Raw genomic sequence first — 57,372 nt, forward strand, 5'->3', positions numbered from 1 at the left:
CAGCCTTGATTACCGACCTCCCATCACCCGCATCGCCATGAACAACCTGGTGGGTTTACACAGCTAGCCGCCGACTTCCGTCGCGCCGGCGTTTGCCCTACGTCCGCGCGATGCGAACCACCCTTACGCGCCGGCAGGCGAGCAAAGTCCCCCTTGCATGGGGCCTGCGTGTACCGCCCCCAGACAGCGCCGCTCGAACTCGGCAGCGGGCATGGGGCGGGCCAGCAGGTAGCCCTGCACCTGGTCGCAGCCGAGCGCGCGCAATGCCGTGGCCTGCGCCTGGGTCTCGACGCCTTCGGCCACCACTTCCATGCCCAGCGTGTGCGCCAGTTCGATGATCGCGGCGATGATCGCGCGCGGTTCGTGCCCGCCCTGGTCCAGTGCCTGGACGAAGAACTGGTCGATCTTGAGCTGGCGCACCTGGAACTTCTGCAGGTAGGCGAGGCTGGAATAGCCGGTGCCAAAGTCGTCGATCGCGAACTCGAAGCCATGGGCCCGGAAGTCCTGGAGGATCGCGGTCGTGCGCTCGGCGTCACGCATGGCCATGCTTTCGGTCACCTCGAACATGATCTGCGAGGTCTGCAGCCCGGCCGCGCCGACAATGCCCGCGGCGGTCTGCACCAGCCCCGGCTGCTGGATCTGCATGGGCGAGAGATTGATCGCGATGCGCACGGGCGCGAGGCCGCGATCATGCCAGTCGCGCAGTTGGCGGCACGCTTCGCGGATCACCCATTCACCAAGCCGGGCGATCTGACCGCTGCGCTCGGCCACACCGATGAACTCCAGTGGCGAGACCGCGCCCAGCTCGGGATGGCACCAGCGCAGCAGCGCCTCGGCGCCGACCAGCGCGCCGGTGTCGCCGTGGTGCTTGGGCTGGAAGTGCAGCGACAGGCTGCCGTCCTCCAGCGCGGTCTGCAGGCCACGCTGGATCGCCAGCATGCGCATGGCGCGGTCGCGCATCGACGGGTCGTAGCAACGGTAGCCGTTGCGGCCGCCATCCTTGGCCTCGTACATCGCCGCGTCGGCGTGGGCAACCAGCTCCTCCACGCTTTCGCCGTCGAGCGGGTAATAGGCCACGCCGATGCTGGGGGTGACCCTCAGCGCGGTGCCGCGCACGTCGAAACTGTCCTGCATCAGTCCGATCAGTTGTTCGGCGATGCGCAGCGCCGATTCGGGGCTGCGCATGTGTTCGAGCACCGCGACGAATTCGTCCCCGCCCATGCGCGCCAGGCTGTTGATGTGCAGCGCGCCGGCCAGTCGTCCGGCCACGGCGCGAAGCAGGTCGTCGCCGAAGCCGTGGCCGAGCGTGTCGTTGATGGTCTTGAAGCCGTCCAGATCGATGTACAGCACGGCCAGGTGACCATGCCCCGCGCGGGCGTGCGTCAGCGCCCGCTCCATGCGTTCGGCCAGCAAATGGCGGTTGGGCAAACCGGTCAGCGGGTCGTGCGTGGCCAGATGGCGCAAGCGGCTGTTGAGGTGATCGAGCGAACCGGAAAGCCGTTGCGCGCGCACGTACAGCCTTGCCACAAGCTCGGACAGAGCCAGCGCCGATCCCATGGCCAGTACCGCTGCCATGCCCACCACGCTGCCGAGCCATACCGTGCCCGGCGAGGCCTCCAGCGTCGACACGGGCCGGTCGCCGTAGGAGAGCCGGGTGGTGAAGTCCAGCAGCACCACGATCAGTGCGCCCATCAGCGCCGACAGGAACGCGCGTCGGACGTACAGCCCGCGCATCGGCCGCGGACGGAACGCGTGCATCAGGCGCAGACCGGCAGCGACCCCGAACGCGCACAGCAGGACCCAGTAGAACCACACCCGCGGCTGATAAGTGACGCCGCCGGCCACGTGCAGCGCGCCTTCGCTGAACATGTGGATGCAGGCCACGCCCACACCCAGACCCAACGAGCCGCCAAGCCAGCGAAGCCGCCCCATCACCGCGCAATCGGCCACCCACAACAGGCCCAGGCCAACGGCCAGCGCGGCCATGCCGGAGGCCGTGCTCAATACCGGGTCGAACGTGCCTACCGCCTGTGGCAGGCGCGCCAGCATGCCGACGAAATGCACCGACCACAGGCCAAGGCCAACCATCCAGGCGCCCACGCCATACCAAATCACGCGATGGGCGGGCGTACGCGAGGCGGCAATGCGTCGGGTGGCATCGACTGCCTGATACGCGATCAGGCTGCCGATGAGCAGCGAGAGCAGCTCCAGACTGAGGCGATAACTACCGACCATGGCGTCCCCGAAGCCGACAAGCCGGCATTTCTCCGTGCTGTAGCGGCCACTGCGCCTGTTCCTTTAGCCCCGTCCCGACATCGCGGAAGGCCCTGCGCCGTCAGCCCGCGTCCTGGAGCAGCTCCCTGACCCGCGCCACCAGTTGGTCGATCACGAACGGCTTGGTCAGCACCTGCATCCCCGGCTCGAGCTGGCCGCTGCCCATCACGCTGGTTTCGGCGAAGCCGGTGATGAACAACACCCTTTGCCCCGGCAGCAAGGCGCGCGCGGCATCGGCGAGCTGGCGTCCGTTGAGGCCGCCGGGCAGGCCCACGTCGGTGATCAGCAGGTCCGTTCGCAGGCCAGCGCGCAACAGCTCCAGCGCTTCGCCGCCATCGGAGGCCTCCAGTACGGAAAAACCGTGATCGCCCAGCACGTCCACCACCAGCATGCGCACAGTCGGCTCATCGTCGACCACCAGCACCGTCTTGCCCTTCGGCAGATCGGCGACCGCCGCGAGCGTCGTGCGCCTTTCATCGACGGAAAACTCCCCCAGGTGCCGCGGCAAAAGCAGGCTGACGCACGTTCCCTCACCGGGTTGCGAACGGATCTGCACGCGGCCGCCCGACTGCTTGGCAAAACCGTAGATCATCGACAACCCCAGGCCGGTTCCCCGCCCCAGTGGCTTGGTGGTAAAGAACGGTTCGAACGCACGAGCGACCACCTCTTGCGGCATACCGATGCCGGTATCGCTCACGGTCAACTCCAGGTAATCGCCCGGGGCCAGGTCCAGCGCCCGCGCCGACGCCTCGTCGAGTCGTCGATTGGCGGTCCCGATGCGCAGCTCGCCACCCTCCGGCATGGCATCGCGCGCGTTGATGCACAGGTTGAGCAGCGCGTTCTCGAGCTGGTGCGCGTCGACCAGAATGATCCAGGGCGGATCGGCGTGGTCGACGCCCCATGCGACAGCCGGGCCAATCGTGCGCCGGACCAGCTCCTCCATGCCGCCGATCAATCGATGGGTATCGACCGGCCGCGGATCCAGCGTCTGCCGGCGCGAGAATGCCAGCAGTCGATGGGTCAGTGCGGCCGCCCGACGGGCGGCATCACGCGCGCCGTCGAGATAGCGAGGCAGCTGATCGGTACGGCCCTGATCGATGCGTGCCTGCATCATGTCCAGGCTTCCACTGATGCCGGCCAGCAAGTTGTTGAAGTCGTGCGCCAGGCCGCCGGTGAGCTGGCCGACCGCTTCCATCTTCTGCGCCTGCAGCAGCTGCTCCTGCGTCTGGCGCAACGCCTCGGCCTGCTCGCGTTCGGCAGTGACATCACGCCCGTAGGCGTAGACCAGGCCGTCCTCGGCCGACGTGCTCCAGGAGATCCAGCGCAGCGTACCGTCGTGGTGGCGGTAACGATTCTGGAAGCCGGTCAGGCGCTGGCTGGCGGCCACCGCTTCGAGTGTGGATGTCTGGTCCGCGGGCCAGACCCACTGCAGGAAGTGTTGTCCCAGCAGATCATCCGGCGCGTAGCCCAGGATCGCCGTCCACGCCGGGTTGACGCGCAGGAACAGGCCGGACGCGTCGACGACGGCCAGCAGATCGCGCGAGTTCTGCCAGATGCGATCGCGCTCGGCGGTGCGCTCCTCTACCTTGCGCTCGAGCGAAGCGGTGAGCTCGCGGACTTCCTGCTCGGCGCGACGGCGCTCGATGACTGCGCGCGTGCGCTCGCCCACTTCGCGGACGAAAGCCAGTTCCTCATCGGTCCACTCGCGCGCCGTGGCGTGATTGAGGTACAGCAACGCCACGAAACACCCGTCCTCGGTGATCGGCATGTTGACCACCGACTGCGCGCTGATCGCCTTGAGCGCGTCGGCGCGAAAGGCCGTGCGAGGGTCTTTTTCGGCATCGGCGAACACCACTGTTTCGCCGCGGCGCAGGTTCTCGATGTAGCGGCCGTAGTCGCGGAAATGCAGCACGCCGGCGAGACTGCGAATGCCTGGCGCGTTCCAGTCGCGCTCGATGGTGATGGTTTCTTCGGTAAGGTCGATCGTGCCGTAGCCGGCGCGGCTGACGTCCAGCGTGCGCCCGAGGATCTCGCCGGCCGCGAACGAAAGCTCGGCGGGCGATTGCGCGTCGCGCAGCCGGTCGCCCAGCTCGATCAGCAGCGCCTGGCGCCGCGCGTGGGAGTGCAGCGCCTGCTGTGCAAGGTGGGCCTCGGTGACGTCGTGGCCCTCGACGAAGATGCCGGTGATTTCGCCCGTCTCGCCGACCGTCGGCGCATACACGAAATCGAGATAGCGCTCGACCGCCGGCAGGCCCGAAGCAGGCGTCAGGCGGATGGGAACGTGCGAGGCGACGTAGCGTTCGCCGCTGCGGTAGACCTCGTCGAGCAGCTCGTGAAAGCCCTGTCCTTCAATCTCGGGGAAGGCCTCGCGCACGGTGCTGCCGATCAGTTCGCGCCAACCGGTCAACTGGTGATAGGCGTGATTGACGAACTCGAACTCGTGCCGCGGCCCGCGCAGGATCGCGATGAAACCGGGCGCCTGCTCGAACAGCTTGCGCTGCCGTTCGCGTGCGGCCGCCTGCTGGCGCTCCAGCGTCACCTTGCGGGTGGTTTCCATTGCCGAGGCGAGCAACCCGGCGATGTGCCCCTGCTCGTCGCGCAGCGGTGTGAAGGAGAAGCTGAACCAGCGTGGGTCATGGGTGGCGCCACCGGCAAGCGCGAAGGGCATGTCCTCGACCCACTGCGGCTGGCCGGCGAACACCTCGGCCACCATCGGCTCCAGGACGTCCCATATCTCGGCCCACAGCGCCGCCGCCGGTTGGCCAAGGCCCGCGGGATGCTTGGTGCCGAGGATCGGCAGGTACGCATCGTTGTAGATGGTGGTCAGCTGTGGCCCCCACGCCACCAGCATCGGCTGACGCGCCTCCAGCACGATGTCGACGACGGTCTTCAGACTTTGCGGCCAGCTCCGGAATGCACCCAGCGGGGTTTTCGACCAGTCATGGCTCCGGACCTGCATCGGCAACACTCCCCCGCCCGCCAGGCGCGTTTCGTCGGCTTCACTCGGAGACGCTGTCGTCGAATCGCTGTGCATGGGCGCAAGCAGGTCCAAAACACCAGCTTACCGCCTGCACTCCCTCCTGCCTGCACTCCTCAGGCGATCTTTCTGCACGCGATTCCCACCGGCCGGCACGGCATATCGACTACTGCTCGACGCCACCGTCCCGCCGTTCGGGGCACGCGTCGGGAGGGCTGGCGAACATGGGAGGTACGCCGCCGGACATGGCCGACTCCCTCGCCAGGGCGGGCGCGAGACGTTGGATTACGGGGTGGCTGCTGGCGCTGGCGGGCAGCCGGATGGCGGGTTGGGACTCGTCGATAGGCATGGCGGTGGATTCCGCGTTTCAAGTCGGGCGACGATGCACGAACGGCAGTGCAGCGGGCGTGTGTATGGCGAGGTGCCGCGCGGCGGGCCCGGCCCCACTCTTTGACGCCACCAATCCAAACGCGCCGTCGCCGGCTCACCCGTTCAGGCGCGGCCACCGCGCGTCGGAGCGCCCGGCGGCGGATCGAGCCCGCCATCACCCTTGCCGCCAACGCCGTGGCCCTTGGTCGAGCCGACGCCGCTTTCCCGATGCTTGCGCTCTTCGATCTGCTGCTGCAGATCCAGGCCGGTGCCGCCGGTCTGGTAGGTGGGACCGTTTTCGGGCACCGGCAGGATCGCCTCCGGGTCGACTGGCTCGCCCATCGCCTTCTGCCCGTGCGGATCGCCGAAACCATGGTGCGGGCGCATCTGGCCGTTCCCACTTTCCCCGCCGGTGCCGCCGGCCGGCTCGATGGATTCGCGCGTTTCGCCCTCGACCTGGACCTGGTTCTGCTCGGCTCGCTTGGCGATGGCGTCCTGCAGGTTCTCGTTGGTTCGACCGCGCGGGTCGTCGATACTGCCCATGGGCTTCTCCCGTTCCGGTTGCTGGGTTCGATGGTGCCCGAGCGAAGGTCAGCAGCGCGTGCAGCGACAATGGCCGGAGCGTTAGGCGATTCGTGCACATGCGCCACGGCAAGCTCGCGCGACGCCATGTACAGGCCAACGACCATGCAGACCGAAGCCTTCCGGCTCGCGCCCCACGACTGGGTCCCCAATCACCCGCGCCTGCCGGTGCTGCTCTACCACGAGGCGATCGACGACCTCGGAGACGATGCCGCATCGACGTTCGAGACCCGCTTCGACGACAACGGATGGCCACCGCAGTGGCGCGCGGGCATCTACGACTTCCACCACTACCACTCGAGCGCGCATGAAGTGCTTGGCGTGGCCAAGGGCACGGTGCAGCTGGTGCTGGGCGGGCCGGGAGGTCGCGAGGTCAGGGTTGGCGCGGGGGACGTGGTGCTGCTGCCCGCCGGCACCGGACACTGCAGCATCGAGTCGAGCGACGACCTGCTGGTCGTCGGTGCCTATCCGCCCGGGCAGAAGTGGGACGTCTGCCGCGAGGCGCCGACGCAGGAGATGGTCGACCGCATCGCGCAACTGCCCTTCCCCGCGTGCGACCCGGTCAGCGGCGAACACGGCCCGATGCTTGCGTGCTGGAACCTGTCGTCCTCGTGAGCGCGCTCGCGGCGCCTACGAGGATCGGGATCTAAGGTGATCGAGGATGGCCGGCAGCGGCCCGGGAATTTCCCGCGCCAGGAATCCGAGCGATCCGACCGAGGATTCCAGCGCACGCCCCGCCTCGGCATGCACGAACACGCCCCACAGCGCGGCCTGTAGCGGATCGCCACAGCGCGCGGCCAACCCCGCGATCACGCCGGCCAGCACATCGCCCGAGCCGGACGTGCCCAGTCCATGGCAACCGCCGGCGTGGACCCACAGCCGGCCGTCCGGTGCGGCGACGTAGGTGGTGGCGCCCTTGAGCACCAGCACGCTGCGCGTGCGTCGCGCGAAGCTGCGCGCCAGCGTCTGCGGTTCCTGCTGGACCTGCGCTTTCTCCTGCCCGGACAGCTTGGCCATCTCGCCCGCGTGCGGGGTCAGCACCCAGGGCTCGCCGGGGGGCGCACGCAGGTCCGGCGAGAGTGCGCCGGCGTCGATCACCAACGTGCCCGCGGCATGGCGCAGCACCCGCTGCAACAGCGTGGCCGTCGCCCGCGTAGGGCTCATGCCCGAACCCACCAGCGCTGCGTCGCAGCCGTCGAGCGCCTGGTCCAGCGCGGCGTTGCCGCGCACGATTTCGCCCTGGGCATCGACTGGCAGCCCCAGCACCAACGCCTCGGGCATCGCCACCGCGAAAGGCAACGCCACGTCCCCGGCGGTGGCCACTTGCAGCTTGCCGGCACCGGCACGCAAGGCTCCGGTACCGGCGAGCAAGGCCGCGCCGGGCACGCGGCGTGAGCCGCCGATCACCAGCACCCTTCCGCGCTGTTCCTTGCCGCCGTCCGGATCGGGCAACGGCATGCCGCGCAGGAGCCGCGCGGTGAGCCGCTGCGGCTTCACCTCCGTCGGGCTCATCGGGCGCCCTTGGGCCGGTCCGATTCGATCGTCACCGGCGAGCCGGCTTCCACCAGCGGTGCCACGAAATTGGTGCGCTGGAGCAGCAGACCGCAACCGTCCGGCGCCTCCATGTATTCGGTGATGCCGCAGTTGGGCACGTCGCCGTTGCGATCGATCGAGAGGATGGTGCTCTCGTCCATCTGTTCGAGCAGATAGCGGAAACAGTTCACGATGACCTGGTGGGCGACGATCATCACCCGTTCGCCCGCGTGGTTGCGCTGCAGGTCGCCAAGCATGCTGCGCAGGCGCAGGACCACGTCGCACCAGCTCTCTCCGCCGGGCGGGCGGAAGTAGAACTTGCCCACCAGCTGGCGTTGCTCGGCCAGCTCCGGGAACTTGGCGCGGATGCCGGCGCGCGTGTAGCGGTCGAGTACGCCGAACTCCTTCTCGCGCAGGCGCTCGTCGACCACCACGTCCTGGTGCACGCGCCCCAGCGCGGCGGCGACCGCGATGGCGGTCTCTGTCGCGCGCTTGTAGGGCGAGGCCATGAAAGTGGTGGGCCGGTCGCTTTCCGGCAGTGCCCGTACCCAGGCGCCCAAGGCCTGCGATTGCTCCAGCCCCAGCGGCGACAACGGCACGTCGGCATCGCGATGCTTGAGGTCGATCAGCGACGCGCCCGACGCCTCTGCATGATCGCGCGCGACGTTTCCCGCGCTCTCGCCGTGGCGGATGATCCACAGCCGCTGTGGCCAGCCCACGTTGCCCTGTATGACCGCTGCTCCCACGCCGCTCTCCCGTTCTGCAACAGGCCGAGCTTTGGCACGCCGCGCGTGAATGGCCGGTCGACCGGCGGCAGGCCGGCGCCGCCCCTGTGCCGGCCGCCGAGCGCCTGAGCTTTTTCCTAGCGTCCGTTAGACGATGGCCTCACGGTCGTCCGGCCAACATCACCTTACGGGCCGCCACCGCGTTGACGCCCGTCCGCCCACCGCGCCTGACCGTCGAACGAGACCCACGCCATGCGAAATCCCCTGCAACTGCGCTGCAACCAGTTGGAGCGCTCGATGCGCGCCCTGCACGACGAATGCGACCGCCTGATGCGCGAGAACGCCATGCTGCGCGAGCGGATGCAGGGCGCCGGGCAGTCGGTGCAGCGGCTGGATGACGAACTGGCGCGCATCGCCTCCGGTCCGGACGCCGAACGGGATGCTTTCGTGATACGCGCTTCGTCGATGCGGATGTACTAGGAAGTGCCGCCCTGGAGTTCCCCCGACACGCCTGTCAGGGGGAACTGTCGGCTTTTCGTTGGTCTGGCTCACTGCCAAGGCGCTTGGCGGCGTCCCGCATCCCTTTGCTGATGGCCTCGAATACGGCCCGCGGGTAGCCCTCAGGCAGGCGCTCACCCAGATCATCCAGCACAACAGGCGTGCGCTCGACCAGCTCGGCAATCATCGCTGGAACCTCGGGCAGACCCAGGGATGTTCCCATCTCGACCCAGTGCCAGCGGTGAATGCCATAGAGATCATAGTGGCCATGTTTTCCCGATACCGCCATCGCCAGGCTCGCCTCGCGCGGATCCAAGCGATTGACACCGCGGCCCATGATGGGATAAGCGGAAAGGATGTCGTAAAGGGGCGCAAGACGGTAGTTTCCGCCAGGCAGCAGGGCCAGGCTGAAATTTTTTGCATGGCCGTCGGTGGCGCCCATCAGCCAGAACAGCAGTTGGCTTCGAAAAAATGCCGTGCGATCCTTTTCGGCATGCTCGGAACCACGTAAGACATCCATGATTTGCCGGATGCCTGGGCCTCCATCGGCTTCATACTTCTTGCTCGGCATCACGCCCAACGCCTGGCAGAAGTCTTCCTGTGGGTTGCGTATCCACCACGAGTGATCGTCCGAGAGGGCGCGGTCGAAGCGTTCGACGACCAGGGCCTTCTGGTCTTCAAAGCGACCGATCTGTGTGCTGGCCACGGAAAGCCCGAAGGCGCGCGCGATTTCCATCGACAGCCACTCGATTTCGACCGAGTCGCGCATATCCGCCTGCATGTTGCCCACCAGGCCCAGCGGCAACTTGAATATGTGAGTGCTGGGGGTTGACCGCTGGGGGATGCACCACTGTCCCTCATGCCGAAGAAGCGCCGTTTTCTCCTGGGCTCCGGCGATGGACAGGCGGAATGCCTCGCGCTCCCGCCGGCCCAATGGCCGGGCCAGCGTGGTGTCCCGCAAGACTTGCGCTACACCCGCCTCGGTCAGCGGATCGGCATGGATGGCGTGCACGTCGTCCGGCGACTTCCCGGCCGGCATCAATTGCACCGCACCGACACAATCCCGTCCTATGGCCGCGAGCAGATCGAACGCGGAGGTGCTTGCGGCAGCGTATCGATCGCGCAATCGATGAAGAATGCGGTCGTTGTCGGGCAGAAGATTATCGAAGTAGGCAGCGACCGCTGGCGGAGGCAACGTGGCGCCTGCCGCAACGAAAGGCAGTGACAGGGACAACGGCCGGCCTTCGGGTGCCGCCATCCATGCGTCGTCATAGGTCAGTTGGTCGACCCCGCTTCGGGTGCGGGACCAACGGCCGACGTACAAGCCGTTCATCCAGATGTCGATGGCGCGAACGCGGCGAGCCACGGATTACCAGGCCGCTTTGGCCGGAGTCGTGGATTTGACCGTTTTCGGCGTACCCGTCGATTTCTCTTGCAGACCGAGTTCCAGCCCCAGTAGCAGGCAAAGTCGATGGACGCGGTCGAAGGAAGCTTGGCCGGCGTTGTTCTCCAGCTTGGACACAGCCTGCGAGCTTATGCCGAGTTGCCTGGCAACATCCGCCTGAGTCATGCCGCGCTGCATGCGAGCAGCGCGAAGCTTCGGGCCGAGCTGGTTGGGGAGCCGGATGACATCCATGGGACTCAACCTGCAGGTTGAAAGCGTCAAAACCAACTTACAGGTTGATAAGGCCGATATCAACTCCTGGGTTGAGTCACGCTGGCCAGGTCTCAGGCCACAGTTTCCCCCGGAGATACGCCGTTCGGGGGCAGCCATGCCCAGGCAATTTCAGGCCAGCGTACCGTGGCGCGTGAACCAAGCCCCGCAGTGCGGGGCATAAGTGTTTGCCCGGGACGGATGCTTCAGGCGAACGGATCGTCCAGCACGATGGTGTCATCGCGATCGGCGCCGGTGGCCACGATGGCCAGGCGGCAACCGGACAGCTCTTCCACCGCGCGCAGGTAGGCGCGGGCCGCGGCGGGCAGCTTGTTCCAGTCGCGGATGCCGGCGGTGGATTCCTCCCAGCCGGGGAACTCCAGGTAGACCGGCTTGCATTCGGCCCAGCCGTCGGCGTCCAGCGGCGCCAGCTCGCGGCGCTTGCCGCGGTACTCGTAGGCGACGCAGACCTTGATCGACGGCAGGCCGTCGAGCACGTCCAGCTTGGTGATCGCCAGGCCGTTGATGCCGTTGATCTGCACGGCGCGCTTGAGCGCCACAAGGTCGATCCAGCCGCAGCGGCGCGGACGGCCGGTGCTGGCGCCGTACTCATTGCCCTTCTTGCGCAGCAGCTCGCCCATCTCGTCCTCGAGCTCGGTCGGGAACGGGCCGCCGCCCACGCGCGTGGCGTAGGCCTTACAAATGCCCAGCACGTAGTCGATGTCGCCCGCGCCCACGCCGGTACCGGCCAGCGCGCCACCGACGGTGGTGTTGGACGAAGTGACGTACGGGTAGGTGCCGTGGTCGATGTCCAGCAGCGCGCCCTGCGCGCCTTCGTACAGGATGTTGCCGCCCTCGGCGCGCACGTCGTGCAGGATGGTGGCGACGTCGTCGACCATCGGGCGGATGTACTCGCCCCAGGCCAACGCGTCGTCGAGCACCTTCTGGTAGTCGACCGGCTCGGCCTTGAGCCATTGGGTCAGGATGAAGTTGTGGTACTCGACCGCGGCCTTGATCTGCGCCGGAAGCTCGTGCGGGTACATCAGATCCGCCACGCGGATCGAACGACGGGCGACCTTGTCCTCGTAGGCCGGGCCGATGCCGCGGCCGGTGGTGCCGATCGCGCCCTTGCCGGCGGCCGCCTCGCGCGCCTTATCCACGGCGATGTGGTAGGGCATGATCAGTGGCGTCGCCGGGCTGATCTTCACGCGCGAGCGCACGTCCACGCCCTGCCCTTCCAGCTCGGCGATCTCGTTGATCAGCGCCTCGGGCGAGAGCACCACGCCGTTGCCGATCAGGCACAGCGCGTCGTCGCGCAGGATGCCCGAGGGAATCAGGTGCAGCACGGTCTTCTTGCCCTTGATCACCAGCGTGTGGCCGGCATTGTGGCCGCCCTGGAAGCGCGCCACGGCACTGACCCGCTCGGTCAGCAGGTCGACGATCTTGCCCTTGCCTTCGTCGCCCCACTGGGCTCCAAGGATGACGACTGACTTGCCCATGAAAGTTCTCGCTCGTTGGGTGCTCCCGCGGGAGCCGTGAGTGTGGGAAACAGGAAAAGCTTCAGCGCATCAGTTGCAGCACGGCCAGCCCGGCGATCACCGCCACCGCGCCGAACACGCGCAGCGTGCGCGGCGAAAGCGCCAGCGCCTGGCGCACTATCGACTGCCAGTGGCGCGGGGCGGCAAACAGCATCAGGCCTTCGAGCACCAGCACCAGGCACAGTGCCACGGACAGTTCGTGCGGCATCGACCGTCAGCGCTTGGCGCTGTCCTCGAAATAGCGCAGCAGTTGGGAATCGGGCTTGAGAACCAGCGTGCCGTGGCCATCGGCGAAACCGGTCTTGTACGCCGACAGGCTTCGATAGAACGCGAAGAACTCCGGATCCTGGCCATAGGCGCCTGCATAGATCGCGGCCGCCTGGGCGTCGCCCTGGCCACGCACGGCCGCCGCGTCGCGCTCGGCGTCGGCGCGCAGCACCTGACCCTGGCGGTCGGCGTCGGCGCGGATCTTCTCTGCCTGTTCCTGGCCGGTATAGCGCAGCTCGTTGGCCAGCTGCAGGCGCTCGGCGCGCATGCGCTTGTAGACCGATTCGCTGACTTCCTCGGGCAGGTCGATGCGCTTGATGCGAACGTCGACCACGGCAATGCCGAGATTCTTGCGGGCGGCGGTATCGGTCTGCTTGCGCACGCGCTCGGTGATGTCCTTGCGGCCGCCAGCGATCAGGTCCTGCAGGCTGCGCGAGTTGAATTCGAAGCGCAGCGCGTCCTTGACAACCGGACTCAACCGCTGCGCCGCCTGGTTGGCGTCGCCGCTGGTGGCGCGGTAGTAGGCGGCGTTGTCGGCGATGCGCCACTTCACGTAGAAGTCGACGTTGACGCTCTTCTTTTCCGAGGTGAAGTAGCGCTCCGGCGGGGCGTCCAGGCCCTGGATGCGGCTGTCGAAACGCATCACCTGCTGGATCAACGGTGCCTTGAAGTGCAGCCCAGGCGTGTAGTCGGTCTGCACGATGCGACCGAACTGCAGCAGCAACGCGCTCTGCCCCTCGCGCACCACGAAGGCGCTGTTGAGCCCCAGCAGGACCAGCAGCACGATGATCACGGTCCAGACGATCTTCATGGCTGGTTCCCCTTGTCGCTGGCGTCATCGGTGGTGACGGTGGCCGCCGCCGGGCTGGCCGGGGTGGTCGGCGGCAGGTTGATGATGGTTCGACCGTTGGAGCCGTCGATGACCTTGCGATTGCCGGCCATCACCTGCTCCATCGTTTCCAGCCACAGACGCTTGCGGGTGACTTCGGGCGCGGCCTTGTACTGCTTGAGCAGCAGGCTGAAGCGTTCGGCATCGCCCTGCGCCCGGGCGATGCGTTCGGCCTTGTAGCCGGCCGCCTCGGCGGCGATGCGCGAGGCGTCGCCACGCGCTACCGGCACCACCTTGTTGGCGTAGGCCAGCGCGTTGTTCTCGATGCTCTGCTTGTCCTCGCGCGCCTTGTTGACGTCGTCGAAGGCGTCCTTGACCTCGGCCGGCGGCGCGACGTTCTGGAAGCTCACGGCGGTCACCTGCAGGCCGCAGTGGTAGCTGTCCAGGGTCTTCTGCAGCGCCTGGCCGGCCTCGCTGACCAGCGCGGCGCCTTCGCCGGACAGGATCGTGTCCATGTCGTTCCGCCCGATCACCGAGCGCACGGCCGCCTCGGAAGCGGCGGCAATGGTGTTCTCCACATCGTCCACCGCGAACAGATACGCACGCGCATCGTTCACCTGGTACTGCACGGTGAAGTCGATCGTGATGATGTTCTCGTCGCGCGTCAGCATGCGCACGCTGTCCTGCAGCGAACGCACGCGGGTGGTTTCGACCTTGGTGACGGTCTCCACCGGCTGCGGCAGCTTGAAATGGAAACCTGGCGGCAGCGTGCGGCTGTACTGGCCGAAACGCAGCACGACGCCAGCCTGGCGCGCATCGACGATGGTGTAGCTGCTCAGCAGCAGCCAGGCCAGCACCAGCGCCAGCACGATGGTGATGATGCCGCCGGGGCCACCGTGCTTGCCCAGCCGGGCGCGCAGGCGCTGGAAAACATCGTCCAGTCCGTTGCCGTTGTTGCTGGGGCGCTTGCTGTTCCAGGGATCGCGCGGGCCGTTGCCGGGTTCGTTCCAGGCCATCTCAGTCTCCTTGGGACAAGCGGCAGGCCGGCGGGACGGGCCGGTGAATGTGTTGCGGAATCAGGGTCATGGAAACGCGGCGTCGAGGTCGGGGATGGGTGAACCGCGGCGCGCCGCGATCGATCTCGGTGCGGGCGGAGCAAACGCCGCACAAACGCCGGTTAGTCTAGCAGAGGTGAATTGAGGCGTGGCTTCGACGTCGCACCGGTCCACTTTTGCAGGGAGCCCCGGGGCGATGCTTTTGACCGCCCTGCCCCGAAAGCATCAACCAGCCGGCTCCTGCGGGAGGCGGCGCCCGAAGCGCTCAGGGCGCGTCGGGCGACCCGAGCACGCCCCGCAAAAGCGCCGCGTCCTGTGGATGTCCGCCGCCCAGCGGCGCAATCACGCTGCGTGGGGCATCGATCTGCAGGCGCCATCCATGCTCGTCCACCGACTCTTCGGCGATGGCGCCGGCGGCACGCAGACGCGCGTGCAGGCGACCGGCCGACAGCGGCAATTGCAGTTCGGTCTGCACGCGCTCGCCGCCGAGCAATTCGCCCAGCGCCTCACGCAGCAGGTCCAGTCCCTCGCCAGTGTGGGCGGACAGCCAGACCTGGGTAGGCCGCCCGTCGCCATCGCGCACGATCCGCGGCTCGGTGCCCGCGCGCGGTCCGTCTTCACCCTCGCGCAGCACGTCGATCTTGTTCATGACATGCAGCTGGGGCACGTCGCCGGCGCCGATCTCTTCGAGCACGCCGTCGACCACGCGGTGCAGGCGCACGCGCTCCTCGTCGGCCGCATCGCTGACATGCAGCAGCAGGTCGGCGTCGCGCGCTTCGGCCAATGTGGCGCGGAAGGCGGCAACCAGGTCATGCGGCAACTCGCGGATGAAGCCCACGGTGTCGGCGAGCACGGCCGGACCGCAGGAGAGGTCCTCGATCTTGCGTACCGTCGGGTCGAGCGTGGCGAACAGCAGATTCGCGGCGAACACCTCGCCCTCGGTCAGTGCGTTGAAAAGCGTCGACTTGCCGGCGTTGGTGTAGCCGACCAATGCCACTCGCGGCACCGTGTTGCGCAGGCGCGCACGGCGCTGCTGGGTGCGCTGCACCTGCACCTTCTCCAGGCGCCTGGTGAGCATCTTCACGCGCTCGCCGAGCAGGCGGCGGTCGGTTTCCAGCTGCGTTTCGCCGGGACCGCGCAGGCCGATGGCGCCACCGCGCTGGCGCTCCAGGTGGGTCCAGCCGCGCACCAGGCGGGTGGCCAGGTGCTTGAGCTGCGCGAGCTCCACCTCCAGCTTGCCTTCGTGCGAGCGCGCCCGCTGGGCGAAGATGTCCAGGATCAGCCCGGCGCGGTCGACCACGCGCACGGCCAGCAGCTTTTCCAGGTTGCGTTCCTGCACTGGCGTGAGCAGGTGGTCGACCAGCACCACGTCCGCTTCGGTCGCACGTACCGCCTCGGCCACTTCTTCGGCCTTGCCGGTACCGATGTAGTAGCGAGGGTTGGGATCTTCCACGCGCGCGGAAACGCTGGCGAGCACCTCGGCGCCGGCCGAACGCACGAGCTCGGCGAATTCCTCCGCGCGGCGAGCAGCGTCGCCCTCGCCGCGGGCGTGGGGCAGCACCAGTACGGCGCGCTCGCCCTTCTTCTGTCTATCGAACACTGGGTTGGCGTGGCCTGTGGGAACGGGTTCGCGCCATCGACGACAGGACGGCGCGGGGCCGGCATTGTATGCCCATCAGCACGCGGCCGTCGGCAAGGCGCCACGACCGATGGCCGCCGGCGGGCCAGGCAGCCCGCCAGCGGCGCGTGGAACCATCCGTGGGGTCAGTCTTCGCCCTCGGTGGGTGCGTGGTTGTCGACATGGCCTTCGTGGCCATTGCCCATGCGCACGTTGCGGCTGGGCACGACGGTGGAGATGGCGTGCTTGTAGACCATCTGGCTCACCTGGTTGCGCAGCAGCACCACGAACTGGTCGAACGACTCGATCGTGCCCTGCAGCTTGATGCCGTTGACGAGATAGATGGCCACCGGAACGCGCTCACGGCGAAGTGCGTTGAGAAACGGATCTTGCAAAGACTGCCCTTTGGACATGTTGTTGTACCCCCTCGCGAACCTTCGCGGGCCGGAGAAAAGACGCGCGCGTGGCGGCCGGCCCAAGTCGCAGCGATCTTAACCGCTTTTAAATGGCGGGCGGAAGCTCGGGAACCACGACGTGCGTCGCGGCATCGCCTGCTGCTTCGCGGGAACTCGTGAATGGCCCGTGGCGAGCAACAGACTGGGAAGCCCCGACCCAAGCGCGCCTTTCTGAAAAGCGCCGGACGGGCGCTACAGGAAGAGCTCCAGTGCACCACTGGCGCGCTCGAGCAGGCGCGGCCGGTCCGGGTCCAGTGCGCGAGCATCCAGTTCGGCGCGCAGCCAGGTGATCTGCCGCTTGGCCAGCTGACGGGTGGCGAAAATACCCTTGTCACGAAACGTGCCCGCATCGGTGGCGCCATCCAGGTGCTCCCATGCCTGGCGATAGCCGACCGCGCGCAGCGCCGGCAGGTCCGGGGCGAGGTCGCCGCGTGCACGCAAGGCGCGCACCTCGTCCAGAAAGCCGGCCGCCAGCATGGCGTCGAAGCGCTGTGCGATGCGCGCGTGCAACGGGCCGCGGTCGGCGGGCAGCAGCGCCAGTTTGAGCACGCGCCAGGGAAAACGTCCGCCGCTGCCGCCCGTCTGCTGCTCGGAAAGCGGCCGCCCTGTCAGTTCGATCACTTCCAGCGCCCGCTGCAGGCGTTGGGCGTCATTCGGCCCGATGCGCGCGGCCGCCGCGGGGTCGTTGGCCGCCAGTCGCGCGTGCAGCGCGGGCCAGCCGTGTACCGCCGCCTCCGCAGCCAGCCGCGCGCGGATGTCCGGCGCCGCATCCGGTAGCGCCGACAGGCCCCGCTGCAGCGCACGGAAATACAGTCCGGTGCCGCCGACCAGCAGCGGCACCCGCCCCTGCGCGCGAATGCGCTCCATGGCCGCCAGCGCGTCGACGCGGAAATCGGCCGCCGAGTACGGTTCGGAAGGGTCGTTCAAGTCCAGCAGGGCGTGCGGATGCTGGGCCAGCGTGGCGGGATCGGGCTTGGCCGCGCCGATCTCCAGCCCGCGATAGACCAAAGCCGAATCCACGCTCACCAGCTCGAGCGCGAAGCGTTCGCGCAGCGCGCAAGCCAGCGCGGTCTTGCCCGAGGCGGTCGGGCCCATCAGGAAAATGGCGGGTGGTCGGGCGTCGGCAGGCATCGGACCATTGTATCGGCGCCTTCGCATGGCCAAGCGTTTGACCCGGTCAAGGAAGGTCTGCCTGTTCCGTCCTACAACAGGATCACCGGGCCCTCCTGGAGGCACTATGAAGCCCATTCGACATGCTGCTGACACGCCCGTTTCCAGGGTGGCGCGTGGTCCGCAGTCAAAAGAAGGTGAATCCCGTCACGGCATGGGTGATAATTCGACCAAACGCCCGAAGTATGGCTTGCCTGCAACCTGGCACCGGCACACCATCGACGCACGGCACACACATAGAATTCACGCCATGGCGCACCGAATCGACGCGGAACATGATCAGGACGGCGGACCCGGCGCCGTTGTCATGCTGCGGCCGGGAGTCGCCACGTCCGCGCCACGCGTCCGTCCGGCCAGCCAGCCCCTGCCCTCGCGTCCGACGCAGGCAGAGCCGCCCTCGGGCCACAAGCCGATCTGGGACAAGGACAACTTCGGCTTCTGGCTGACCGTCTGCATCGTTATCAGCCTGATCTTCTCGATCGCCTGGCGCGCCCTCGGCTGAGTGCACGGCCCCCCGCGGCAAGGTCCTATAATCGTCCGCTTCCCCGCCCGCTCACGCGGGCCAGACGATGGTGGTCCCATGCCGCAGACGATGAAAGCCCTGGTCAAGCGCAAGCCCGAGCAGGGCATCTGGATGGAAGAGGTGCCGGTACCCCAGATCGGCCCCAACGAGGTGCTGATCAAGGTCGAGAAAACCGCCATCTGCGGCACCGACCTGCATATCTACAAATGGGACGAATGGTCCCAGCGCACGATTCCCCAAGGCCTGACCATCGGTCACGAGTTCGTCGGCCGCATTGCCGAGCTCGGCAGTGCGGTGACCGGGTACAAGGTCGGCGACCGCGTCTCGGCCGAGGGCCACATCGTCTGCGGCCACTGCCGCAACTGCCGCGCCGGCCGCCAGCACCTGTGCCCGAACACCGTCGGTATCGGCGTCAACCGCAACGGCGCTTTCGCCGAGTACGTGGCGATACCGGCCTCCAACCTGTGGCCGATTCCCGACCAGATCCCGAGCGAACTGGCCGCCTTCTTCGACCCCTACGGCAACGCCGCGCACTGCGCGCTCGAGTTCGACCTGATCGGTGAGGACGTGCTGATCACCGGCGCCGGCCCGATCGGCGTGATCGCCGCGGGCATCGCCAAACACGTCGGCGCGCGCAACGTGGTGGTCACCGACGTCAACGACTACCGCCTCAAGCTCGCCGCCGACATGGGCGCCACCCGCGTGGTCAATGTGTCCAACCAGTCGCTCAAGGACGTGGTCAAGGACCTGCACATGGAAGGCTTCGACGTCGGCCTGGAAATGAGCGGCAACCCGCGCGCCTTCAATGACATGCTCGAGGTGATGTACCACGGCGGCAAGGTCGCCATGCTCGGCATCATGCCGCGCGGCGCCGGCATCGACTGGGACAAGGTGATCTTCAAGGGCCTGACCCTGCAGGGCATCTACGGCCGGCGCATGTACGAGACCTGGTACAAGATGACCCAGATGGTGCTTACCGGCTTCCCACTGCAGAAGGTGCTGACCCACCAGATCGCCATCGACGATTTCCAGAAGGGTTTCGATCTGATGGACGCCGGTCAGTGCGGCAAAGTGGTCTGTTCCTGGACCTGACGCCTTCGCACCACCCACCCTGCTCAGCTCGCCCTTGCCGGACGCCATTTCCGCGAACGCGGGGATGACGCCGCGGCGAGATCGCAGCAGCGCCCAGTCGCCGCCCTCAAGTTTGGAGACCACCGTGACCTACACCGCCCGCGACCGCTACGCCGCCGAACTGGACTTGATCCGCGATCAGGGCCTGTTCAAGGGCGAGCGCGTCATCGTCTCGCCGCAGTCCTCGGAGATCACGCTGGCCAACGGCCGCAAGGTGCTGAACTTCTGCGCCAACAACTACCTCGGCCTGGCCGACCACCCCGACGTGATCGCTGCCGCCAAGGAAGCGCTGGACACGCACGGCTTCGGCATGGCTTCGGTGCGCTTCATCTGTGGCACACAGGACCTGCACAAGCAGCTTGAAGCGAAGATCGCCGAGTTCTTCGGCACCGAGGACACCATTCTCTACGCCGCCTGCTTCGACGCCAACGGCGGTCTGTACGAACCGCTGTTGGGCGAGGAGGACGCGATCATCTCCGATGCGCTCAATCACGCCTCGATCATCGACGGCATCCGCCTGTGCAAGGCCAAGCGCTTCCGCTACGCCAACTGCGACATGGCGGACCTCGAAAAGCAGCTGCAGGCCGCCGATGCCGCCGGTGCGCGCACCAAGCTGATCACATCCGACGGTTCGTTCTCGATGGACGGTTTCATCGCGCCGCTGGACCAGATCACCGCGCTGGCGAGGAAGTACAACGCAATGGTGCACATCGACGAATGCCATGCCACCGGCTTCCTCGGCGCCACCGGCCGCGGCTCAGCCGAGGTGCATGGCGTGATGGACCAGATCGACCTCTTCACCGGCACGCTGGGCAAGGCGCTGGGCGGTGCCCTGGGCGGCTTCACCACCGGGCCGAAGGAAGTAATCGAGTTGCTGCGCCAGCGATCGCGCCCGTACCTGTTCTCCAACTCGCTGCCGCCGCACGTGGTCGCCGCCGCGATCAAGGTGTTCAACATGCTGGTGTCCGCCGGCGAGCTGCGCACGCGCGTGCAGGAGAACACCGCCTATTTCCGCAAGGCGATGACCGAGGCCGGCTTTGACATCAAGCCGGGCGTGCACCCGATCGTGCCGGTGATGATCTATGACGCGCCCAAGGCGCAGGCGATGGCGGCGGCGCTGCTGGAAGAAGGCATCTACGTCACTGGCTTCTTCTACCCGGTGGTGCCGCAGGGCCAGGCCCGCATCCGCACGCAGATGAGCGCGGCGCACACGCGCGAGCATCTGGACCGGGCGATCGCCGCGTTCACCAAGATCGGCAAGCAATTGGGCGTGATCTGATCTTCTGCGCCCTCTCCCCTCCAGGGAGAGGGCTGGGATGAGGGGCCGCTCCTGCGACAACGTCACATCCCACAAGCGGCTCGACAAGCGGGGCCTGATTACCTTCCCCGCGAGCACTCATCCCTGACCCAACCCTCGTCCCGAGATCCGGGAGGGCTCAGATCCGGCCGCCGGTGGCGCGGGGGATCACGCGCAGCCCCTCGACCTCTTCCGCGGCCAGATGGCGCCACTGGCCTTTCGGCAGGTCGCCGAGCGCGAGCCCACCGATGGCCACGCGCACCAGCCGCAGCACGCCGATGCCGTGTGCCTCCAGCAGGCGACGGATGTGCCGGTTGCGTCCCTCGTCCAGCACGATGTCCAGCCAGGCGTTCTTCTCGCCGGCGCGCAACAAGCCGACCCGTAGCACGGCCAGCCGCTCGCCGTCGTCGACCACGCCCTCGCCGAGCCGCGCCAGCAACGCCGCATCGGGCACGCAATCGACCTGCACGTGGTAGGTCTTTTCCTGGTGGGTGACCGGGTCGGTGATGCCCGCCGCCCAGGCGGTGTCGTTGCTCAGCAACAGCAGGCCCTCGCTGGCCTTGTCCAGCCGTCCGACCGCGCCCAGCCACGGCAGGCCGGCCTGGGCCAACGCGTCGTAGACCGTGGCGCGGCCTCGCTCGTCCGACGCGCTGACCACCAGGCCGCGCGGTTTGTTGAACATCACGTAGACCGGGGCGGCCTCCCCGATCGGCTGGCCGTCCACAGTAATGCCGCGCTGCTCCGGCGCGGTCGGATGCTCCGGGTCGCGCACCACGCGACCACCCACCGCTACCCGGCCGGCGCGCACCCACTGCTCGGCCTGGCTGCGCGAGCACACGCCTCGCTTGGACAGGACCCGCGCCAATCCGTAACGGGGGCCGGTGGGAGCGGAAGCAGGCGAGGGGCGGCGGGGCGCGGGCATCGGCGAAGCGTATCGACCTGGCCGGAACACCAGCAAGCGGTTTGGTGCATCCGCCCGCGTGGCTGGTGCGTATTCACATGGGCAAGACGCATCGACAGGGCCCCCCATGAACCACACCGCCGAAGCTGCTCCCGGATTCACCCGACGCCTGGCGACCGGCGTGCTGCGCTGGTTCGATACCAGCGCCGTCGAAGCGGCCGACGACGACCGCATCGACTGGGGTCGCGTACTGCCCTTCATCGGGATGCACGTGGCTTGCTTCGGGGTGCTGTGGGTGGGCTTTTCCTGGTTCGCGTTCTGGGTGGCGCTGGCGCTCTACGCCGTCCGCATGTTCGCGGTGACCGCGTTCTATCACCGCTACTTCTCGCACCGTGCCTTCCGTGCCTCCCGTGCCGTACAGTTCGCCTTCGCGGTGATCGGCGCAAGCGCGGTCCAGCGCGGCCCCCTGTGGTGGGCCGCCCACCACCGCAACCATCATCGCCACGCGGATACCCCGGCCGACGTGCATTCGCCGGTCCAGCACGGCTTCTTCCGTAGCCACGTCGGCTGGTTCCTGAGCCGCAACGGCTTCCGCACGGACTGGAAAGTGATCCCGGACCTCGCGCGCTTTCCCGAACTGCGCCTGCTCGACCGCTTCGACCTGCTGGTGCCGGTGGCGCTGGCGGTGGGCCTGTACCTGTCAGGTGCCTGGCTGCACACCGCCCACCCGGCACTGGGGACGGACGGCCCGCAACTGCTGGTGTGGGGCTTCTTCGTCTCGACCATCGTGCTTTTCCACGTCACCGTGACGATCAATTCCCTGGCGCACCGCTTCGGCAGCCGGCGTTTCGTCACGCGCGACAACAGCCGCAACAATTGGCTGCTGGCGCTGCTCACCTTCGGCGAGGGCTGGCACAACAACCACCACTTCTTCCCCGGCTCGGCGCGACAGGGCTTCCGCTGGTGGGAGGTGGACCTGACTTTCTATCTGCTCCGGTTGCTTGCGCTGTTCGGCGTGGTGCGCGAGCTGAAGGCCGTTCCGTCCGGCCTCAAGCGCGGCGGTGGTTGAACGTGCGCATTGCGGTCATCGGATCGGGCATCGCCGGCATGGCCAGTGCGTGGCTGCTTTCGCGCCAGCACGAGGTCACGCTGTACGAATCGAACGCCTACATCGGCGGGCACACCCACACGCACGACGTCACGCTGGACGGACGCAACTACGCGCTCGACACCGGCTTCATCGTTTTCAACCGGACGCATTACCCGCTGCTGAGCCGCCTGTTCGACGAACTGGGCGTCGCCACGCAGCCGACCACGATGAGTTTCGCCGTGCACGACGAGCGCAGCGGGCTCGAGTACGGCGCCGCGTCGCTACGCACCCTGTTCTGCCAGCGACGCAACCTGGTGTCGCCGCGCTTCCACGGCATGGTGCGCGACATCTTCCGCTTCTATCGCGAGGCGCCCGCGCTGCTGGCCCAAGATGGCGAAGGCCCGACGCTGGGCGACTACCTCGACGCCCAGGGCTACGGGGCGATGTTCCGCGACGACCACCTGGTGCCGATGGCCTCGGCGCTGTGGTCCTCGCCCTCGCGGCAGATCCTCGCCTTCCCGGCCAGGTACCTGGTCGCCTTCATGGCCAACCACCAGATGCTGCAGGTGGAAGGCCGGCCGCAGTGGCGTGTGGTCAGCGGCGGCTCGCGCCGCTACGTCGACGCGCTACGTTCGCGCTGGCAGGTCCGCGAGCGCCTGGCCTGCCCCGTACTGGCCGTTCACCGCCCGGCGGTCGGTGGCGTGGAGGTGCAGAGCCTGGCCGGATCCGAGCGCTTCGACCAGGCCGTCCTGGCCTGCCACAGCGACCAGGCCCTTGCCCTGCTGGCCCAGCCAAGCGCCGCCGAAAAAGAGGTGCTCGGTGCGATCACCTACCAGTCCAACGACACGGTACTGCACACCGATACGCGCCTGCTGCCGCGCCGGCGCACCGCGTGGTCGGCCTGGAACGCGCTGGTGCCGCGCGACCGCGACGATGCCTGCACGGTCACCTACTGCATGAACCTGCTGCAGTCGATCCAGGCGCCGGAGACGTTCTGCGTGTCGCTCAATTGCACCGGCCGTATCGACCCGGCGAAAGTCCTGCGCCGATTGAGCTACGCGCACCCGGAGTACACCCACGCCTCAGTCGCGGCGCAGCGGCGCAAGGCGGACATCCAGGGCATCGACCGGGTCTGGTACGCCGGCGCCTACTGGGGTTGGGGTTTCCACGAAGACGGCATGCGCAGCGCCGTCGCCGTGGCCGAAGCGCTGGGGGTGCGCTGGTAATGGCCGCGCCGCTGGCCAGTGCGATCTATGAGGGCTGGGTGCGCCACCGGCGCTACGCACCGCGGCCGCATGCGTTTCGCTATCGCATCGCGCTGCTCTATCTGGACCTCGCCGAGTTGCCCCGGTTGTTCGAGCGCCGCTGGCTGTGGTCCTACGGTCGCGCCAACCTGGCCCAGTTCCGCCGAAGCGATTACCTCGGGCCTGTCGAGCTGCCGCTCGATGAGGCCGTGCGCCGCCGCGTGGCCGAACGCACCGGCCACCGCCCCGAGGGGCCCATCCGCCTGCTCACCCATCTGCGCTATGCCGGCCACTGCTTCAACCCGGTGAGCTTCTACTACTGCTACGGCGCCGACGGCCACTCGCTCGAGGCGATCCTCGCCGAGATCACCAACACGCCCTGGAAGGAGCGCCACGCCTACGTGCTGCCACTCGCCGAGGCCGAGCGGCACGGCCACGTGTGCGCCTGGCGCTTTGCCAAGACCTTCCACGTGTCGCCCTTCATGCCGATGGCGCGCGGCTACGACTGGCGCTTCTCCGAGCCGGCTGAAGCCCTGCGCGTGCACATGAACGTGCTGCGCGACGGCGACCGCGACTTCGACGCCACGCTCGTGCTCCAGCGCCGTCCGCTCGACGGCACGCAGCTGGCACGCGTGCTGTGGCGCTTCCCGCTGATGACCCTGAAGGTCGTCGCCGCCATCCACTGGGAGGCGCTCAGGCTCTGGCTCAAGCGCAACCCGGTTTACGACCATCCACGCCACCACGGGACCTGACATGGATCTGGAACTGAGTTCGTCCGACGAGCGCACCATCGATGGCATCGTCGATGCGCCCCGCTACGCGGACCGCCCCGCCGTCGCGAACCAGACGGAGTCGCCCGCGGCGTACGGCGCATTCGACCGCGCGCTGCGTTCGCGCCTGCTGGGACAGATGGGGCAACTGCGTGGTGCGCGGCTCGTGATCGTCGATGCGCTCGGCCGGCTGGAGCTTGGCCAGCCTGCCGATGGCGAGCCTGTGCTTCGCGTGCAGGTGCATGTCGACGACCCGCGCTTCTATCGCCTGGTCGCCGCCAACGGCAGCGTGGGGGCCGGCGAGGCGTACATGGAGGGCCTGTGGCACTGCGACGATCTGGTCGCGCTGATCCGCATCATGGTGCGCAACCGTGACCTGCTCGACGGCATGGAAACCGGCATGGCGCGACTGGGCGGCTGGGCGCTCAGGGTCTGGCATGCGCTCAACCGCAACACCAGGCAAGGCAGCCGGCGCAACATCGCCGCGCACTACGACCTGGGCAACACGCTGTTCGACCTTTTCCTCTCCGACGACCTGATGTATTCCTCGGCGATCTTCGCGCATGAGGACGAACCGCTCGAGGTCGCCTCTCGTCGAAAGCTTCAACGCATCTGCGAGAAGCTCGCGCTCGGTCCGGATGATCACGTGCTGGAAATCGGCGCCGGCTGGGGCGGCTTCGCGCTGCACGCAGCCACCCATCACGGCTGCCGAGTCACCACCACCACCATTTCGCAGGAGCAATACGAACTGGCCTGCGAGCGCGTCCAGGCCGCCGGCCTGGGCGATCGCGTCACGGTGCTGCTGCAGGACTACCGCGAGCTCACCGGCCGGTACGACAAGCTGGTTTCGATCGAAATGATCGAGGCCATCGGCGCGGCCTACATGCCCACCTACTTCGCCGCCATCTCGCGGCTGCTGAAGGACGACGGGCAGGCGCTGATCCAGGCGATCACGATCGAAGACCATCGCTACGCCAAGGCGCTCAGGTCGGTCGATTACATCAAGCGCTACATCTTCCCTGGCAGTTTCATTCCCGCGGTGAGCGCCATGCTCGATGCCGCACGACAGGCGAGCGACTTGCGCCTGTTCCACCTGGAAGACATCGGGCCAAGCTATGCGCTGACCCTCAGGCACTGGCGCGAGCGCTTCATGGCCAAGCGCGATCACGTACTCGCGGCCGGCTACGACGAGCGCTTCGTGCGCATGTGGGAGTTCTACCTGGCCTACTGCGAGGGCGGATTCCGCGAGCGCTCCATCGGCGACGTGCAGATGCTGCTCACCCGGCCGGGTTGCCGGCGCGAGTCCTACCTGCCGGACCTGGGGCCTCGATGAACGTCTGGCTCAACGCCATCGGCTACCAGTTGGTCTGGCTGGCCGCGGTCTGGGGCGCCTCGCACCAGCGGGCCTGGCTCGGGCCGCTGCTGTTGCTCCCGTTCGCGCTGATCCACCTGCGCGGGCGCGACGGGCGGCTGGATGCGTGGCTGCTGCTCGCCGCGGCGTGTGCGGGCACGGCGCTCGATTCGCTCTATGCCGCCACCGGCACCATTGCCTACGCATCACCCTTTCCCACCGCGCACGTTGCGCCGCCGTGGATCTTCGCCCTCTGGGCGGCCTTCGCGCTGACGCTGCGGCACAGCCTGCGCTTCCTGCAGGGCCGCTGGCTGCTGGCGATGGTGTTCGGTGCCGTCGGCGCGCCGCTGGCCTACGTCGCCGCGGCGCGCGGCTGGCAGGCGGTCAGCTTCCCGCAGGGGCCGGTCGTGGCCGTCGGCGCATTGGCGCTGGGCTGGGCGCTCATGCTGCCGCTGCTCGTGCGCCTGGCCATGCTCATCGAAACGCAGCCACGTCCGCAGGCGAAACATGTCCACGGCTGAACTTCTGCACCAGCCTGGCTGGGTGTGGGCGGCGAGCGCCATCGCGATGGCCCTTGGCTGGCTGGTCCAGCGACGCTCGCGCAACGCGGGCATCGTCGACGCGATCTGGACGGCCGGCATGGGCGGCAGCGCGCTCTATTACGCGGCCATGGGCGAAGGGCTGGCCGACCGCCGCCTGGCCCTGGCGCTTCTCGGCAGCCTGTGGGCGGCACGCCTGGGATTGCACCTGGGCCTGCGCATCCTCGGCGAAGCCGAGGATGGCCGCTACCGCCACCTGCGCCGGCACTGGCATGACGACCAGCGGAAGTTCTTCCTGTTCTTCCAGGCACAGGCGCTGCTCGTGGCCCTGTTCTCGCTGCCGTTCCTGGCGGTGGCCGCCAACCGGGCTCCCTGGTCGGGCTGGGACGGCGCGGGCATCGCGGTGTGGCTGGTGGCGCTCATCGGCGAGAGCCTGGCCGACCGCCAGCTCGCACGCTTCCGAGCCGATCCGGCGCACCACGGCCGCACCTGCCGCCAGGGCCTGTGGCGCTACTCGCGCCATCCCAACTACTTCTTCGAATGGGTGCAGTGGTTTGCGTACCTGCTGCTGGCGGTGGGTTCGCCGCTGTCGTGGATGGCGCTGCTGGGCCCTGTGCTGATGCTGGCCTCGCTGTACTGGATCACCGGCATTCCGTTCGCCGAGGCGCAGGCGCTGCGCAGCCGTGGCGAGGACTACCGCGACTACCAGCGCCGCACCAGCCCCTTCTTCCCCTGGTTCCCCAAGGATTCTTCGCCATGACCGACAGCCTCGCGCTCGACACCGCCTCTGCCGCCGATCCCGAGCGCGGCCTGATCCATCTCGCCGAGCGCGGGCTGGTGCCCGATGCCCTGCTGCGGCTGGGCATCCGGCGCCTGTGCGCGCAGCGGCTCCGGGAGGAGCGACAGGGCGGCACCGAGGCGAGCTGGGAACGCTTCCGCGCCCTGCTGGAGGAGTTGCGCCACAGTCCGCTGGCACTGCACACCGACGCGGCCAACGCGCAGCACTACGAGCTGCCACCCGCTTTCTTCCAGCTCTGCCTCGGTCCGCGCCTGAAGTATTCGAGCTGCTACTACCCGCTCGGCACCGAAAACCTGGAACAGGCCGAAGAGGCGATGCTCGGGCTCTATGGCCGCCGCGCACAACTGGCCGACGGACAGGACATCCTGGAGCTGGGCTGCGGCTGGGGCTCGCTCACGTTATGGATGGCCGAACGCTATCCCGGCTCGCGCATCACTGCCGTGTCCAACTCGCGCCTGCAACGCGAGCACATCGAGGCGCGCTGCCGCGAGCGCGGGTTGCACAACGTCACGGTGGTGACCTGCGACGTCAACCGCCTGACCCTGGATGCCGCGGCCTTCGATCGCGTCGTGTCGGTGGAGATGTTCGAACACGTGCGCAATTACCACCGCCTGTTCGAGCAGATTGCGCAATGGTTGCGCCCGGGCGGCAAGCTGTTCGTGCACATCTTCTGCCATCGCGAACTGATGTATCCGTTCGAAACGGCCGGCGGCGACAACTGGATGGGGCGGCACTTCTTCACCGGTGGACTGATGCCGGCGGCCGACACGTTCCTGCATTTCCAGGAGCACCTTGGCATCGAGCACCAGTGGCGCCTTCCGGGCACCCACTACCAGCGCACCGCCAACGCCTGGCTGGAGCGCCAGGATGCCAATCGCGCACAGGTCCTGCGCGTGCTGGCCGAGGCTTACGGCGAGACGGCCGCGCCGCTTTGGCACCAGCGCTGGCGCATGTTCTGGATGGCCTGCGCGGAGCTGTTCGGCTACGACCACGGCAACGAGTGGCTGGTAGGCCACTACCGCTTCAGCCGACGCGACTGAGCGCGCAGGATGGGCTTCCGCCCACCGCGTTTGGTTTGCAGAACCAGGAAAGTTGGCCACTGCAACCACCCTACGGGCGCCCTCGGAACGTAAAAAAAGCCCGGCTTGCGCCGGGCTTTTTTCATTGCGTTGCAGTTCCGGTTACTGCTGGACCTGCAGCTCCGTGCGGCGGTTGCGCGCGCGGCCTTCGTTGGTGTCGTTGGTGTCGATCGGGTCGGCTTCGCCGTGGCCGATCGGGCCTTCCAGACGGCTGGCGTCGATGCCGTGGGCGGTCAGGTAGTCGTACACGATCTTCGCACGACGCTCCGACAGCGCCTGGTTGTAGGCGTCGGTACCGACCGAGTCGGTGTAGCCGGCGACGGTCACGTGCACCTGCGGGTAGCGCTGCAGGGTGTCGACGGCCTGGTCGAGGATGGCCAGCGAGTCGGAGGTCGGCTCGGCCAGCGCCTTGCTGATATCCATCTCGCCCTTCGACGGGCGATCGAACTTGAAGTTGACGCCGCGCAGGTCGATCACGACCTTCTGCGGGCAACCGTCCGGACCGACGATCGTGCCGGCGGCGGTAGCCGGGCACTTGTCTTCGCAGTCGTTCACGCCGTCGTTGTCGCTGTCCTGCGTGGAGCAGTCATTGGCCGGCGGGGGCGGCGGCGGAGCAGCTGCCGGCTCGGGCGCAGCCGCCGGCTCGCCGAAGCGCGAGACGATGCTGAAGCCCAGGAACCAGTCGCCGTAGCCGTCTTCCGTCGGCTGGCTCTTGTCGTCCCAGTCGTAGCGGTAACCGGTCTCGATGCGGATGTCCGAGCTTTCCGCAACGGTCTTGGACACGCCCACGCCCAGTTCGGCCGCCGGCGCCCAGCCGTGCTCGGCCGGGTTCTTGTGGTAGCTGCCCATCACGCCGGCAAGCACGTAAGGACGCCAGGCGTTCCAGTCACCGGCGTAGAAACGCGCGGCCACGCCGTAGTTGGTGCTCGACCAGTTGCTGCCGCCCACGGCGGTATCGCGATCGCGATTGGTGCGATCGATGAAGAGGTCGATCGAAGCGTTCGGAGCGATGAAACGACCCACGCCGAGCCCGTAATAGAACTGGCGGCTGTTGGTGTTGCGATCGGTGTCGTTGTAGTAACCGCCAAGCGTCGGGGCGATATACCAACGGCCGTCATAATCGCCCGAGGCACTCATCGGCGCGGTGTCGCCCGCGGTATCGGCGGTATTGTCCTGCGCGTGAACGGCACCTACGCCGCCCAGGGCCAGGGCAATAAGGAAATACAAGCCCTTACGTTTCATCAGGTGTCTCCTTCATTTATTGGTGTTCGCAGCCGTTTCACCTCATACGGACCGCGCGTCAAACTCACTTTGACTTCCGGAAGCTTGAGCCGCCCCCTCGCTTTATGTCCCTACGGGCAAGCGGCACGAGTGTAGCAAAACCGTTAAGCCGTTCTCACAACGGCGCGGGTCCCCCGGTGAGGCGTTGTTCAGCAAAGCCTCCGCGCTTATTGCCGCCCGAATGGCGTGGAACTGGCGTGAATACGCGAAAACCCGGCCGCCGGGGCCGGGTTTTCGGGGGTGGGTCCATTACAGGCGCCAGCCTGCTTTTTATTCCCTCGCAATAGCTATTGCGAGGCTAATTGTGGTTAAAGCGTGAAAAGCCCGAGGAAATGCTGGATCGGCATGGCATCCAGCGCCGCCGGATCGGCGGTCGCCTCCAGAATGGCCTTGACCCGGTGTGCCGGCAGGTGCCCGCGCAGGGCCGCCTCGAACTTCTTCAGCAGCACGGGAATACCTTCGGCACGGCGCTTGCGGTGGCCGATCGGGTAATCGATGGACACCTTCTCGGTGGACGAGCCGTCCTTGAAGAACACCTGCACCGAATTGCCGATGTAGCGCTTGTCCGGATCGAAATAGTCCTTGGTGAACTGCGGGTTCTCGCGCACTTCCATCTTGTCGCGCAGCGCATCGATGCGTGGGTCGGCCGCAACCTCGTCGTTGTAGTCCTCGGCGGTGAGGCGGCCGAAGATCAGCGGCACGGCGACCATGTACTGGATGCAGTGGTCACGGTCGGCGTAATTGGCCAGCGGGCCGGTCTTGTCGATGATGCGCACGCCCGCTTCCTGCGTCTCGATCACGATCTTTTCGATCTGGTCGAGCTTGCCGGCGACCTGCGCGTGCAGCTGCATGGCGCACTCCACCGCGGTTTGCGCATGGAATTCGGCCGGGAAGCTGATCTTGAACAGCACGTTCTCCATCACGTAGCTGCCGAAGGGACGTTCGAACTCGAACGCGTTGCCCTTGAAGGCGACGTCGTAATAGCCCCAGGTCTTGGCGCTGAGTGCCGACGGGTAACCGACCACGCCGCGATAGACCGCATTGATCGCGTGGGTCACGGCGCGGCGGCAGGCATCGCCCGCGGCCCAGCTCTTGCGCGGCCCGGTGTTCGGCGCATGACGGTAGGTGCGCAGCGCGCCGTTGTCGATCCAGCTGTGCGACACGGCGGTGGTGATCTGCTCCTTGGAACCGCCGAGCATCGCGGTGGACACCGCGGTGGAAGCCAGGCGCACCAGAATCACGTGATCCTGGCCGACGCGGTTGTAGCTGTTCTTCAGCGCGTAGCAGCCCTGGATCTCGTGTGCCTTGATGGCGTAGCCCAGTACGTCGCGCACGGTGAACGGCTGGCCGCCCTCGCGTTCGGCCTTGCGGCTGAGGTAATCGGCGACCGACAGGATTGCGCCCAGGTTGTCCGACGGGTGGCCCCATTCGGCCGCGAGCCAGGTGTCGTTGAAATCCAGCCAGCGGATCTGCGTGCCGATCGCGAAGGCGCCCTGCACCGGATCGAGCTCGTGGCTGGTGCCCGGCACGCGGGTACCGCCCGGCAGCGTGGCGCCCGGCACCATGGGGCCCAGGTGCTTGACGCACTCGGGGAACTTCATCGCCAGCATGGCGGTGCCCAGCGAGTCCAGGAGCATGTAGCGGGCGGTGTCGTAGGCCTCCCTGGACTCGATCCGGTAGTCGGCCACGTAGTTGGCGATGTCGACCATCGGCTGGTCGGGATCGGGGCGAACGGCGGAGCGGATGTCGTGGGCACTCATGGAGGGCTTCTCGCGGGAGGAAAAACCGCCATTGTATCCGGCCGGCCGCGTGGCTGCTTTCTCTCTTGCGCAAGCGCCCCCGGGGGCGACCGCCATCTCCAGCCACCCGGCAGGGCGGTCGTGCACAGGGCTCTCCCGCCAAGCCGCGCTTGACCGCCGCAGGCGTCGCCCTCGACAATCGCCGCACACCCAAAGGGGAGTAGTTCCGGCGCCGCGATTTTCCTGCGGCGCCGTGCGGTGATCGTCATCACGGACGCCTTCGCGTCCCGGTCACGCCGGCGAGGTCCCTCGCGAACGAGACTTTTGCGGTGGTGCCGGGCCTCTGCGCGTGTCCGTCACCATCGCCATGAGTCACGCGCGGGAGTTCTGCATGGACATCAGCGGTACCGATTTCGTCTCCGGCCTCGTGGCCATCATCCTGCTCGACCTCGTGCTCGCCGGCGACAACGCGATCGTGATCGCGCTGGCGGCGCGCAACCTGCCCAAGGCGCTGCAGAGGAAAGCGGTGTTCTGGGGCACCTTCGGCGCAGTGGCGGTGCGCGTGGCGCTGACCGCCATCGTGGTCTACCTGCTCAAGCTGCCCGGCCTGATGCTGGCCGGCGGCCTGCTGTTGTTGCCGATTGCCTGGAAGCTCATCAAGCCCGAACCGGAGGGCGGGCACGAGGTGAGTGCCGCCGACAGCTTCTGGGCCGCACTGCGCACCATCGTGGTGGCCGATGCGCTGATGGGCCTGGACAATGTACTGGCGATCGCCGGCGCGTCTAAGGGACACCTTGGCCTGGTCGTGCTGGGCCTGCTGATCAGCGTGCCGTTGGTGGTGTGGGGCTCGACCCTGATCCTGAAGCTGATCGAACGCTTCCCGTTCATCGTCTACGTAGGCGCAGGCGCGATCGCCTGGACCGCGGGCCGCATGATCGCGCACGACCACCTGCTGCGCGCATGGTTTGACGCTCGCCCCTGGTATGGCTACGCGCTGGACTTCCTGCTGATTGCGCTGGTCTGCGGCGGTGGCTGGCTGGTCCAGCGCCGCAGGGCGAAAGCAGGCTGAAAGGAGGGGCCGCAACCGGACACGGTTACGGCCCTGCTCACCAGCGAAGTTTGACGAAGGCCGACGGACCGCTGAGCGTCATGTCCAGGTCGGCATCGTAGGCACTGCGGTTCCAGTGCAGCTTGATCTGGCTGTAACCGTATTCCAGCCCGAAGCCAAGGTTTTCCAGCGGCAGCCATTCCACGCCCAGCGCGGCGTTGTAGATGTGCCCACTGATGCGACCGCCGTTCTTGCGCACGCCCGAGGCGTCCAGGTACATGCGCCACTGGTCGTTGAACAGGTGGCGCCAGCCCAGCTGCAGCATGGGCGCCCAGGCGCTGTCGTTGCTGCCGGTAGTGACCGATACCGGTTGCTCGCCGCCCTGCCCCAGGTCGTAGGCGCCCTCACCCACCAGTTCGGTCTTCACGCGATACCAGCCCGCGCCCAGGCCCACGCCATAGGCGTCGTTGCCCTCGCCGAACCACCACCGCCAGGCGACGCTGCCGAAATCGAAATCGAGCTTGGCGCGAATGTCCGCGTTGGCGCTGTAATCGACGCCGTCGTAGCTGATGTCGCGTGCCAGCGTCTGATGGCTGGCGCGGTCGATGCTGTAGTAGTCCAGCGCCAGGCCTTGGTGTTCACCGAAAAGGAAGTCGGCACGCACGCGCGGCACGGTTTTGTTCTTGTCGAAGCCGAGGTCGTCTTCGAGATTGATGGTGCCGCTGAGCGTGTCGCTCGGGTCGGCCATGCGGACGTCCGTGTCCACGCCGGCGTAGTAACCACCCAACCGCACACTGGCACGGTCGAGGACGGGCGCGTCCTGCGCCACGGCATGGGTGCTGGCAAGGACGAGCGGAATCAGGACAAGGCCTGCGCCAAGCGCAGGCCGCGACGGACACTTTGCGGAATGTCGCATGCAGGGCTCTCTCCGGGGATGTCGGGCCACGGTAGCGAGCCCACCGTGGACAGCCCGTGGATAGCTCGCATGCGTTGTCGCCGCCGAACGCCCAGGCGCGCCACTCTCCCTCGACCAGCCGTTCCCCGGCGCGTGATGGCATCGGGCCTCGGAGGCGAGCCCCGATCGCTTCGATCGGCCGCCACCCGGCGAAAACGGCAATCCACCGGGGTTCGGCTCTCACCGAAGCCAGGTGGATTGCCGCTGTCGCGGGGATGAGGCCCCGGGAAATGGACAGTGGCGTCGATCGACCCGACCAGATCCGCGTCCGGAAGGGTCTGGAATCCGCAGCGGCGGTCAGCGCTTCTCGATCGGCACGTAGGTCTGATCTTCCGGGCCGGTGTAGTTCGCGCTCGGGCGGATGATCTTGCCGTCCTGGCGCTGCTCGATCACGTGCGCGCTCCAGCCGGAGGTGCGCGCAATGACGAACAGCGGCGTGAACATGGCAGTCGGCACGCCCATCATGTGGTAGGCGCTGGCCGAGTACCAATCGAGGTTGGGGAACATTTTCTTCAGATCCCCCATCAGCTTCTCGATGCGCTCGGACACCTCGAACAGCGTCGGGTTGCCGCCCTCGGTGCAGAGCTTGCGCGAGATTTCCTTGATGATCTCGTTGCGCGGGTCCGACACGGTGTAGACCGGATGGCCGAAGCCGATGATGATTTCCTTGCGCTCGACGCGTGCGCGGATGTCCGCTTCGGCGTCGTCGGCGTTGCGGTAGCGCGCGATGATCTCCATCGCCACTTCGTTGGCGCCACCGTGCTTGGGACCGCGCAGCGCGCCGATCGCACCGGTGATCGACGAATACATGTCCGAACCGGTGCCGGCGATCACGCGGGCGGTGAAGGTTGAGGCGTTGAACTCGTGTTCGGCGTACAGCACCAGCGACTTGTCCAGCGCCTGCGCGTGCAGTTCACTCGGGGCCTTGCCGTGCAGCAGGTGCAGGAAGTGCGCAGCGATCGAGTCGTCGTCGGTCTGCGTTTCCACGCGCTTGCCGTTGTGGCTGAAGTGGTACCAGTACAGCAGCATCGAACCGAAGCTCGCCATCAGGCGGTCGGCGATGTCGCGGGCCCCGGTGAGGTTGTGGTCTTCCTTCTCCGGCAGCACGGTACCCAGCACCGAGCAGCCGGTGCGCAGCACGTCCATCGGATGGGTCGCCGCCGGCAGCAACTCCAGCGCGCCCTTGACCGGCGCCGGCAGGCCGCGCAGGCGCTTGAGCTTGGCCTTGTAGTTCTGCAGCTCGCGCCAGTTCGGCAGCACGCCGTGCACCAGCAGGTAGGCCACTTCCTCGAAGCTGCCCTTGGCGGCCAGGTCGTGGATGTCGTAGCCGCGGTAATGCAGGTCATTGCCGCTGCGGCCGACCGTGCACAGCGCGGTGTTGCCGGCCGCGACGCCGGACAGCGCGACGGACTTCTTGGCCTTGGGGAGGACTTGCTCGGTCATCGGGTGTCTCCTGAGGTGCAGGTGGTGTTCCGTGTCTTGTCTTTCGCGGGAGCCTGCTTGCGGGCGATGCTCTTGGCCTGAACGCAAGCAACGCCATCGCCCGCAAGCGGGCCCCTGCAAGGGCCGGGGATGTCAGCCTTTCTTTGCGAACAGCGCGTCGAGCTTGCGCTCGTAATCGTGGTAACCGATGCGCTCGTAGAGTTCCTCGCGCGTCTGCATCTGGTCGATCACGTTGCGCTGGTGGCCGTCGCGACGGATCGATTCGTACACGTTCTCGGCCGCTTTGTTCATGGCGCGGAAGGCGGACAGCGGATAGAGCACGATGCCCACGCCCGCGGTGCGCAGTTCGTCCACGCTGAAAAGTGGGGTCTTGCCGAATTCGGTGATGTTGGCCAGCACCGGCACCTTCACCGCGTCGACGAAGCGGCGGTAGGTCGGCAGGTCATAGGCGGCCTCGGCGAAGATGCCGTCGGCGCCGGCTTCCACGCACTTGATGGCGCGTTCGATGGCGGCATCGACGCCATCCACCGCGATGGCGTCGGTACGGGCGATCAGGAAGAAGTCCGGGTCAGTCCTGGCGTCGGCGGCGGCTTTCACGCGGTCGGCCATTTCGCCGGTGCTGACGATTTCCTTGCCGGGGCGGTGACCGCAACGCTTGGCGCCGACCTGGTCCTCGATGTGGCAGGCGGCAGCGCCAAACTTGATCAGGCTGCTGACCGTGCGCGCGATGTTGAAGGCGCTCGGGCCGAAGCCGGTGTCGATGTCCACCATCAGCGGCAGGTCGCACACGTCGGTGATGCGGCGCACGTCGGTGAGCACGTCGTCCAATGTGTTGATGCCCAGATCCGGCAACCCCAGCGACCCGGCCGCGACGCCGCCGCCGGAGAGGTAGATCGCGCGGTAGCCGGCGCGCTTGGCCAGCAGTGCGTGGTTGGCGTTGATCGCGCCGATCACCTGCAAGGGCTGTTCTTCGGCCAGCGCGGCGCGGAACCGTGCGCCGGGGGATGCTTGGCTAGTCATGTCGCCTCCGGGGAAAAGCGGCATTTTACCGTATTGGCGGATCGGGCTTGCCGGCGGGGGCACTGGACGCCGGGGCAGAAGCGCCCCAACCGCCTGTCGGCGCCCTCCGCCGCGCTCGCGGCAGAAGGATCGGCAACGCAGCGACTCGACCCTCACCGGTTCACGGGGGGAGGATGCCCGAAGGATGAACGGGGGCGCCTTGCGGGAAGCTCGCCCGCCCCCCCCACCAGGACCGCCATCCGCCGGTGGCCTTCCCTCGAACCGGCTCGGAAATTCGGGAACGAACCCATGGCCACTTCCGTTCCGGCGTGTTCCGGGGACGGTGCACGCGGGAACCCCGGCTACCCCGCGTGCGGAATCTTGCGAAGCCGTCGCGCATTGGCCACAGTCGCCCCATGAGCACATCGACGCCGCTGGCGACACGCATTCTCTGGGGCCTGGTCATCGGCGTGGTGGCCGCGGTGGCCACGCTGGGTTTCGGGCAGTTCCATCCGGCGACGCTGCAGGCCATGCAAGCGATTTCCACGGCAGTGCTCGATCCGTTCGGGCAGGTCTTCCTGCGCATGCTGTTCTTCGTGGTGATCCCGCTGGTGTTCGCCTCGCTGGCCTCCGGCGTGGCGCAGCTGGGCAGGCTGGACCGGCTCGGTCCGCTGGCGCTGCGCACGTTCGGGCTGTTCGCGGCGAACATGCTGATCGGCGTGGCGATCGGCCTGCTGATGATGAACCTGCTGCAGCCGGGCCATCACCTGGCCGAGGGCGCGCGGGCGCTGCTGATGCAGGAGTACGGCGGCGGCGCCATGCAGGCGGTCCAGCGCAAGGCCGAACAGCCGGGCCTGAGCCTGGCCGTGGTGGTGGAGATGTTCATGCCGCGCAATTTGTTCGGCGCCTTCGTTGGCAACAGCCGCAACGCGCTGGGCGACGTGCTGCCGTTGATCGTGTTCGCGATCCTGGTCGGCGCCGCCGCCACCGCCCTGCCCGAGGACAAGCGCCGCAGGGTGCAGGACGGCCTGGACACGCTGAGCGAGCTGATGACGGGCATCGTCGGCTTCGCGCTGCGGCTGGCGCCGTATGCCGTGCCGGCGATGATCTATAGCGTGATCGTCAAAGTCGGCGTCGACGTGTTGCTGATCCTCTCGGTGTTCGTGGTCGGCTGCGCCGCGGCGTTGATGCTGCACCTGTTCGGCACGATGTCATTGTGGCTGCGCTTCCTGGCCCGACGCTCGCCGCTGGCCTTCTTCCGGCAGATCCGCCCGCTGCTGGTCACGGCGTTCTCCACCAGTTCCAGCAGCGCCTGCCTGCCCGCCTCGCTGGCGGTGGCGCATGACGAGCTCAAGCTCTCACCCAGCACCGCCGGCTTCGTGTTGCCGCTGGGCGCGACCATGAACATGAGCGGCACGGCGCTGTTCGAGGGCTGCGTGGTGCTGTTCGTGGCGCAGGCGTTCGGCATCGAGCTGTCGCTGCTGCACCAGTGCGTGCTGATGCTGCTGGCGGTATTGAGCGCGGTCGCGGTCGCCGGGATTCCTGGCGGTTCGCTGCCGCTGATCGCGGGGCTGCTCGCCACCTTCGGCGTGCCGCCGGAAGGCATCGGCATCGTGCTCGGCGTGGACCGGATCCTCGACATGCTGCGTACCACCGTCAACGTCGGCAGCGACATCGTGACCGCCGCCGTGGTGGACCGGCAGGTGCGTCCCGCGGCCGCGGGCTGACGGCGGTCCGCATGACCGGGGCGCCCGGCCTCGCCAGCACATGCTTGACCCTCACGTAACGTCATCCCGGAAAGTGCCCGCCACGCATCCGAGGAGATCGAAGCCATGCCCTTGACCGTCGGCGAACTCGCCCGCCGCTGCGGACTGACCGTCCGCACGCTGCACCACTACGACGCCATCGGCCTGCTCAAGCCCTCGCTGCGCTCCGATGCCGGCTATCGCCTTTACGACCGTGCCAACGTCGAACGCCTGCACCGTATCCAGGCGTTGCGCCAGTTGGGCCTGCCGCTGGCCGACATCGGAACCGTCCTGTCCGGACCCCAACAGCCCCTGGGCGATCTCATCGACCGCCAGATCGCCCAGCTCGACCAGGAGCTCGATCGGGCCACCCGCCTGCGCGGGCGGCTGGTCGCGCTGCGCGGGCAGCTTGCCGCCGGACAGTCTCCCGACCTGGCCGCCTGGCTGGATACGCTGGAACTGATGACCATGTACGAGAAGTATTTTTCTCCCGAGGAACTGAAGCAGTTGCCGATGCACCATGACCGTGACGCGCACGCCGAGTGGCAGGCGCTGATGGGCGCGGTACAGGCGGCCATCGACCGCGGCGCGCGACCGGACGATCACGACGCCCAGCTACTCGCGCTGCGCTGGATGCAGACCCTGCAGCGCGATACCGCCGGCAACCCTGATTTCCTGCTGCGGCTCAACGCCATGCACGACAACGAGCCGGGCATGGTGGCGCTGTCCGGGATCACGCCGGCGCTGAAGCAGTTCATCGAACAGGCCATTGTGGAAGCCCACCTGGCGATCTATGCGCGTTATCTGAAGCCGCACGAGCTGGCGTTCATGCGCGAACACTACCGCGAGCAGATGTACGCCTGGCCGCCACTGATCGCCGAGATGCGCAAGGCGATGGCGGCGGGGGTTTCGCCTTCGTCGCCCGAGGCAAAGGCACTGGCGCGGCGCTGGGCGGCCATGTTCCGCACGTACGCCGGCGATGATCCGGCCACGCATGCGCGGATTCGCGAGGCGAACATGAAGGAGCCGGACCTGATGAACGGAACGTGGGTGGACGAGGCGTTGCTGGCTTACCTGGGGCAGGCGATGCGGGCGGCGTCCTGAGGTTCCGAGGCACCTGCGTGAGGAACAGCCGCGACCCTCTCTCCGGCGGGGAGAGGGAGCAAGGTTTGAGGGCAACCGGACATCCGCAGCGTGCCGGATCGGCTCCCTCTCCCCGCCGGGCAGAGGGTTGGGGTGAGCGGCCAAGGCTTGCGGGAAGTCGCTGAAAAAAAGGGCGGCCCAGGGCCGCCCTTTTTCAAGCCACACCAGGTGGTCTTACTTCTTGGCGAACAGATGCTCCACGCCGCCGCGCTCCTCGCGCAGCTCCTTGTCGGTGGCATCCATCCGCCCACGCGAGAACTCGCCGATCTCCAGCCCCTGCACGATCGTGTACCTGCCGTCCTTGCAGGTCACCGGGTAGCCGTAGATCACGCCCGGCGCGATGCCGTAGGAGCCGTCCGACGGAATGCCCATGGACACCCAGTTGCCCTCTTCCGTGCCCAGCGCCCACGAGCGCATGTGGTCGATCGCGGCCGAGGCGGCCGAGGCCGCCGAGGAGGCGCCGCGGGCCTTGATGATCGCCGCGCCGCGCTGCTGCACGGTCGGGATGAAGTCGTTCTCGTACCAGGCCTGGTCCACCAGCGTCAGCGCCGGCTTGCCGTCGACGGTGGCGTGGTGCAGGTCCGGGTACTGGGTCGAGCTGTGGTTGCCCCAGATGGTGACCTTCTTGATTTCGGTCGTGTGCTTGCCGGTCTTCTCGGCCAGCTGGCTCAGCGCGCGGTTGTGGTCCAGGCGCACCATCGCGGTGAAGCACTTCGGATCCAGGTCCGGCGCGTTCTGCTGGGCGATCAGCGCGTTGGTGTTGGCCGGGTTGCCGACCACCAGCACCTTGACGTCGCGCTTGGCGTGGTCGTTCAGCGCCTTGCCCTGCGGGCCGAAGATGGCGCCGTTGGCTTCCAGCAGGTCCTTGCGCTCCATGCCCGGGCCGCGCGGACGGGCGCCGACCAGCAGCGCGTAGTCGACATCCTTGAAGGCGACGTTGACGTCATCGGTGGCCACCACGCCGGCAAGGGTCGGGAACGCGCAGTCGTTGAGCTCCATCACCACGCCCTGCAGCGCGGGCAGCGCCGGGGTGATCTCCAGCAGGTGCAGGATCACCGGCTGGTCGGGACCCAGCATGTCGCCGGCGGCGATGCGGAACAGCAGTGCGTAGCCGATCTGGCCAGCGGCACCGGTGACGGCAACTCGGACGGGGGCTTTCATTGGTTGTCTCCGTGATTCGGGATTCGGGATTCGTGATTCGGGCAGGCGAGCGCCCGGCTTACTGGAGCTCGGCGAAGAATTGCTGAATGCGTTCCAGGCCCGGCTGCAGTTGTGCCGTCGGACAGGTGTAGGAAATGCGCAGCGAATGCGGCTCGCCGAAGGCCGAGCCGGGCACGCAGGCCACGCCCTTGGCCTCCAGCAGCGCCGCGCAGACGTCCACGTCGCTGTTGATCGGCGTGCCGTTGTGCGACTTGCCGAAAGCGACGGAGATGTCCGGGAATGCGTAGAACGCGCCCTGCGGGCGCGGGCAGATCACGCCGGGGATCGCGCGCAGCGCGGTGACCACGATGTCGCGCTTGGCGGCGAACTCGGCACACCTGGCCTGCGGCACGTCCTGTGGGCCGCCGAAGGCAGCCACCGCGGCGGCGGTGATCACTTCGGGCACGCTGGTGATGTGGTTGGAGTTGAGCGTGGTCACGGCCTTGGCCACGACTTCAGGCCCTGCCAGCATGCCCACGCGCCAGCCGGGCATGCCGTAGGTCTTGGACACCGAGTCGACGAACACCAGCCGCTCGCGCAGCTCCGGCCGGGCGAACACGAAGTTGTGGTAGCCGATCCCGTCGAACACCATCGAGTTGTAGATGTCGTCGGTGATGATCCAAGTGTCCGGATAGCGCACCAGCACGTCGGCCAGCGCGGCGATTTCCTCGGCCGTGTAGACCATGCCGGTCGGGTTGGACGGATTGTTGAACAGGAACACCTTCGGCTTGCGCTTCAGGGCTTCCTCCAGCTGCGCGGGCGCGAGCTTGTAGTTCTGGGTCGACGGGCACGGCAGCACGTTGATCTTCGCGCCGACGATGTCCGCGATGTCGCGATAGGTCGTCCAGTACGGCGCGGCGAAGCAGATCTCCTCGCCTTCGTCCAGCAGCGCCTCGGCCAGGTTGTAGAGCACCTGCTTGGCGCCGATGCCGATGGAGAGGTTCATGCGGCCGTAGCCGGAAAAACCGAGCGCCTCGATGTGCTTGAGGAAGGCGTCCAGCAGCGGCTCGGCGCCACGGTTGCTGCCGTACTGGCCCGAGTCATGGCTGAGCGATTCGCGCGCCGCGGCGTAGACGTGCTCACCCGGCAGGAAGTTCGGCACACCGATCGAGAAGCTGATGATGTCCCTCCCCTGTGCCTTCAACTGCCTGGCCTTCTCGGCGATGACCATGATCGCGCTGGGCTTGGCGCGGCCGACACGCTGGGCGAGCTGGGGCATGGCTTCCTCGGGGTGTGGGAGTGAGGTAACCGGAGGATTTTAGCACGCGGCCCGGAGCCCTCGCCCCTGGACGGGAGCCCGGGGACGGGCCTGGTGCTGGGCTGCCGTCGGCCCGAGCGCCTCGGGACGGTCGGCGGGATGGCTTGCCGCCCGGCGGGCGGCCGCCGGCCATGCATGCAGGAGCGCCCTTGGGCGCGACCACGTCGCGCGGTTGTGCATGGCGGTCGCGCCCAAGGGCGCTCCTACAAAGAGGGCCTCGGTGGCGGCGACCATCGCGAGGGGGACGTCGGCCCGCCTCGGAAAGCCAAGCGAAGCGGATTCCAGACGACAGACGTTCCCCCCGGCTGCGCCGGGGGAGAACAGGCGAGAAGTACTCAGCCGCGCTGGTCGAGCTTCTCGTTCCACTCCTTGATGCGATCGGCCTGCGCGGCCATCAGCGCGTCGACGTCACCTTCGACCGCGACCCGCTCGATCGTGTCGCCCTGGCGGATCGCGTTGACGACCTTCTGGTCGTCGCCGCTGACCACTTCGCCGAACACGCTGTGCTTGCCGTCCAGCCACGGGGTCGGGCCGTGGGTGATGAAGAACTGGCTGCCGTTGGTGCGCGGGCCGGCGTTGGCCATGGACAGCACGCCCGGCTTGTCGTGGCGCAGCGAGGGGTGGAACTCGTCCTCGAACTTGTAGCCCGGGCCGCCGGTACCGGTGCCCAGCGGGCAGCCGCCCTGGATCATGAAGTCGTTGATGACGCGGTGGAACGACAGCCCGTCGTAATAGCCACGGCGGGCCAGGTTGACGAAGCTGGCGACGGTCACCGGCGCCTTGTCCTCGTGCAGGCGCAGGTGGATCGGACCGCGGTTGGTCTCGAAGGTGACGTTGATGGTCATGGGCAAACCCTTGGGACGTGAGCGAAAGGCCGGCAAGAATAACGCAGCCGCCGGCCGTCGCCGTGAACCACCGTTTCAGTGCACCGCGGGCGCCTGCGTGCTCCGCGCGGGAGCGGGCGCCTGCGCAGGCATGCCCTGCAGCAACTGGTGCAGCTTCAGGTACACCGCGTTGGTCCAGCCGAAGCCGATCACGTTCGTCGTGTAACCGGCGGTGATCCGTACGTCCGCGTTGCCCTTCACCATGTTGTATTTCTCCCGGATCGTGCCGTCGTGGGCGAAGCCGGTTTCCACGGTGCCCATGAACTTGCGCGCCAGGCGCTGCGCGTCGCGGTGGAAGCCGTAGGCGTCCAGGCCGGAGATCGCCAGCCAGTTGGTGGGCGCCCAGCCGAACGGCTCGTCCCACTGCGCGCCGCTGCTCAGGTCGTCCATCGACAGGCCGCCCTTGCGCTCGAACACGGCCAGGTGCCTGTCCAGCGCAGCGGCCTGCGCCTTGGAGGCGAGCCCCGCCCAGAGCGGCCAGAAGGTGGTGACGTAGGGCTGTTCGGAGGCCTTGCCGCGGGTGAAGTCGTAGTCCATGAACAGGCCGCGCTGGTCGTTCCACAGGTACTTGTCCATGGCCGCCTTGCGCGTGGCTGCGGCGTCCGCCCACTGCTGCGCCTCGCTTACCTTGCCCAGTTGCAGGGCGAGGTCGTGCAGGTCGCGTTCGTAGCGGTAAAGCAGGCTGTTCAGGCCCACGCCGGCGTAGTGGTGGGTGGTGCCGCCGTAGGGGCCGAAGTGGAAGTTGGTGTCGAAGCCGGACTCGCGCATGGCGCGGTCGCCCAGGTAGTAGTCGGCGCTCAGCCGATAGCCACTGGCCCAGGCACCGGCGCAGACGGTGGAGGCCTGGATGTCGCAGCTGCCGGTTTTGAGCTTCGCCATCTCGGCGGCATCGGGATGCTCGGAGGCCTTGACCAGGTAACCCGGATCCTTCGCCGGATGCGCCAGTACCCAGGCGATCACGCCCCGGTAGTACTCGCTGCCGTGCATCTCCGGTACCGGCCCCTGGCCCAGGTCGAAGTAGCGCGCCAGGCCGGTGTCGCCGGCCCGGTGCTCGGGCCGCGTCCAGATGTGATAGTTCGCCACCACCAGCGGATAGGCGCGAGCCAGCCAGGCGTGCCGTTCGGCCTCGTCCTTGAAGGCTTTGGGCGCGGCCAGCACGTCGGACACCATGCGGCTGAGGAACGGCGGCTGCGAGCGGGTCAGGTAGTAGGTGCGGTTGGCATTGAGCACGCCGCCGTAGTGCTCGACCTCGAACAGCATGTTGTCGGTCATGTCGCGGGCCAGATCGTCGCGCTGGTCGGCGAGCAGGCCCAGCTGGATGAAGTAGCTGTCCCAGCCGTACATCTCGTTGAACTGGCCGCCGGGCACCACGTAGGGCCGGGGCAGGTAGAGCAGGCCTTCGGCGGGGAGCTTCGAGGGCATCAGGTCACCGAGCTGCCCGATGCGCCGGGGTAGCGTGCGTACCTCGACCTTGCAGCGCTTGGCGATGTCATCGATGCCGGCGGGCTTGTCCAGGTCGGCGGGCAGGTACAGCACCGGGCGCGCATCCATCTTCGGATCGTGCAGCGCCGAGCAATCGTCCAGCGAGCGCGTCAGGGTGTCCCAGGCCTTGTGAATGTAGGCCTGCGTCTTCGCCGGGCTGGGCGTGGCGGCGCTGGCGGCGGTGGAGAGCACCAGCGCCGTGGCGCCGAGCAGGGAGAGGATGCGCGGACGGGTCTGCATGGAGGGGCTTCCTCTTGCGGTGGGGCGAGGGAAAACAACGCATGTCACAGGCGGTCGATGATGCGCCAGCGTGTGTGGTCAAGGTGCCTTTGCTGCCAGGCGCAGCCGCAGCGCCACGCTTGATGAGACCACGCTTCATGGCAACGTCTCGCGCACCAGCCGAAGCTTGCCGTCGGCAGCGCGTTCGACGCGGATATCGAGGCGCTGTCCACGGAAATGCACGCCCTTGAGCGTCAGCCCGTGCCAGCCGGGCGGCAGTACCGGCGCGTACTTCTCGCTGAGGCCTTCGTCGTCGATGCGCAGGCCGGTGAGGCCGTAGAGCATGCTCTGCACGAAGCCGGCCGACGTTGCAAGGATGTAGCCGGCGTTGTTGGCGGCCGTCTCAGTGCGCACGTTGAACGGCGGCTTCAGGAAGCCGACCAGGTTGCGGTCGATCCACTCGCCCGCGGCCTTCGCATCGCCCAGTTCCGCAGCGCCCACGGCCAGCATCACCATCATCATCTCGTTCGGGTCGTCGCCGTGGCTCTTCAGCGCCTGCAGCTGGAAGTCGAAGTCATTGCGGCGCACCTGCGGCGACATCGGCAGGTCGAGGTTCGGGTACATCAGCCAGACCAGCGAGGAGCCCATCCAGGTGATCTTGTCGTGCGGCACCGACTTGTCGAAGTCCAGGTGGCGCTGTTCGGCTTCGTCGAACGGGATGTACATCTTCGCGGCGATCTCGCTCCAGCGCGGATCGGCCCGGGCGCCCACGATGCCCGCGGCCTTCACGGCGATCTCCAGCGCCTTGCGCGCGGCGGCGTTGGTGAAGGAGTCGTTCGGCACGTCGTTGTAGGCCTCGTCGGGCGAGGTGACGTGGTGGATTTCGTAGCGGTCGTGTGCCTTGTCGTAGGTGACGCGGCTGGTCCAGAACGTGGCGATGCCTTCCAGCACCGGCCAGGCGTGGGTCTTCAGCCACGCCTTGTCGCCGGTGGCCAGGTAGTACTGCCACTGCGCGATGGCGATGTCGGCGTTGACGTGCACCTCGCGGTAGACCTCCCAGGCGAAGTGCGGTGTGACGTCCACGCCGGTCTGCGGATCGGCCTCCCACGGGTACATGGTGCCGGCCACGCCGTACTGGCGGGCGCGGGCGCGCGCCGGTTCGGTGGTGCGGTCGCGGAACATCACGATCGGTTTCGCGCGCTCCGGATGCAGCAGCAGCAGCGCGGGGAACACCCACGAGTCGCTGTCCCAGAACGCGTGGCCCGCGTAGTTGGGCGTCAACGCGCAGGCGCCCATCGGCCAGGCGGTGCCGACGGTGCTGTTGGACAGCAGGTAGTAGAGGTCCGAATGCACCGCCTTCTGCACGGCCGGATTGCCGTCGATCACGATGTCGGACTGCCAAAGCCGGTGCCAGGCGTCCTGGTGGTCGGCCAGCAGGCGGTCGAAGCCGGTCGTGCGCGCGGCGGTGGCCAGGGCGAGCACGTCCTCGTCGTCGCCCCAGCCTTCGCGCGAGAGCGCCAGGTACTTGGTGAAGACGTAGCGCTGTCCCTTGTGCAACGTGGCGGTGATCTCCAGCGACAACTTCGTGGACGTCCGTTCCAGCTTTACCGCGTCAGGGGAGAACCCCTGCGGCAAGCCGATCGCCGCTGCCTCGGCCATGCCCAGCCCGTGCTGCGCCCTGCCCTTCAACTGCAGCGTCAGCGCCTTGCTGTCGCCGCTGCTGGAAAGCACCTGCGTGTAGCCCGGATACCAGACCGGCGCACGGTCGGGCGTGGGCACCGGCTTGTTGTCCAGGGTCTGCCCGCTGGCGATGACCGCCGCGATCATCTCCTCGCCGCCCATGCTGGCGATCGGGAAGCGCGGCTGGTGCTCGGACCAGAGCCTGATCGGGAAACTGAGCTGCACCGGGCCGTCGAACTGCGGGGTGATCGCGATCTGCGTGGCGGCCAGGTGCGGCGAGGCCTGGCTGACGAAGGTGGTGACTTCGATGTCGCTGGCCTTGTTGGCATAGGCGAAGCGGTAGCGCGTGGTCAGCGTGGCGCCGTGCATGTCCAGCGTCTGCGCGTAGTCCTGGAAGATCCCCGCGTCCAGTCGCGTGCGGTTGAGCCAGCCGCCACCGGGGTTGTAGTCGATCTCGCTCCAGCCGGGAATGGCCGCAGGACGCGAGATGTCCCCCGGCTTGTAGTCCATGAAGGCCACCATGTATGCCGCGTTCGGCTCGGTGCCGCGCGGCGAGGTCATGGTGGAGAAGTAGCCGTTGGCCAGGTAGCTCGGGAAGTAGCTGCCGAAGTCCCTGGCCGTGGCGGTGAACAGGAAGCTCGGATCGGCGGCGGCGAACGCCGGCGCGGCGAACGCCGCCGCGACGCAGCACGAAGCCCGGAACAACACGGCAAGCAGGCGACCGGATGTCATCGCGCCTCCTCAAGTGAGGTCGAAAAAAAGATGTCTGCGCCCCGCCATCGAAGGCGGGGTGCAGGCAATCCGGGGTTGCTTCAGAACAGGTACTTGACCTGCAGGTTGACCTCGCGGCCTTCCAGCGGGCGGGCCAGGATCACGCCGGTGGTGCCGGCGGCCGAACCGAAGATGCGCGAGTTGCTCTCGGTCAGGCCCAGCTCGTTGGTCATGTTGGTGCCCTGCAGTCGCAGCTGCCAGCTCTGCTGGATGTTGGCGACGATGCCGAAGTCCCAGGTGTGGTAGCTGCCCAGCTGCTGCAGCCCGGAGATGTCCTGCGTGTGCGCACCCACGTGGGTGAAGGTGACGAAGGCCAGCACGTCGCCCCAGCCGAAGGGGATCCTGTAGCTGGGCGTGAACATGTAGCGCACCTTCGGCTGGCGCTGCAGCTGCACGCCATTGATGAATGCGCAGCCGTCGCCCGCCACCGGGTTGGTGTAGGGCAGGCACGAGCGGTTGTGCGAGTAGTGGCCGTCCAGGTAATTGCCGACCAGCTGGAACTTCAGGTTCTCGGTCGGGCTCCAGGCGGTGTTGACGTTGACGCCCTTGGAATCGGAGCCGTAGGTGCTCTGCGGGCCGTTCGGCACGCCGGCCGCATCGGTGGGCTGGTACAGCAGGCCGATGAACTGGCGGTGGTAGGCGCTCAGGTCGAGGAACCACTGCTCGCTCTGGTACTTGAAGCCGCCCTCGAAGTTCTGGATCTTCTGCATTGGCGCTGTGTTGCCGGTGGTGTTGCCGCGGATGCCATTGTCGAAGTCGTCGAAGTGACCGCCCTGGTTGGCGCGGAAGTACACGCTCATGTTGTCGGCGAGCTCGTAGTTCACGCCGAAGGTCCACGACGGATGGGTCTTGTCGTAGCGCGTACGCGCGAACGTGCCGTCGCACACCGGCACGGCGTTGTTGTAGAGCGTGTACGGGTTGCCGTCGGTGTCGATCACACCGTTGACAGGGTTGCCGTCGGCGTCGACGCGCCCGTCGCTCTGGAAGTTGCACACGTTGTTGGTGGCGTCCTGGTTCTCGATGCGGCCGGAAAGGTCGATCAGCCACCTGCCGATGCGCCAAATGTCGGACAGGTAGAACGCCTTGTTGGTCGCGCTGCCGTGCTGGGCGATGTTGTAGCCGCCGTTGTCCAGGAAGCCCTGGCCGTCGGTCAGGTAGTAGGTCTGGCCGCCGTCGGCGTAAGTGACCGTGATCGGCCGCGCATTGGGGGTGTTGGTCATCAGCATCTGGTTGCCCAGCGCCCACTCGTCGTCCATGGTGTAGTGCGCCAGGTAGACGCCCGCGGTGAGCGTGTTGCCTTCGAAGATCTCCTTGCTCAGGCGGAAGTCGTTGCTGATGTTCTTCAGGTGCTTGTGGATGAACCACCAGCCCTGGTGGATCACGCTCTGGTTGGGATCGACCGCGCCGCCGCCGACGTAGCTGGCGGTGGCCGAGCCGGGCGCCAGGTTGAACGCGCCGATCTGGCTCTGGTCGCTGTAGAGCATGTCGTCGAGGCTGCCCGGGTTGGTGCCGGAGAACAGCGCATTGGTGTCGGCATCGCCACCGTCGATCAGGAACTTGTCCGAGATGCTCCAGCCGTTGCCCAGGTCGTAGTCGAAATTGCCGCCGAAGAAGCCGAACTGCGCACCGCGCCCGTTGGCGAGGTTCGCGTCGCGCCCGCCGCCCGGATAGCCGGCCAGGAACACGTGCTGGATGGCCGGACCGTTGTAGGTGTCCGTGAGCGGATCGAAGCCCGGATAGGCGCTGAAGTGGTCCGTCCCGCTCTGCAGCAGCGGTATCGGCGTGATGAACTGGTTGCGGTCGTTGAGGTAGCGCGCGTACAGCATCATCGTGCCGTTGTCGCTGTCGTGGGTGAACGTGCCGGTGAGCTGGCCACCCTTGTCCGCCGCGAATCCCGGATCGCGCACGCCGTCGGAATCGCGGTAGAAGCCGCCGATGCTGCCGTAGGTGTCCTTGCCCAGCGGGAAGCCGAAGAAGCCGTCGATGCGCTTGAGGTTCTCGCTGCCGTAGGTGACCCCGACGCTGCCCGAGGGTACCTCGGTGCCCTGCTTGAGGATGAAGTTCTCGCTGGCGCCGATCTGGCCGTCGGCGAACACCACCGACGGGCCGCCCTGGATGATCTCCGCGCGATCGACGGTGTCGTCGAGCCGGAAGATGGACGTCTGTTCGAAGAACGACAGCGTGGGCATGCCATACAGCGGCGACCCCATCAGCTGCACCGTGTTGAACGGCGCATCGCCGCCGCCGGGAAAGCCGGCGATCTCGATGTTGGCGCCGGTCTGGCCGCCGGTGGATTCGGGCCACAGGCCCGGGGCGATCTTCAAGAGGTCCGCCGTGCTCTTGGGGTTGGCCATGCGGATCTGCTCGGCGGTGGCCGTGGTCACCGTGTAGCTGGTGTCGATCTTCTTCAGGCCGCCGGTGGCGGTGTTGCCGGTGACCACCACCTGTTCGAGGCTCTTGGCGTTCGCGGCGCTGGGCGCCTGTGCCTTCGACCGGGTCGGTTGCGTGGTGTTCGACGGCGGCGTGGTGTCCTGCGCCGCGTCGTTGTTCTGCGCCAGCGCAAGGCCGGGCATCAGGCAGGCGGCGATCGCCGCGGATAAGGCCAGTCGCACGTGCTTGTTCATCAGCTTCGCTCCCCGCATAAGTGATGTTCAAACGGCCCGGGACCGCGCGTGCAGCCCTGCCGCTCCGCCTACTTGCGCCCACTTGTGTGCCTTGCGCCTGCGGCATCTCGAGCGCAGACCGGGGGCATGTTTGCCCTGCTTTGACAGCGCTGTCAATTTGCCGTGCAACAAATTTCTTACACGCACCTTTCCTTCACGCCGCCGGCGCGGTCGACTCGCGCAGCTCCAGCGAAAACGTCGCCTGCACCATCGCGCCAGGCCGTCCGCGCAGGGTGTCGAGCAATTGCAGCGCGGCGATGCGGCCCATCTCACGGCTGGGCTGGTGGATCGTGGTGAGCGTGGGCCAGATCTGGCGCGCGATCGGGGTGTCGTCGAAACCGCAGACGGAAACGTCCCCCGGCACCGACAGGCCGTGCTCGCCGGCGGCCCAGATCACGCCGGCGGCCATGTCGTCGTTGGCCGCGAACACCGCGGTGGGGCCATGCGGCAACGAAAACAGCCGGCGCGCCGCCGCCACGCCGCTGCCGAAGGAAAAATCCCCCGCCACTTCCAGCGCCGGGTCGCACGGGAGCCCGGCGGCGGCCAGCGCCTGGCGATAGCCGGCCAGGCGCCACTGGCTGGCACCGTGGTCGGGATGACCGATCACGTGCGCAATTCGCCGATGCCCCAGTTCAAGCAGCCTGGCCATCATCTGGCGCGCCGCTTCCGGCTCGTCGATGAAGGCACCGATGGTGCCGGTGCGCTCGATCGGCGAGATGCTGGCGTAGAGCACGCGCCGCTCGCGCAATCGCTGCAGCAGCGCGGGGTGATCGGTGAGCGGTGGGGTCAGCACCAGGCCGTCGGGGCGATGGTGCGTGATCACCCGGTCGACGCGCTCGACGAAGTCGGCCTCCTCCATGTGCAGGGGGCGCACCATCATGCTGTAGTGGTGCAGGTCGCACGCTTCCAGTACCCCGGCCTGGATTTCGGTGAGGTAGTTAGCCGAGGGGTTGTCGTACAGCATGGCGACCAGAAACGAGCGGTTGCTCGCCAGGCTGCGCGCCGACTGGTGCGGGCGATAGTCCATCGCCGCCATCGCCGCGCGCACCTTTTCGCGCGTGGGGGCACGCACGTTCGCTTCGTCGTTGAGCACGCGGGAGACGGTCTTGGGCGACACCCCCGCGGCGCGTGCCACATCTTCCAGGCGTACCCGCATGGCGCGTCCCGCATCGACTGCTGGTGGCGGTCGACTATGCGTGTTGCGTCCGCCGGGCACAAGCGCGGTGGCGGCTACTCCAGGTCGAGCGCGGCCTTCGTGAGCACCTGCGTGCCGCGCGGATGTCCTGCCGGCGTACGGATGTCGGCCGGCCACGGCGCGCCGCCAGCCAGATGCGTCCACAGCCGGTCGAGCGCGGCGTAGCCATAGGGCAACAGGGGCAGGTGGCGCTCGCCGAAACCGGGCAGTGGCAGGAACGCATCGAAGTGCTGCGCGTGTGGCACCTTCCAGTACAGCGGGTGACGGCCCTCCGCGCGCAACCAGGCGATGTAGGGCTCGGAGGTGAAGGCGGTGGGCAGCAGGCCATCGTCGGCACCGTGCACGACCCATAACGGCAGGTCCGCGCGAGGCAGTCGCGTGGCGGTCGCCTCGATACCCGCGTGCAGCGCGCGCGAGGTGGCGTCGTCGCCGGTCCAGAGTGCGCGCAAACACAGCTCGCCCACCAGCGTGGGATCGGTTGAACGGTCGACGCCGCCGAACAGGCCGATGCCGTTGCCGGGCGGGATGCCGCCGCTGTCCGACCACCACGCCGCGCGCGTCGCCGCATCGGCCACGCCGGGCGTGCCGTCGGGCCTTGTCGCCGCGTAATGAAAGCCGCAAGGCATGTTGGCCGGGCCGCGGCGCAGGTAGGCCGCGGCGTAGCCAGCACTGATCGCGCGCCACAGGTCGAACGCGGTGGAGGTGGCCGCGACCTGCATGGCCGCGTCGGTCCAGCCGGCGGTGCGCAAGTGTTCGTACGCTTCGGCCGCCTGCGCCGCGGGCGCGTCGGCCTTGATGAGCCCCTGCGCATGCAGGCTGGCGCAGCGCTGCGCCCAACCCTGGGTCATCGGCGCGCGGGCGAACGGTACGGCATCGAAGCGCGCACCGCTCAGCGCGCACGGCAGCCAGATCGCCGCCTCGGTGGCGTAGTCGTAGAGCATGCGGCCCTGCCCCGCCAGTTGCACGTTCGGCTCCAGCGCGACCACGCCATCGAGCAGATGCCCGTCGTCGAGGCCCGCGGCCTGCAACACTGCGCCGCCGCCGTTGGACAGGCCGGTGGCGATGATGCGCGTGTTCTGCGGCGTGAACGGCGCCAGGTCCGGATAGGCGCGATCGAGCATGGCCAGTCCGAAGCGGGCCGCCTGCAGCACGTGGTGGCCCCAGTCGGCCTCCGGATTGTCGCCCGAGTGCATGTGCTTGACCGCGATGCCGGCGGCGCTCGGCAGAGGCGCCGGGGTGAACTCCAGCGGCGCCTCGCCGCGCTTCGCGCGCCGGCCATCCAGCGCGACGCCGCTGTTGTCGGCGTAGTCGAAGAAACCGGTGCCGGCGCCCTTGTCGGTGTAGGCGACCGCACAACCCTTTGGCAGCCCCCAGGCGCCGGCCAGCGCGATCGCGCCGTAGATGCCGCGCGAACCGGACGATGCAGTGACCACCAGGCACCGCTTGTCCTTGTCGAACGGGTCGGGCGCCTGCAGCAGCACCCGATGGGGCTGGTGCGCGCCGCGGATCCACGCGAACGCCTGATACTCGCGCCCCGGCACGCTCGGCACGCTGCCATAGACCTGCCCGTAGCCGCCCAACGGGCCGAGATCGGCGATGCCTTTCCAGCTCATCTGGATGGCACGGCGGCGCAGTTCCGCTGCGCTGGGGTCGGCCGGATCGGCGAACGGCACGGGCGCACCGGCCAGGCCCGCAAGGCCCAGGCCGGCGCTGAGCAGGTCATCGTGGTCGCGATGGGCGGTGACGCGCACCTCGCCAGGCACGAAATCGATCGATGGCATGGCAGCCTCCGTCGCCGCGGCGTGGGCGGCACCGCCGGCCAGGGCCGGCGCCAGCAACAGGGTCAGGCGCTTGAGTAACGCGTTCATCCCGCGCACCTTAGCAAGCGCGCACGCGGCCGCCATCGTACGAAGGTCCATGCCCTGACCCTGCGATGAGCTGATTGGCATCGCGAAAGTGGGAATCCTATGGCTCCAGTGGACAGCTCCTCGCCTCGCCCTGGCCGCCGCTCCCTCCGCGCAGCGAAAGGAGCCGAGCTTCAACTCGACGGGAAGGCCTCCGCCCGCTACTTTCCATCTTCATGCCTTCCCTGCTGATCGCCGACGACCACCCGCTGTTCCGCGCCGCGCTGCGCCAGGCGGCGCTCGCCTGCGTCGCCGATGGCCAGGTGATCGAAGCGGCCGACCTTGCCGACGCCCTGGCCGCGCTCACCGCGGCGCCTGACACCGACCTCGTGCTGCTGGACCTGCACATGCCCGGCAGCCAGGGCCTGTCCGGCCTGGCCGCGCTGCGCGGCCAGCATCCGGGCGTGGCGGTACTGGTGGTGTCGGCGCACGACGAGCCGCGCACCGTGCGGCGCGTGCTCGACCACGGCGCGGCCGGCTTCATTCCCAAGAGCGCCAGCCCCGCGCAGATCGGCGAGGCGATCCGCACCGTGCTCGATTGCGGCACCTGGGTTCCTCCCGAACTGGCCAGGGCCGTCGATGCACTCGCGCCCGACCCGCAGGACACCGACCTGGCCGCGCGGCTGGCGCGCCTGACCGAACAGCAGTACCGCGTGCTGGCGCTGATCGGCGAGGGCCTGCTCAACAAGCAGATCGCCGATCGTCTGGCGATCCAGGAGCGCACGGTGAAGGCCCACGTGACGGCGATCTTCGAGAAGCTCGGCGTGCGCAACCGCACCCAGGCCGGCTTGTTGCTGCGTTCGCTGGACCTGGGCGAGCCGGCGCGGGTGTCGTAGGCGGTTTGAGGCAAGGCTTCCCCCATCCGCCTGTCGGCACCTTCCCCCGCGCAGCGGGGGAAGGCTCACTGGGTGACGTTGCGCGGAAGTGGTCTTGCCGCTTTGGTTTGTTTTGCCACGCGCGAGTGAACCGACGCGAGCTTTGGCGGCGGTTCGAGGCAAGGCTTCCCCCATCCGCCTGTCGGCACCTCCCCCGCGCAGCAGGGGAAGGCTCGCTGGGTGACGTTGCGCAGAACCGGAAAGGCCTCACGGGTTGCGCTGCGGGAAGCTCATCCTTCCCCGTTCACGGGGGAAGGTGCCCGGAGGGCGGATGGGGAAGCCTTGCCTCAGCCCCACCCCAGCGACAACGCGCTACGGAACGCCCGCGACTGTCCGCTCAACGGATCGACGAACGCCAGCCCGCACGCCAGCAACTGCAGCGGCCGGCTGAAATCGTCTTCTGCCTGCTCCTGCAGCTGCGGATAGAAACGATCGTTGCAAATCGGTGCGCCGAGCGCGGCCATGTGCACGCGCAGCTGATGTTTGCGTCCGGTATGCGGTTCAAGTGCATAGCGCCACAGCGTCGGCCCGCGTTCGATCACGTCCACGCGCGTCTCGCTGTTGGCCTCACCCGCCACCTCACGCATGCGGAAGAACGGATCGCCCGCCTCCAGATGCGACCGGTGCACATGCGGAAACGAAAGTCGCGGCAACGGCGCAGCCAGCGCTTCGTATCGCTTGGCGATGCGCCGCTCGCGGAACAGCGCCAGGTAGGCATCGCGCGTCGCCGGCAACGCCGAGAACAGCACCAGCCCGGCCGTATCGCGATCGAGCCGGTGCAACGGCACCAGCGCCGGATTGCCCAGCCGCTCCACGAGCCTGGCCAGCAGGGTCTGCCGCACGTAGCCACCGGCCGGAATCACCGGCAGGAAGTGGGGCTTGTCGACCACCACCAGATGCTCGTCGGCGTGCAGCACCACCAACTCGCCGGAGATGGTCGGCTCGCTCGCGACCTCGCGGAAGTAGCGCAGCTTCATGCCCGCGCGAAAGGGCGTGTGCTCGTCGATCGGCCGGTCGTGGGCATCGAGCACGCGGCCGCGCCGCACGCGGTCCCGCCAGCGTTCACGGTCGATCCGTGGGAAGCAGGCACACAGGCCCTCGAACGCCGTCGTCCAGTCGCCCTGGGGCAGGTGCACGGTGCTGGGCGCGGTGGCGTGGATCATCCGGCCAGCTTAGCGCCCGCCGCGGCGTACAATGACCGATTGACCCGCACCAGGCACGACCATGGCCCTCAACGCCACCATCCACAAGGCCGAACTGTCGATCAGCGACATGGACCGGCACTACTACGCCACCCACGCGCTGACCCTCGCCCGCCACCCTTCCGAAACCGAAGAGCGGCTGATGGTGCGCCTGCTCGCCTTCGCGTTGCACGCGGACGATCGGCTTGAGTTCGGCAAGGGCCTGAGCGACGAGGACGAGCCGGCGTTGTGGCGGCGCGGGTACACCGACGAAGTCGAACAGTGGATCGAGCTCGGCCAGCCGGACGAGGCGCGCATCCGCAAGGCCTGCGGGCGGGCCCGCCAGGTCGTCGTGGTCAACTACGGCGGACGCGTCGCCGACATCTGGTGGGACAAGGTGGGCGCCTCGCTCTCGCGCAACGACAACCTGACCGTGCTCGACATCGACGAGCCCACCGTGCGCGAGCTCACCGCCCTGTGCGAGCGCGGCATGCGGCTGCAGTGCCTGATCCAGGATGGCGAGCTGCAGGTGATCAGCGGCGATACGACCCTGGCGATCCGGCCACGCGCCCGCATGGGCGAATACGCCGCCGCCTGACGCCCGACTTCCCATGCAGGAGCGCAGCGGCACGCGACCGCCAATGCACAACCACGCGCCGTGGTCGCGCCCAAGTGCGCTCCCACACGCGACACAGCTGCCGCGACCCGCTGCAACAACCGCAATAGCGCCAGCAGCCTGAGCGGTCTGTAAAGCACACCGATCCCCACACCGGGCAGGAGCGCACTTGGGCGCGACCGCCATGCACAACCGCGCGACGTGGTCGCCTACGTGCGCCGCTACACGCGCACGGCGGCTGCCACACGCTGCAGCAGTTGCCGCAGGGCCAGCGGCTTGAGCGGTTTGTAGAGCACGCCGATTCCCGCATCGAGCAGCCGCTGGCGCAACTCGCCGTCGCGGTCGGCGGTGAGCATCACCGTCGGCACGTCCGGATGGCGTCCGCTCAGTTTGCGCCACACGTCCCAGCCGGTGCGCCCGGCGTCGAGGTGGTAATCGAGGATGTGCAAGTCGGGCTGCCATGGCGCGGCCAGTGCCTGCGCGGCATCGCGCGCGGCATGCACCTGCCAGCCCCAGCTGGTCAGCAGCGCGCTGAGCGCCGCGAGCGCGGCCGGCTCGTTGTCCAGCACCAGCGCACGCCCGGCCGGCAGCGGTTGCGGCGGGGGCGTGACGGCCGGCAGGCTGGCCGGGCGCCGCGCCAGTGGTACGCCCAGGTCGAACACGCTGCCCTCGCCCGGCCATGAGCGAAGACCCAGCGGATGCCCCAGCAGCCCGGCCATGCGCCGGGCGATCGACAGGCCCAGCCCCAGGCCCTGCCCGCCCGCGGCGCTGCCACGGCGGAACTCCTGGAAGATCATCGCCCGCTCCTCCGGCGCGATGCCCGGTCCGGTATCCCACACCTCCACGCGTACCTGCCGGCCGCATCGACGCACGCCCAGCAGCACACGGCCCCGCTCGGCATAGCGCAGTGCGTTGGACAGGAAGTTCTGCAACACGCGACGAAGCAACTGCGGATCGGAATGCACCCAGGCGCGCGTGCCGACCACGTCCAGCCGCACGCCGCGGTCGTGGGCGATGGCGCGGAACTCGGCAGCCAGCGGATCGAGCACCTCGGCCAGCGCGAACACGCGCGGCTGCGGCTGCAGCCGCCCGCCTTCCAGCCGCGCGATGTCGAGCAGGCCGGCGAGCAGCCCTTCGGTCGCCGCAAGCGCGCCGTTGAGGTTGGCCGCGATCGCTCCGTCGGCGCCGCGTTCGGTCAGCGTGTGGGCGAACAATTGCGCCGCGTGCAGCGGCTGCATCAGGTCGTGGGTGACGGCAGCCAGGAAGCGGCTCTTCGCCTCGTTGGCGCGTTGGGCCTCGGCGCTGGCGGCGGCCAGGGCGCGGGTGCGCTCCTCCACGCGAAGTTCCAGCGTCTCGTTGACCTTCTTCAGCGCCTCCTCGGCGCGGCGGAAGGCGGTGACGTCGGTGAACGTGGCGACGAAGCCGCCGCCCGGCATCGGGTTGCCGCGGATCTCGACGATGGTGCCGTCGGGAAAGCGCCGCTCGGACAGGTGCCGCGTACCGGCCTGCATGTGGGTGAGCCGGCGTTGCACCCGCGTTTCCACGTCGCCATCGCCGATCAAGCCCTCGCCGATGATGAAGCGCGTCAGGTCGGCGACCGGGCGCCCCACCTGCAGCATGTCCGCCGGGTACTGGAACAGCCGCGCGTAGCAACGGTTCCAGGCGACCACACGCAGCTCCGCGTCGACCACGCAGATGCCCTGACTCATGTTCTCCAGCGCCGCTTCCAGCACGCGCTGGTTGAAGCGCAGGTCCTGGGTGGCCTCGCCCACGATGGCCGCGACCGTATCCAGCTGCGCACGGCCCTGCTTGTGCACCACCTCCAGCAGAAGTCGCGCCGAGGCCGCGCCGATCACCGCGGCCAGCTCGTGCTCCACCGCATCTACGCGCGCCGGCCCGGCGGCGCCCTGGGCCGGGGCCGAGGCGAACAGGTGCGCCACGCGATCGGGCGGCAGGAAGCGCTCCGCCAGCGCGCGCAGTTCGGCCACGCCCACGTCGCCGACACCGGCCACGCGCGCGGCCTGGCCAAAGCGCGATTGCGCCACCAGCCACATCACCGCCACGTTTGCCGCCAGGCTCAGCACCACGGCGCGCCCCAGCTGGCTCCAGTCGCCCAGGCCGAGCAAGTGTCCGGGCGACAGCCAGGCGATGCCGAACGGCCCGTCCGACAGCGACGCCGGCATCGTCGGCCACAACGACGGCAGCACCACGTAGAGCCACACCAGCGTCCCGCAGGCCAGTCCCGCTGTGACGGCGCGCGGACCCACCTGCGGTCGGTAGACCGCGGCGAGCAAGGCCGGCGCCAGCCCGGCCAGCGCCGAGAACGAGATCGCCCCGATATCGGCCAGCGCCTCGTGGCTGGCCAGCACGCGGCTGTAGCCCCAGGCCAGCAGGATCACCACCACGATCGCCACGCGGCGTTGGTTGATCACCTCGCCGCGCAGGTCGCCGCGCTCGTCGCGGCCCCAGCCGGCGCGCACGCGCAGCGGGGCGATGAAATGGTTGACGATCATCAGGCTGAGCGCCAGCGTCGCCACCACTACCATGCTGGTGGCGGCGCTCAGGCCCCCGAGGAAGGCCACCAGCGCCAGGGCGTGCTGCCCGCGCGCCAGCGGCAGGGCCAGCACGTAGAGATCCGACGGCACGCCGCTGGGCCCAAGCCACGCGTCGCCGAGCTTCGCCAGCGGCAGGATCGGCAGCGCGATCAGCAACATGTACAGCGGAAACAGCCAGCGCGCGGTGCGCAGGTGCCCGCCGTCGCGGCACTCGACCACACCGGCGTGGAACTGGTGCGGCAAGGTGAACATCGCCAGCGCGCCGAGA

Annotated in this window: 47 protein-coding genes (1 of these 47 only partly in view); 17 read left to right on the forward strand and 30 right to left on the reverse strand. The window is 68.0% G+C overall.

Annotated features, from left to right (window positions below; genetic code table 11):
- Positions 1–123: 123 nt before the first annotated feature.
- The 3 genes from J7I44_RS13595 to J7I44_RS13605 all read right to left on the reverse strand — a co-directional run bounded on the left by J7I44_RS13595 (position 124) and on the right by J7I44_RS13605 (position 6,163).
- Positions 124–2,235 carry a putative bifunctional diguanylate cyclase/phosphodiesterase gene (locus J7I44_RS13595; RefSeq protein WP_209621871.1) on the reverse strand — a complete coding sequence of 704 codons (2,112 nt, stop codon included), beginning with the start codon at positions 2,233–2,235 and terminating at the stop codon, positions 124–126.
- Between the two features lie 100 nt (positions 2,236–2,335).
- Positions 2,336–5,233 carry a PAS domain-containing protein gene (locus J7I44_RS13600; protein ID WP_209621873.1) on the reverse strand — a complete coding sequence of 966 codons (2,898 nt, stop codon included), beginning with the start codon at positions 5,231–5,233 and terminating at the stop codon, positions 2,336–2,338.
- Positions 5,234–5,743: 510 nt separating this feature from the next.
- Positions 5,744–6,163: a hypothetical protein gene (locus J7I44_RS13605; RefSeq protein WP_209621875.1), complete on the reverse strand. Its 420-nt coding sequence runs from the start codon at positions 6,161–6,163 to the stop codon at positions 5,744–5,746.
- Positions 6,164–6,307: 144 nt separating this feature from the next.
- Between J7I44_RS13605 and J7I44_RS13610 the strand changes: the two genes are divergently transcribed.
- On the forward strand, positions 6,308–6,817 hold the full coding sequence (locus tag J7I44_RS13610) for a cupin domain-containing protein (protein WP_209621879.1): 510 nt from the start codon (positions 6,308–6,310) through the stop codon (positions 6,815–6,817).
- 15 nt (positions 6,818–6,832) lie between these two features.
- On the opposite strand, the gene J7I44_RS13615 is transcribed toward J7I44_RS13610, so the two are convergent.
- A complete protein-coding gene (locus tag J7I44_RS13615) occupies positions 6,833–7,714 on the reverse strand; it encodes an NAD(P)H-hydrate dehydratase (protein ID WP_209621882.1) in 882 nt (293 codons plus the stop codon).
- Positions 7,711–8,481, reverse strand: a complete 771-nt coding sequence (locus tag J7I44_RS13620) for a histidine phosphatase family protein (RefSeq protein WP_209621885.1) — start codon at positions 8,479–8,481, stop codon at positions 7,711–7,713. The genes J7I44_RS13615 and J7I44_RS13620 overlap by 4 nt, the downstream gene beginning before the upstream one ends.
- Positions 8,482–8,712: 231 nt before the next feature.
- Here J7I44_RS13620 and J7I44_RS13625 point away from each other — a divergent pair, with 231 nt between their 5' ends.
- Complete coding sequence (locus tag J7I44_RS13625) at positions 8,713–8,940, forward strand: hypothetical protein (RefSeq protein ID WP_209621889.1); 228 nt, start codon at positions 8,713–8,715, stop codon at positions 8,938–8,940.
- A gap of 34 nt (positions 8,941–8,974) precedes the next feature.
- Here J7I44_RS13625 and J7I44_RS13630 read toward each other — a convergent pair whose 3' ends face one another.
- The 9 genes from J7I44_RS13630 to miaA form a co-directional block, all read right to left on the reverse strand.
- Positions 8,975–10,291, reverse strand: coding sequence for a type II toxin-antitoxin system HipA family toxin (locus tag J7I44_RS13630; RefSeq protein ID WP_209621892.1), 1,317 nt, complete (start codon positions 10,289–10,291; stop codon positions 8,975–8,977).
- 36 nt (positions 10,292–10,327) lie between these two features.
- On the reverse strand, positions 10,328–10,594 hold the full coding sequence (locus J7I44_RS13635; protein WP_209621895.1) for a helix-turn-helix domain-containing protein: 267 nt from the start codon (positions 10,592–10,594) through the stop codon (positions 10,328–10,330).
- 224 nt (positions 10,595–10,818) lie between these two features.
- The gene (locus J7I44_RS13640) at positions 10,819–12,111 is read right to left on the reverse strand and encodes an adenylosuccinate synthase (protein ID WP_209621898.1); all 1,293 of its coding nucleotides are present in this window, start codon (positions 12,109–12,111) and stop codon (positions 10,819–10,821) included.
- A gap of 61 nt (positions 12,112–12,172) precedes the next feature.
- Positions 12,173–12,340 (reverse strand): DUF2065 domain-containing protein, encoded by a 168-nt coding sequence (locus J7I44_RS13645; protein ID WP_209621901.1) that lies wholly within the window; start codon positions 12,338–12,340, stop codon positions 12,173–12,175.
- A gap of 24 nt (positions 12,341–12,364) precedes the next feature.
- Entirely contained in the window at positions 12,365–13,228 is an 864-nt protein-coding gene (gene hflC, locus J7I44_RS13650) for a protease modulator HflC (protein ID WP_209621904.1), read from the reverse strand.
- The gene (gene hflK / locus J7I44_RS13655; RefSeq protein ID WP_209622000.1) at positions 13,225–14,262 is read right to left on the reverse strand and encodes an FtsH protease activity modulator HflK; all 1,038 of its coding nucleotides are present in this window, start codon (positions 14,260–14,262) and stop codon (positions 13,225–13,227) included. Before hflK ends, hflC begins: the two co-directional genes overlap by 4 nt.
- A 304-nt stretch (positions 14,263–14,566) precedes the next feature.
- Positions 14,567–15,901 carry a ribosome rescue GTPase HflX gene (gene hflX / locus J7I44_RS13660; protein ID WP_209621907.1) on the reverse strand — a complete coding sequence of 445 codons (1,335 nt, stop codon included), beginning with the start codon at positions 15,899–15,901 and terminating at the stop codon, positions 14,567–14,569.
- A 164-nt stretch (positions 15,902–16,065) separates the two neighbouring features.
- On the reverse strand, positions 16,066–16,332 hold the full coding sequence (gene hfq, locus J7I44_RS13665; protein WP_209621909.1) for an RNA chaperone Hfq: 267 nt from the start codon (positions 16,330–16,332) through the stop codon (positions 16,066–16,068).
- A 234-nt stretch (positions 16,333–16,566) separates the two neighbouring features.
- The gene (gene miaA, locus J7I44_RS13670; RefSeq protein ID WP_209621911.1) at positions 16,567–17,505 is read right to left on the reverse strand and encodes a tRNA (adenosine(37)-N6)-dimethylallyltransferase MiaA; all 939 of its coding nucleotides are present in this window, start codon (positions 17,503–17,505) and stop codon (positions 16,567–16,569) included.
- A gap of 289 nt (positions 17,506–17,794) precedes the next feature.
- Here miaA and J7I44_RS13675 point away from each other — a divergent pair, with 289 nt between their 5' ends.
- The 3 genes from J7I44_RS13675 to kbl all read left to right on the forward strand — a co-directional run bounded on the left by J7I44_RS13675 (position 17,795) and on the right by kbl (position 20,477).
- Positions 17,795–18,046, forward strand: coding sequence for a hypothetical protein (locus J7I44_RS13675; protein ID WP_209621913.1), 252 nt, complete (start codon positions 17,795–17,797; stop codon positions 18,044–18,046).
- A 78-nt stretch (positions 18,047–18,124) separates the two neighbouring features.
- The gene (gene tdh / locus J7I44_RS13680; protein WP_209621915.1) at positions 18,125–19,159 is read left to right on the forward strand and encodes an L-threonine 3-dehydrogenase; all 1,035 of its coding nucleotides are present in this window, start codon (positions 18,125–18,127) and stop codon (positions 19,157–19,159) included.
- Between the two features lie 124 nt (positions 19,160–19,283).
- Positions 19,284–20,477, forward strand: a complete 1,194-nt coding sequence (gene kbl, locus J7I44_RS13685) for a glycine C-acetyltransferase (protein ID WP_342451986.1) — start codon at positions 19,284–19,286, stop codon at positions 20,475–20,477.
- A gap of 157 nt (positions 20,478–20,634) precedes the next feature.
- Here kbl and J7I44_RS13690 read toward each other — a convergent pair whose 3' ends face one another.
- Entirely contained in the window at positions 20,635–21,525 is an 891-nt protein-coding gene (locus tag J7I44_RS13690) for a pseudouridine synthase (protein ID WP_425599760.1), read from the reverse strand.
- Between J7I44_RS13690 and J7I44_RS13695 the strand changes: the two genes are divergently transcribed.
- Genes J7I44_RS13695 through J7I44_RS13725 form a run of 7 tightly spaced genes read left to right on the forward strand, consistent with a single transcriptional unit; the run spans position 21,524 to position 28,229 of the window.
- Positions 21,524–22,465, forward strand: a complete 942-nt coding sequence (locus J7I44_RS13695) for an acyl-CoA desaturase (protein WP_209621921.1) — start codon at positions 21,524–21,526, stop codon at positions 22,463–22,465. The genes J7I44_RS13690 and J7I44_RS13695 overlap by 2 nt on opposite strands.
- A 2-nt stretch (positions 22,466–22,467) precedes the next feature.
- A complete protein-coding gene (locus J7I44_RS13700) occupies positions 22,468–23,712 on the forward strand; it encodes an NAD(P)/FAD-dependent oxidoreductase (RefSeq protein ID WP_209621924.1) in 1,245 nt (414 codons plus the stop codon).
- Positions 23,712–24,482, forward strand: coding sequence for a DUF1365 domain-containing protein (locus tag J7I44_RS13705; RefSeq protein WP_209621927.1), 771 nt, complete (start codon positions 23,712–23,714; stop codon positions 24,480–24,482). The genes J7I44_RS13700 and J7I44_RS13705 overlap by 1 nt, the downstream gene beginning before the upstream one ends.
- A 1-nt stretch (position 24,483) precedes the next feature.
- Entirely contained in the window at positions 24,484–25,833 is a 1,350-nt protein-coding gene (locus J7I44_RS13710; protein WP_209621930.1) for an SAM-dependent methyltransferase, read from the forward strand.
- Positions 25,830–26,372 carry a DUF2878 domain-containing protein gene (locus J7I44_RS13715; RefSeq protein ID WP_209621933.1) on the forward strand — a complete coding sequence of 181 codons (543 nt, stop codon included), beginning with the start codon at positions 25,830–25,832 and terminating at the stop codon, positions 26,370–26,372. The genes J7I44_RS13710 and J7I44_RS13715 overlap by 4 nt, the downstream gene beginning before the upstream one ends.
- Positions 26,359–27,150 carry a DUF1295 domain-containing protein gene (locus tag J7I44_RS13720; protein ID WP_209621936.1) on the forward strand — a complete coding sequence of 264 codons (792 nt, stop codon included), beginning with the start codon at positions 26,359–26,361 and terminating at the stop codon, positions 27,148–27,150. The genes J7I44_RS13715 and J7I44_RS13720 overlap by 14 nt, the downstream gene beginning before the upstream one ends.
- Positions 27,147–28,229, forward strand: coding sequence for an SAM-dependent methyltransferase (locus J7I44_RS13725; protein WP_209621938.1), 1,083 nt, complete (start codon positions 27,147–27,149; stop codon positions 28,227–28,229). Before J7I44_RS13720 ends, J7I44_RS13725 begins: the two co-directional genes overlap by 4 nt.
- Before the next feature lie 141 nt (positions 28,230–28,370).
- Here J7I44_RS13725 and J7I44_RS13730 read toward each other — a convergent pair whose 3' ends face one another.
- Both J7I44_RS13730 and J7I44_RS13735 read right to left on the reverse strand, forming a co-directional pair.
- Complete coding sequence (locus J7I44_RS13730) at positions 28,371–29,510, reverse strand: OmpA family protein (protein ID WP_209621941.1); 1,140 nt, start codon at positions 29,508–29,510, stop codon at positions 28,371–28,373.
- A 347-nt stretch (positions 29,511–29,857) separates the two neighbouring features.
- Entirely contained in the window at positions 29,858–31,309 is a 1,452-nt protein-coding gene (locus tag J7I44_RS13735) for a bifunctional 2-methylcitrate dehydratase/aconitate hydratase (RefSeq protein WP_209621945.1), read from the reverse strand.
- A gap of 370 nt (positions 31,310–31,679) precedes the next feature.
- Here J7I44_RS13735 and J7I44_RS13740 point away from each other — a divergent pair, with 370 nt between their 5' ends.
- Positions 31,680–32,357 carry a TerC family protein gene (locus J7I44_RS13740; protein ID WP_209622003.1) on the forward strand — a complete coding sequence of 226 codons (678 nt, stop codon included), beginning with the start codon at positions 31,680–31,682 and terminating at the stop codon, positions 32,355–32,357.
- Between the two features lie 37 nt (positions 32,358–32,394).
- Here J7I44_RS13740 and J7I44_RS13745 read toward each other — a convergent pair whose 3' ends face one another.
- From J7I44_RS13745 to prpB, 3 genes are all read right to left on the reverse strand, one after another.
- Positions 32,395–33,165, reverse strand: coding sequence for a porin family protein (locus J7I44_RS13745; RefSeq protein WP_209621948.1), 771 nt, complete (start codon positions 33,163–33,165; stop codon positions 32,395–32,397).
- A gap of 423 nt (positions 33,166–33,588) precedes the next feature.
- Positions 33,589–34,734, reverse strand: coding sequence for a bifunctional 2-methylcitrate synthase/citrate synthase (prpC, locus tag J7I44_RS13750; protein ID WP_209621951.1), 1,146 nt, complete (start codon positions 34,732–34,734; stop codon positions 33,589–33,591).
- A gap of 132 nt (positions 34,735–34,866) precedes the next feature.
- The gene (gene prpB / locus J7I44_RS13755; protein ID WP_209621954.1) at positions 34,867–35,754 is read right to left on the reverse strand and encodes a methylisocitrate lyase; all 888 of its coding nucleotides are present in this window, start codon (positions 35,752–35,754) and stop codon (positions 34,867–34,869) included.
- Positions 35,755–36,149: 395 nt separating this feature from the next.
- On the opposite strand from prpB, the gene J7I44_RS13760 reads away from it, so the two are divergent.
- On the forward strand, positions 36,150–37,460 hold the full coding sequence (locus tag J7I44_RS13760) for a dicarboxylate/amino acid:cation symporter (protein WP_209621957.1): 1,311 nt from the start codon (positions 36,150–36,152) through the stop codon (positions 37,458–37,460).
- A gap of 105 nt (positions 37,461–37,565) precedes the next feature.
- Positions 37,566–38,582, forward strand: coding sequence for a MerR family transcriptional regulator (locus J7I44_RS13765; protein WP_209621960.1), 1,017 nt, complete (start codon positions 37,566–37,568; stop codon positions 38,580–38,582).
- Positions 38,583–38,795: 213 nt separating this feature from the next.
- On the opposite strand, the gene J7I44_RS13770 is transcribed toward J7I44_RS13765, so the two are convergent.
- From J7I44_RS13770 to J7I44_RS13805, 8 genes are all read right to left on the reverse strand, one after another.
- Positions 38,796–39,782 carry a malate dehydrogenase gene (locus J7I44_RS13770; RefSeq protein ID WP_209621963.1) on the reverse strand — a complete coding sequence of 329 codons (987 nt, stop codon included), beginning with the start codon at positions 39,780–39,782 and terminating at the stop codon, positions 38,796–38,798.
- A 58-nt stretch (positions 39,783–39,840) separates the two neighbouring features.
- Positions 39,841–41,040, reverse strand: coding sequence for an aminotransferase class I/II-fold pyridoxal phosphate-dependent enzyme (locus J7I44_RS13775; RefSeq protein ID WP_209621967.1), 1,200 nt, complete (start codon positions 41,038–41,040; stop codon positions 39,841–39,843).
- A gap of 374 nt (positions 41,041–41,414) precedes the next feature.
- Entirely contained in the window at positions 41,415–41,924 is a 510-nt protein-coding gene (locus J7I44_RS13780) for a peptidylprolyl isomerase (protein ID WP_209621970.1), read from the reverse strand.
- 75 nt (positions 41,925–41,999) lie between these two features.
- Positions 42,000–43,685, reverse strand: a complete 1,686-nt coding sequence (locus J7I44_RS13785; RefSeq protein ID WP_209621973.1) for a trehalase family glycosidase — start codon at positions 43,683–43,685, stop codon at positions 42,000–42,002.
- A 135-nt stretch (positions 43,686–43,820) separates the two neighbouring features.
- Positions 43,821–46,076, reverse strand: coding sequence for a glycosyl hydrolase family 95 catalytic domain-containing protein (locus J7I44_RS13790; RefSeq protein WP_209621976.1), 2,256 nt, complete (start codon positions 46,074–46,076; stop codon positions 43,821–43,823).
- Positions 46,077–46,156: 80 nt separating this feature from the next.
- Positions 46,157–48,739 (reverse strand): TonB-dependent receptor, encoded by a 2,583-nt coding sequence (locus J7I44_RS13795; RefSeq protein WP_209621979.1) that lies wholly within the window; start codon positions 48,737–48,739, stop codon positions 46,157–46,159.
- 193 nt (positions 48,740–48,932) lie between these two features.
- Positions 48,933–49,934, reverse strand: coding sequence for a LacI family DNA-binding transcriptional regulator (locus J7I44_RS13800; RefSeq protein ID WP_209621982.1), 1,002 nt, complete (start codon positions 49,932–49,934; stop codon positions 48,933–48,935).
- Between the two features lie 74 nt (positions 49,935–50,008).
- Positions 50,009–51,841, reverse strand: coding sequence for a 3-hydroxybutyrate oligomer hydrolase family protein (locus J7I44_RS13805; RefSeq protein ID WP_209621985.1), 1,833 nt, complete (start codon positions 51,839–51,841; stop codon positions 50,009–50,011).
- A gap of 212 nt (positions 51,842–52,053) precedes the next feature.
- Here J7I44_RS13805 and J7I44_RS13810 point away from each other — a divergent pair, with 212 nt between their 5' ends.
- Complete coding sequence (locus J7I44_RS13810; protein WP_209621988.1) at positions 52,054–52,713, forward strand: response regulator transcription factor; 660 nt, start codon at positions 52,054–52,056, stop codon at positions 52,711–52,713.
- Positions 52,714–53,039: 326 nt separating this feature from the next.
- On the opposite strand, the gene J7I44_RS13815 is transcribed toward J7I44_RS13810, so the two are convergent.
- A complete protein-coding gene (locus tag J7I44_RS13815; RefSeq protein ID WP_209621991.1) occupies positions 53,040–53,915 on the reverse strand; it encodes a pseudouridine synthase in 876 nt (291 codons plus the stop codon).
- A gap of 61 nt (positions 53,916–53,976) precedes the next feature.
- Between J7I44_RS13815 and J7I44_RS13820 the strand changes: the two genes are divergently transcribed.
- On the forward strand, positions 53,977–54,531 hold the full coding sequence (locus J7I44_RS13820; protein ID WP_209621994.1) for a YaeQ family protein: 555 nt from the start codon (positions 53,977–53,979) through the stop codon (positions 54,529–54,531).
- Between the two features lie 239 nt (positions 54,532–54,770).
- Here the strand turns inward: J7I44_RS13820 and J7I44_RS13825 are convergent, their stop codons facing one another.
- A protein-coding gene (locus J7I44_RS13825; RefSeq protein WP_209621997.1) for a PAS-domain containing protein crosses the window boundary here: on the reverse strand, positions 54,771–57,372 show its 3' portion. The gene runs 704 nt beyond the window's last position; 2,602 of the gene's 3,306 nt are visible here — the last part of the coding sequence; its start codon lies beyond the right edge, outside the window; it ends in the stop codon at positions 54,771–54,773.

This window comes from Frateuria flava (assembly GCF_017837635.1).
Taxonomy (GTDB): Bacteria; Pseudomonadota; Gammaproteobacteria; order Xanthomonadales; family Rhodanobacteraceae; genus Frateuria_A; species Frateuria_A flava.

What these genes read in the sequence shown, in the direction of transcription:
- J7I44_RS13600 (WP_209621873.1), bottom strand. Translation starts at nt 5,233, where the DNA reads ATGCAGGTCCGGAGCCATGACTGGTCGAAAACCCCGCTGGGTGCATTC.
- J7I44_RS13605 (WP_209621875.1), bottom strand. Translation starts at nt 6,163, where the DNA reads ATGGGCAGTATCGACGACCCGCGCGGTCGAACCAACGAGAACCTGCAG.
- J7I44_RS13815 (WP_209621991.1), bottom strand. Translation starts at nt 53,915, where the DNA reads ATGATCCACGCCACCGCGCCCAGCACCGTGCACCTGCCCCAGGGCGAC.
- prpC (WP_209621951.1), bottom strand. Translation starts at nt 34,734, where the DNA reads ATGACCGAGCAAGTCCTCCCCAAGGCCAAGAAGTCCGTCGCGCTGTCC.
- J7I44_RS13615 (WP_209621882.1), bottom strand. Translation starts at nt 7,714, where the DNA reads ATGAGCCCGACGGAGGTGAAGCCGCAGCGGCTCACCGCGCGGCTCCTG.
- miaA (WP_209621911.1), bottom strand. Translation starts at nt 17,505, where the DNA reads ATGCCTGCCGACGCCCGACCACCCGCCATTTTCCTGATGGGCCCGACC.
- J7I44_RS13785 (WP_209621973.1), bottom strand. Translation starts at nt 43,685, where the DNA reads ATGCAGACCCGTCCGCGCATCCTCTCCCTGCTCGGCGCCACGGCGCTG.
- tdh (WP_209621915.1), top strand. Translation starts at nt 18,125, where the DNA reads ATGCCGCAGACGATGAAAGCCCTGGTCAAGCGCAAGCCCGAGCAGGGC.
- prpB (WP_209621954.1), bottom strand. Translation starts at nt 35,754, where the DNA reads ATGACTAGCCAAGCATCCCCCGGCGCACGGTTCCGCGCCGCGCTGGCC.
- J7I44_RS13705 (WP_209621927.1), top strand. Translation starts at nt 23,712, where the DNA reads ATGGCCGCGCCGCTGGCCAGTGCGATCTATGAGGGCTGGGTGCGCCAC.
- J7I44_RS13610 (WP_209621879.1), top strand. Translation starts at nt 6,308, where the DNA reads ATGCAGACCGAAGCCTTCCGGCTCGCGCCCCACGACTGGGTCCCCAAT.
- J7I44_RS13780 (WP_209621970.1), bottom strand. Translation starts at nt 41,924, where the DNA reads ATGACCATCAACGTCACCTTCGAGACCAACCGCGGTCCGATCCACCTG.
- J7I44_RS13595 (WP_209621871.1), bottom strand. Translation starts at nt 2,235, where the DNA reads ATGGTCGGTAGTTATCGCCTCAGTCTGGAGCTGCTCTCGCTGCTCATC.
- J7I44_RS13820 (WP_209621994.1), top strand. Translation starts at nt 53,977, where the DNA reads ATGGCCCTCAACGCCACCATCCACAAGGCCGAACTGTCGATCAGCGAC.
- hflK (WP_209622000.1), bottom strand. Translation starts at nt 14,262, where the DNA reads ATGGCCTGGAACGAACCCGGCAACGGCCCGCGCGATCCCTGGAACAGC.
- J7I44_RS13805 (WP_209621985.1), bottom strand. Translation starts at nt 51,841, where the DNA reads ATGAACGCGTTACTCAAGCGCCTGACCCTGTTGCTGGCGCCGGCCCTG.
- J7I44_RS13725 (WP_209621938.1), top strand. Translation starts at nt 27,147, where the DNA reads ATGACCGACAGCCTCGCGCTCGACACCGCCTCTGCCGCCGATCCCGAG.
- J7I44_RS13640 (WP_209621898.1), bottom strand. Translation starts at nt 12,111, where the DNA reads ATGGGCAAGTCAGTCGTCATCCTTGGAGCCCAGTGGGGCGACGAAGGC.
- J7I44_RS13735 (WP_209621945.1), bottom strand. Translation starts at nt 31,309, where the DNA reads ATGAGTGCCCACGACATCCGCTCCGCCGTTCGCCCCGATCCCGACCAG.
- J7I44_RS13730 (WP_209621941.1), bottom strand. Translation starts at nt 29,510, where the DNA reads ATGAAACGTAAGGGCTTGTATTTCCTTATTGCCCTGGCCCTGGGCGGC.
- J7I44_RS13800 (WP_209621982.1), bottom strand. Translation starts at nt 49,934, where the DNA reads ATGCGGGTACGCCTGGAAGATGTGGCACGCGCCGCGGGGGTGTCGCCC.
- J7I44_RS13810 (WP_209621988.1), top strand. Translation starts at nt 52,054, where the DNA reads ATGCCTTCCCTGCTGATCGCCGACGACCACCCGCTGTTCCGCGCCGCG.
- J7I44_RS13690 (WP_425599760.1), bottom strand. Translation starts at nt 21,525, where the DNA reads ATGGGGGGCCCTGTCGATGCGTCTTGCCCATGTGAATACGCACCAGCC.
- J7I44_RS13710 (WP_209621930.1), top strand. Translation starts at nt 24,484, where the DNA reads ATGGATCTGGAACTGAGTTCGTCCGACGAGCGCACCATCGATGGCATC.
- J7I44_RS13795 (WP_209621979.1), bottom strand. Translation starts at nt 48,739, where the DNA reads ATGAACAAGCACGTGCGACTGGCCTTATCCGCGGCGATCGCCGCCTGC.
- J7I44_RS13695 (WP_209621921.1), top strand. Translation starts at nt 21,524, where the DNA reads ATGAACCACACCGCCGAAGCTGCTCCCGGATTCACCCGACGCCTGGCG.
- J7I44_RS13775 (WP_209621967.1), bottom strand. Translation starts at nt 41,040, where the DNA reads ATGCCCCAGCTCGCCCAGCGTGTCGGCCGCGCCAAGCCCAGCGCGATC.
- J7I44_RS13765 (WP_209621960.1), top strand. Translation starts at nt 37,566, where the DNA reads ATGCCCTTGACCGTCGGCGAACTCGCCCGCCGCTGCGGACTGACCGTC.
- hflC (WP_209621904.1), bottom strand. Translation starts at nt 13,228, where the DNA reads ATGAAGATCGTCTGGACCGTGATCATCGTGCTGCTGGTCCTGCTGGGG.
- J7I44_RS13790 (WP_209621976.1), bottom strand. Translation starts at nt 46,076, where the DNA reads ATGACATCCGGTCGCCTGCTTGCCGTGTTGTTCCGGGCTTCGTGCTGC.
- J7I44_RS13740 (WP_209622003.1), top strand. Translation starts at nt 31,680, where the DNA reads ATGGACATCAGCGGTACCGATTTCGTCTCCGGCCTCGTGGCCATCATC.
- J7I44_RS13715 (WP_209621933.1), top strand. Translation starts at nt 25,830, where the DNA reads ATGAACGTCTGGCTCAACGCCATCGGCTACCAGTTGGTCTGGCTGGCC.
- J7I44_RS13770 (WP_209621963.1), bottom strand. Translation starts at nt 39,782, where the DNA reads ATGAAAGCCCCCGTCCGAGTTGCCGTCACCGGTGCCGCTGGCCAGATC.
- J7I44_RS13630 (WP_209621892.1), bottom strand. Translation starts at nt 10,291, where the DNA reads ATGAACGGCTTGTACGTCGGCCGTTGGTCCCGCACCCGAAGCGGGGTC.
- J7I44_RS13720 (WP_209621936.1), top strand. Translation starts at nt 26,359, where the DNA reads ATGTCCACGGCTGAACTTCTGCACCAGCCTGGCTGGGTGTGGGCGGCG.
- hfq (WP_209621909.1), bottom strand. Translation starts at nt 16,332, where the DNA reads ATGTCCAAAGGGCAGTCTTTGCAAGATCCGTTTCTCAACGCACTTCGC.
- J7I44_RS13635 (WP_209621895.1), bottom strand. Translation starts at nt 10,594, where the DNA reads ATGGATGTCATCCGGCTCCCCAACCAGCTCGGCCCGAAGCTTCGCGCT.
- J7I44_RS13675 (WP_209621913.1), top strand. Translation starts at nt 17,795, where the DNA reads ATGGCGCACCGAATCGACGCGGAACATGATCAGGACGGCGGACCCGGC.
- J7I44_RS13760 (WP_209621957.1), top strand. Translation starts at nt 36,150, where the DNA reads ATGAGCACATCGACGCCGCTGGCGACACGCATTCTCTGGGGCCTGGTC.
- J7I44_RS13625 (WP_209621889.1), top strand. Translation starts at nt 8,713, where the DNA reads ATGCGAAATCCCCTGCAACTGCGCTGCAACCAGTTGGAGCGCTCGATG.